Annotated in this window: 51 protein-coding genes, 1 tRNA gene and 8 pseudogenes (1 of these 60 only partly in view); 16 read left to right on the top strand and 44 right to left on the bottom strand. The window is 68.8% G+C overall.

Features of this window, described 5'->3' with window-relative positions; translation table 11 throughout:
- Positions 1 to 546, top strand: the 3' end of a protein-coding gene (locus tag L1066_RS08930; RefSeq protein ID WP_235736001.1) for a KamA family radical SAM protein. 837 nt of this gene lie to the left of the window's left edge; only the last 546 of its 1,383 coding nucleotides appear in the window; its start codon lies beyond the left edge, outside the window; it ends in the stop codon at positions 544 to 546.
- A gap of 21 nt (positions 547 to 567) precedes the next feature.
- Here L1066_RS08930 and L1066_RS08925 read toward each other — a convergent pair whose 3' ends face one another.
- Positions 568 to 1,023: an Lrp/AsnC family transcriptional regulator gene (locus L1066_RS08925; RefSeq protein ID WP_235736000.1), complete on the bottom strand. Its 456-nt coding sequence runs from the start codon at positions 1,021 to 1,023 to the stop codon at positions 568 to 570.
- 52 nt (positions 1,024 to 1,075) lie between these two features.
- On the opposite strand from L1066_RS08925, the gene L1066_RS08920 reads away from it, so the two are divergent.
- Positions 1,076 to 2,011: a 5'-3' exonuclease gene (locus tag L1066_RS08920; RefSeq protein ID WP_376707663.1), complete on the top strand. Its 936-nt coding sequence runs from the start codon at positions 1,076 to 1,078 to the stop codon at positions 2,009 to 2,011.
- Here the strand turns inward: L1066_RS08920 and L1066_RS08915 are convergent.
- The 11 genes and pseudogenes from L1066_RS08915 to dop form a co-directional block, all read right to left on the bottom strand.
- The gene (locus L1066_RS08915) at positions 1,990 to 4,764 is read right to left on the bottom strand and encodes a DEAD/DEAH box helicase (protein WP_235735999.1); all 2,775 of its coding nucleotides are present in this window, start codon (positions 4,762 to 4,764) and stop codon (positions 1,990 to 1,992) included. The genes L1066_RS08920 and L1066_RS08915 overlap by 22 nt on opposite strands.
- Positions 4,761 to 5,636 carry a diacylglycerol kinase gene (locus L1066_RS08910; RefSeq protein WP_235735998.1) on the bottom strand — a complete coding sequence of 292 codons (876 nt, stop codon included), beginning with the start codon at positions 5,634 to 5,636 and terminating at the stop codon, positions 4,761 to 4,763. The genes L1066_RS08915 and L1066_RS08910 overlap by 4 nt, the downstream gene beginning before the upstream one ends.
- Before the next feature lie 17 nt (positions 5,637 to 5,653).
- Positions 5,654 to 6,049, bottom strand: coding sequence for a hypothetical protein (locus tag L1066_RS08905; protein WP_235735997.1), 396 nt, complete (start codon positions 6,047 to 6,049; stop codon positions 5,654 to 5,656).
- Positions 6,046 to 6,818: pseudogene (tatC, locus tag L1066_RS08900) on the bottom strand (twin-arginine translocase subunit TatC). The gene L1066_RS08905 and the pseudogene tatC overlap by 4 nt, the downstream one beginning before the upstream one ends.
- A gap of 87 nt (positions 6,819 to 6,905) precedes the next feature.
- The gene (gene tatA, locus L1066_RS26555) at positions 6,906 to 7,163 is read right to left on the bottom strand and encodes a Sec-independent protein translocase subunit TatA (protein WP_283095340.1); all 258 of its coding nucleotides are present in this window, start codon (positions 7,161 to 7,163) and stop codon (positions 6,906 to 6,908) included.
- A gap of 56 nt (positions 7,164 to 7,219) precedes the next feature.
- Positions 7,220 to 8,299 carry an FKBP-type peptidyl-prolyl cis-trans isomerase gene (locus L1066_RS08890; protein ID WP_235735996.1) on the bottom strand — a complete coding sequence of 360 codons (1,080 nt, stop codon included), beginning with the start codon at positions 8,297 to 8,299 and terminating at the stop codon, positions 7,220 to 7,222.
- A gap of 81 nt (positions 8,300 to 8,380) precedes the next feature.
- Positions 8,381 to 9,742 carry a Pup--protein ligase gene (gene pafA, locus L1066_RS08885; RefSeq protein ID WP_235735995.1) on the bottom strand — a complete coding sequence of 454 codons (1,362 nt, stop codon included), beginning with the start codon at positions 9,740 to 9,742 and terminating at the stop codon, positions 8,381 to 8,383.
- A 146-nt stretch (positions 9,743 to 9,888) separates the two neighbouring features.
- Positions 9,889 to 10,758 (bottom strand): proteasome subunit alpha, encoded by an 870-nt coding sequence (gene prcA, locus L1066_RS08880; protein ID WP_235735994.1) that lies wholly within the window; start codon positions 10,756 to 10,758, stop codon positions 9,889 to 9,891.
- A gap of 8 nt (positions 10,759 to 10,766) precedes the next feature.
- Positions 10,767 to 11,567 (bottom strand): proteasome subunit beta, encoded by an 801-nt coding sequence (gene prcB / locus L1066_RS08875; RefSeq protein WP_235736075.1) that lies wholly within the window; start codon positions 11,565 to 11,567, stop codon positions 10,767 to 10,769.
- Between the two features lie 41 nt (positions 11,568 to 11,608).
- A complete protein-coding gene (locus L1066_RS08870) occupies positions 11,609 to 11,806 on the bottom strand; it encodes a ubiquitin-like protein Pup (protein ID WP_235735993.1) in 198 nt (65 codons plus the stop codon).
- Between the two features lie 9 nt (positions 11,807 to 11,815).
- On the bottom strand, positions 11,816 to 13,336 hold the full coding sequence (dop, locus tag L1066_RS08865) for a depupylase/deamidase Dop (RefSeq protein ID WP_235735992.1): 1,521 nt from the start codon (positions 13,334 to 13,336) through the stop codon (positions 11,816 to 11,818).
- A gap of 87 nt (positions 13,337 to 13,423) precedes the next feature.
- On the opposite strand from dop, the gene L1066_RS08860 reads away from it, so the two are divergent.
- Positions 13,424 to 14,044 carry a class I SAM-dependent methyltransferase gene (locus tag L1066_RS08860; protein ID WP_235735991.1) on the top strand — a complete coding sequence of 207 codons (621 nt, stop codon included), beginning with the start codon at positions 13,424 to 13,426 and terminating at the stop codon, positions 14,042 to 14,044.
- 1 nt (position 14,045) lies between these two features.
- On the opposite strand, the gene arc is transcribed toward L1066_RS08860, so the two are convergent.
- The 5 genes and pseudogenes from arc to L1066_RS08835 form a co-directional block, all read right to left on the bottom strand.
- Positions 14,046 to 15,785, bottom strand: a complete 1,740-nt coding sequence (gene arc / locus L1066_RS08855; protein WP_235735990.1) for a proteasome ATPase — start codon at positions 15,783 to 15,785, stop codon at positions 14,046 to 14,048.
- 226 nt (positions 15,786 to 16,011) lie between these two features.
- Positions 16,012 to 16,973, bottom strand: a pseudogene (locus L1066_RS08850) (tRNA (adenine-N1)-methyltransferase).
- A 50-nt stretch (positions 16,974 to 17,023) separates the two neighbouring features.
- Positions 17,024 to 17,524, bottom strand: coding sequence for a CBS domain-containing protein (locus L1066_RS08845; protein ID WP_235735989.1), 501 nt, complete (start codon positions 17,522 to 17,524; stop codon positions 17,024 to 17,026).
- Positions 17,524 to 17,676, bottom strand: coding sequence for a hypothetical protein (locus tag L1066_RS08840; RefSeq protein WP_235736074.1), 153 nt, complete (start codon positions 17,674 to 17,676; stop codon positions 17,524 to 17,526). The genes L1066_RS08845 and L1066_RS08840 overlap by 1 nt, the downstream gene beginning before the upstream one ends.
- Positions 17,664 to 18,167 carry a zinc metalloprotease gene (locus L1066_RS08835; RefSeq protein WP_235736078.1) on the bottom strand — a complete coding sequence of 168 codons (504 nt, stop codon included), beginning with the start codon at positions 18,165 to 18,167 and terminating at the stop codon, positions 17,664 to 17,666. The genes L1066_RS08840 and L1066_RS08835 overlap by 13 nt, the downstream gene beginning before the upstream one ends.
- 92 nt (positions 18,168 to 18,259) lie before the next feature.
- On the opposite strand from L1066_RS08835, the gene L1066_RS08830 reads away from it, so the two are divergent.
- Positions 18,260 to 19,150 (top strand): RecB family exonuclease, encoded by an 891-nt coding sequence (locus L1066_RS08830; RefSeq protein ID WP_235735988.1) that lies wholly within the window; start codon positions 18,260 to 18,262, stop codon positions 19,148 to 19,150.
- On the opposite strand, the gene L1066_RS08825 is transcribed toward L1066_RS08830, so the two are convergent.
- A complete protein-coding gene (locus L1066_RS08825) occupies positions 19,085 to 19,792 on the bottom strand; it encodes an HAD family hydrolase (RefSeq protein WP_312007407.1) in 708 nt (235 codons plus the stop codon). The genes L1066_RS08830 and L1066_RS08825 overlap by 66 nt on opposite strands.
- A 68-nt stretch (positions 19,793 to 19,860) precedes the next feature.
- On the opposite strand from L1066_RS08825, the gene L1066_RS08820 reads away from it, so the two are divergent.
- Positions 19,861 to 20,784 (top strand): hypothetical protein, encoded by a 924-nt coding sequence (locus L1066_RS08820; RefSeq protein ID WP_235735986.1) that lies wholly within the window; start codon positions 19,861 to 19,863, stop codon positions 20,782 to 20,784.
- Between the two features lie 30 nt (positions 20,785 to 20,814).
- Here the strand turns inward: L1066_RS08820 and metH are convergent, their stop codons facing one another.
- Complete coding sequence (gene metH, locus L1066_RS08815) at positions 20,815 to 24,540, bottom strand: methionine synthase (protein ID WP_235735985.1); 3,726 nt, start codon at positions 24,538 to 24,540, stop codon at positions 20,815 to 20,817.
- Positions 24,541 to 24,723: 183 nt separating this feature from the next.
- Between metH and L1066_RS08810 the strand changes: the two are divergent.
- A pseudogene (locus tag L1066_RS08810) lies at positions 24,724 to 25,601 on the top strand (PAC2 family protein).
- Positions 25,602 to 25,701: 100 nt separating this feature from the next.
- On the opposite strand, the pseudogene mshC reads toward L1066_RS08810, so the two are convergent.
- The 4 genes and pseudogenes from mshC to L1066_RS08790 all read right to left on the bottom strand — a co-directional run bounded on the left by mshC (position 25,702) and on the right by L1066_RS08790 (position 28,985).
- Positions 25,702 to 26,927: pseudogene (gene mshC, locus L1066_RS08805) on the bottom strand (cysteine--1-D-myo-inosityl 2-amino-2-deoxy-alpha-D-glucopyranoside ligase).
- A 22-nt stretch (positions 26,928 to 26,949) separates the two neighbouring features.
- The gene (locus L1066_RS08800; RefSeq protein WP_235735984.1) at positions 26,950 to 27,720 is read right to left on the bottom strand and encodes an Rv2133c family protein; all 771 of its coding nucleotides are present in this window, start codon (positions 27,718 to 27,720) and stop codon (positions 26,950 to 26,952) included.
- Complete coding sequence (locus L1066_RS08795; protein ID WP_235735983.1) at positions 27,717 to 28,271, bottom strand: Rv2134c family protein; 555 nt, start codon at positions 28,269 to 28,271, stop codon at positions 27,717 to 27,719. Before L1066_RS08795 ends, L1066_RS08800 begins: the two co-directional genes overlap by 4 nt.
- A gap of 9 nt (positions 28,272 to 28,280) precedes the next feature.
- Positions 28,281 to 28,985: a histidine phosphatase family protein gene (locus L1066_RS08790; RefSeq protein ID WP_235735982.1), complete on the bottom strand. Its 705-nt coding sequence runs from the start codon at positions 28,983 to 28,985 to the stop codon at positions 28,281 to 28,283.
- A 30-nt stretch (positions 28,986 to 29,015) separates the two neighbouring features.
- On the opposite strand from L1066_RS08790, the gene corA reads away from it, so the two are divergent.
- Positions 29,016 to 29,996 carry a magnesium/cobalt transporter CorA gene (gene corA / locus L1066_RS08785; RefSeq protein ID WP_235735981.1) on the top strand — a complete coding sequence of 327 codons (981 nt, stop codon included), beginning with the start codon at positions 29,016 to 29,018 and terminating at the stop codon, positions 29,994 to 29,996.
- A 37-nt stretch (positions 29,997 to 30,033) separates the two neighbouring features.
- Here the strand turns inward: corA and L1066_RS08780 are convergent, their stop codons facing one another.
- Positions 30,034 to 30,720 (bottom strand): undecaprenyl-diphosphate phosphatase, encoded by a 687-nt coding sequence (locus L1066_RS08780; RefSeq protein ID WP_312007372.1) that lies wholly within the window; start codon positions 30,718 to 30,720, stop codon positions 30,034 to 30,036.
- Positions 30,642 to 30,941: an undecaprenyl-diphosphate phosphatase gene (locus tag L1066_RS27595; RefSeq protein WP_312007370.1), complete on the bottom strand. Its 300-nt coding sequence runs from the start codon at positions 30,939 to 30,941 to the stop codon at positions 30,642 to 30,644. Before L1066_RS27595 ends, L1066_RS08780 begins: the two co-directional genes overlap by 79 nt.
- Between L1066_RS27595 and L1066_RS08775 the strand changes: the two genes are divergently transcribed.
- Both L1066_RS08775 and L1066_RS08770 read left to right on the top strand, forming a co-directional pair.
- Positions 30,940 to 31,890: an aldo/keto reductase gene (locus tag L1066_RS08775; RefSeq protein WP_235735980.1), complete on the top strand. Its 951-nt coding sequence runs from the start codon at positions 30,940 to 30,942 to the stop codon at positions 31,888 to 31,890. The two genes, L1066_RS27595 and L1066_RS08775, sit on opposite strands and share 2 nt — an antisense overlap.
- A 2-nt stretch (positions 31,891 to 31,892) precedes the next feature.
- A complete protein-coding gene (locus L1066_RS08770; protein ID WP_235735979.1) occupies positions 31,893 to 32,126 on the top strand; it encodes a DUF5703 family protein in 234 nt (77 codons plus the stop codon).
- A 20-nt stretch (positions 32,127 to 32,146) separates the two neighbouring features.
- Here the strand turns inward: L1066_RS08770 and L1066_RS29140 are convergent, their stop codons facing one another.
- Positions 32,147 to 32,332 (bottom strand): hypothetical protein, encoded by a 186-nt coding sequence (locus L1066_RS29140; RefSeq protein ID WP_446499899.1) that lies wholly within the window; start codon positions 32,330 to 32,332, stop codon positions 32,147 to 32,149.
- 35 nt (positions 32,333 to 32,367) lie between these two features.
- On the bottom strand, positions 32,368 to 33,459 hold the full coding sequence (locus L1066_RS08765; protein ID WP_312007365.1) for a M20/M25/M40 family metallo-hydrolase: 1,092 nt from the start codon (positions 33,457 to 33,459) through the stop codon (positions 32,368 to 32,370).
- Between the two features lie 69 nt (positions 33,460 to 33,528).
- On the opposite strand from L1066_RS08765, the gene L1066_RS08760 reads away from it, so the two are divergent.
- Positions 33,529 to 33,615 (top strand) — tRNA-Leu (locus L1066_RS08760).
- 96 nt (positions 33,616 to 33,711) lie between these two features.
- Here L1066_RS08760 and L1066_RS08755 read toward each other — a convergent pair.
- The 5 genes from L1066_RS08755 to L1066_RS08735 all read right to left on the bottom strand — a co-directional run bounded on the left by L1066_RS08755 (position 33,712) and on the right by L1066_RS08735 (position 37,896).
- Positions 33,712 to 35,145: an MFS transporter gene (locus tag L1066_RS08755; protein WP_235735978.1), complete on the bottom strand. Its 1,434-nt coding sequence runs from the start codon at positions 35,143 to 35,145 to the stop codon at positions 33,712 to 33,714.
- Between the two features lie 53 nt (positions 35,146 to 35,198).
- Positions 35,199 to 35,660 (bottom strand): HNH endonuclease, encoded by a 462-nt coding sequence (locus tag L1066_RS08750; RefSeq protein WP_235735977.1) that lies wholly within the window; start codon positions 35,658 to 35,660, stop codon positions 35,199 to 35,201.
- Between the two features lie 138 nt (positions 35,661 to 35,798).
- Positions 35,799 to 37,019: an RtcB family protein gene (locus L1066_RS08745; RefSeq protein ID WP_235735976.1), complete on the bottom strand. Its 1,221-nt coding sequence runs from the start codon at positions 37,017 to 37,019 to the stop codon at positions 35,799 to 35,801.
- Between the two features lie 248 nt (positions 37,020 to 37,267).
- Entirely contained in the window at positions 37,268 to 37,570 is a 303-nt protein-coding gene (locus L1066_RS08740; RefSeq protein WP_235735975.1) for a hypothetical protein, read from the bottom strand.
- Positions 37,567 to 37,896 (bottom strand): hypothetical protein, encoded by a 330-nt coding sequence (locus L1066_RS08735; RefSeq protein WP_235735974.1) that lies wholly within the window; start codon positions 37,894 to 37,896, stop codon positions 37,567 to 37,569. Before L1066_RS08735 ends, L1066_RS08740 begins: the two co-directional genes overlap by 4 nt.
- Positions 37,897 to 38,159: 263 nt before the next feature.
- Between L1066_RS08735 and L1066_RS08730 the strand changes: the two genes are divergently transcribed.
- Positions 38,160 to 38,840 carry a hypothetical protein gene (locus tag L1066_RS08730; protein ID WP_235735973.1) on the top strand — a complete coding sequence of 227 codons (681 nt, stop codon included), beginning with the start codon at positions 38,160 to 38,162 and terminating at the stop codon, positions 38,838 to 38,840.
- A 71-nt stretch (positions 38,841 to 38,911) separates the two neighbouring features.
- On the opposite strand, the pseudogene L1066_RS08725 reads toward L1066_RS08730, so the two are convergent.
- The 4 genes and pseudogenes from L1066_RS08725 to L1066_RS08715 all read right to left on the bottom strand — a co-directional run bounded on the left by L1066_RS08725 (position 38,912) and on the right by L1066_RS08715 (position 43,774).
- A pseudogene (locus L1066_RS08725) lies at positions 38,912 to 39,570 on the bottom strand (SDR family oxidoreductase).
- Positions 39,571 to 39,580: 10 nt separating this feature from the next.
- Positions 39,581 to 40,681 carry an ATP-dependent DNA ligase gene (locus L1066_RS08720; protein ID WP_312007361.1) on the bottom strand — a complete coding sequence of 367 codons (1,101 nt, stop codon included), beginning with the start codon at positions 40,679 to 40,681 and terminating at the stop codon, positions 39,581 to 39,583.
- A gap of 83 nt (positions 40,682 to 40,764) precedes the next feature.
- Positions 40,765 to 40,845: pseudogene (locus tag L1066_RS27585) on the bottom strand (hypothetical protein); the annotation flags it as partial.
- A 244-nt stretch (positions 40,846 to 41,089) separates the two neighbouring features.
- Positions 41,090 to 43,774 carry an alpha/beta hydrolase gene (locus L1066_RS08715; RefSeq protein WP_235735972.1) on the bottom strand — a complete coding sequence of 895 codons (2,685 nt, stop codon included), beginning with the start codon at positions 43,772 to 43,774 and terminating at the stop codon, positions 41,090 to 41,092.
- An 84-nt stretch (positions 43,775 to 43,858) separates the two neighbouring features.
- On the opposite strand from L1066_RS08715, the gene L1066_RS08710 reads away from it, so the two are divergent.
- Positions 43,859 to 44,464 carry a LysR family substrate-binding domain-containing protein gene (locus L1066_RS08710; protein ID WP_235735971.1) on the top strand — a complete coding sequence of 202 codons (606 nt, stop codon included), beginning with the start codon at positions 43,859 to 43,861 and terminating at the stop codon, positions 44,462 to 44,464.
- A 26-nt stretch (positions 44,465 to 44,490) separates the two neighbouring features.
- Here L1066_RS08710 and L1066_RS08705 read toward each other — a convergent pair whose 3' ends face one another.
- On the bottom strand, positions 44,491 to 44,982 hold the full coding sequence (locus L1066_RS08705) for a nucleosidase (protein WP_235736073.1): 492 nt from the start codon (positions 44,980 to 44,982) through the stop codon (positions 44,491 to 44,493).
- Positions 44,983 to 45,041: 59 nt separating this feature from the next.
- A pseudogene (locus tag L1066_RS08700) lies at positions 45,042 to 46,423 on the bottom strand (GuaB1 family IMP dehydrogenase-related protein).
- Between the two features lie 94 nt (positions 46,424 to 46,517).
- On the opposite strand from L1066_RS08700, the gene L1066_RS08695 reads away from it, so the two are divergent.
- Positions 46,518 to 47,648 carry a galactokinase gene (locus L1066_RS08695; protein ID WP_235735970.1) on the top strand — a complete coding sequence of 377 codons (1,131 nt, stop codon included), beginning with the start codon at positions 46,518 to 46,520 and terminating at the stop codon, positions 47,646 to 47,648.
- On the opposite strand, the gene L1066_RS08690 is transcribed toward L1066_RS08695, so the two are convergent.
- Positions 47,550 to 48,260, bottom strand: a complete 711-nt coding sequence (locus L1066_RS08690; protein ID WP_235735969.1) for a hypothetical protein — start codon at positions 48,258 to 48,260, stop codon at positions 47,550 to 47,552. The genes L1066_RS08695 and L1066_RS08690 overlap by 99 nt on opposite strands.
- 143 nt (positions 48,261 to 48,403) lie before the next feature.
- Here L1066_RS08690 and L1066_RS08685 point away from each other — a divergent pair, with 143 nt between their 5' ends.
- Entirely contained in the window at positions 48,404 to 48,694 is a 291-nt protein-coding gene (locus L1066_RS08685) for a YiaA/YiaB family inner membrane protein (RefSeq protein WP_235735968.1), read from the top strand.
- Positions 48,695 to 48,767: 73 nt separating this feature from the next.
- Here L1066_RS08685 and L1066_RS08680 read toward each other — a convergent pair whose 3' ends face one another.
- Both L1066_RS08680 and L1066_RS08675 read right to left on the bottom strand, forming a co-directional pair.
- A complete protein-coding gene (locus L1066_RS08680; RefSeq protein WP_235735967.1) occupies positions 48,768 to 49,979 on the bottom strand; it encodes an acyl-CoA dehydrogenase family protein in 1,212 nt (403 codons plus the stop codon).
- Between the two features lie 17 nt (positions 49,980 to 49,996).
- Complete coding sequence (locus L1066_RS08675; protein WP_235735966.1) at positions 49,997 to 51,373, bottom strand: acyl-CoA dehydrogenase family protein; 1,377 nt, start codon at positions 51,371 to 51,373, stop codon at positions 49,997 to 49,999.
- Positions 51,374 to 51,482: 109 nt separating this feature from the next.
- Here L1066_RS08675 and L1066_RS08670 point away from each other — a divergent pair, with 109 nt between their 5' ends.
- A complete protein-coding gene (locus L1066_RS08670) occupies positions 51,483 to 52,349 on the top strand; it encodes a hypothetical protein (protein ID WP_235735965.1) in 867 nt (288 codons plus the stop codon).
- A gap of 10 nt (positions 52,350 to 52,359) precedes the next feature.
- Entirely contained in the window at positions 52,360 to 52,947 is a 588-nt protein-coding gene (gene def, locus L1066_RS08665) for a peptide deformylase (RefSeq protein ID WP_235735964.1), read from the top strand.
- A gap of 29 nt (positions 52,948 to 52,976) precedes the next feature.
- Here the strand turns inward: def and L1066_RS08660 are convergent, their stop codons facing one another.
- The 3 genes and pseudogenes from L1066_RS08660 to cobT form a co-directional block, all read right to left on the bottom strand.
- The gene (locus L1066_RS08660; protein WP_235735963.1) at positions 52,977 to 53,789 is read right to left on the bottom strand and encodes a TrmH family RNA methyltransferase; all 813 of its coding nucleotides are present in this window, start codon (positions 53,787 to 53,789) and stop codon (positions 52,977 to 52,979) included.
- Positions 53,789 to 55,003 (bottom strand): uroporphyrinogen-III C-methyltransferase, encoded by a 1,215-nt coding sequence (gene cobA, locus L1066_RS08655; RefSeq protein ID WP_235735962.1) that lies wholly within the window; start codon positions 55,001 to 55,003, stop codon positions 53,789 to 53,791. Before cobA ends, L1066_RS08660 begins: the two co-directional genes overlap by 1 nt.
- Positions 55,000 to 56,048: pseudogene (gene cobT / locus L1066_RS08650) on the bottom strand (nicotinate-nucleotide--dimethylbenzimidazole phosphoribosyltransferase). The gene cobA and the pseudogene cobT overlap by 4 nt, the downstream one beginning before the upstream one ends.
- Positions 56,049 to 56,113: the final 65 nt, after the last annotated feature.

The raw sequence follows: 56,113 nt of genomic DNA, 5'->3' as shown, positions 1-56,113 counted from the left end.
CGGACCGGCGGCGTCGCCCTGGCGATCCACACCCACACCAACCACCTCCACTCGGTCACACCGCTGGTGGCGGAGGCGTCGAGGGCACTGCTGGAGGCCGGCGTGCGCGACGTCCGCAACCAGGGTGTGCTCCTGGCCGGGGTCAACGCCGACTCCCACGACCTGCTGGACCTCTGCTTCGGCCTGCTCGACGGCGCCGGCATCACGCCCTACTACTTCTACATGTGCGACATGATCCCCAACGCCGAGCACTGGCGGATCTCCGTGGCGCACGCCCAGCAGCTGCAGCACGAGATCATGGGCTACTTGCCGGGATTCGCCACGCCGCGCATCGTCTGTGACGTGCCGTTCGTGGGGAAGCGCTGGGTGCACCAGGTCACCGACTACGACCGTCGACGCGGGATCTCGCAGTGGGCGAAGTACTACCGGACGACGGTCGACGCCACCGACGTGGCCGCGCTCAACCGGACCCACCCCTACTACGACCCGATCCACACCCTGGACGCGGAGGGTCGGGAGTGGTGGCACCGGCAGCCACGGCCCTGAGCCGAGTGGCGACGTACCGGCTCAGTCGTCGGCGACGCCGGTGGTCACCGGTCGGTTCTCGAAGGCGGTCGAGAGCACGATCGTGGTGCGCGTGGCCACGTTCGCCGCGCCCCGGATCCGCGCCAACAGGGCTTCCAGGTCGCTGGGCATCGCCACTCGGACCTTGAGGATGTAGGACTCCTCCCCCGCCACCGACCAGCAGCTCTCGATCTCGGCGATGTCCGCGAGCCGCTCCGGGTAGTCGTCGGGTTGCGAGGGATCGATCGGGGTGATGGAGATGAAGGCCGTGAGCGGAAGACCCACCTGCTCGTGATCGATCGTGGCGCCGTACCCCTTGATCAGGCCGCGGCTCTCGAGGCGCTTCACCCGCTGGTGCACCGCGGAAGTGGAGAGGCCCGTCGCCTTGCCGAGGTCGGTGTAGGACATGCGACCGTCCGTGGCCAACAGGGTCAGGATCTTGCGGTCTGTGATCTCCACGCGGGTGATCCTAGTCGGACACCTGAGCAGGGCCTGCTGTCAGACTGGGCCCGTGACGACTCCACGGCTGATGCTTCTTGACACTGCGAGCCTCTATTTCCGGGCGTTCTTCGGCGTCCCCGACTCGATGCGCGCGCCGGACGGCACCCCCGTCAACGCGGTCCGGGGGCTGATGGACTTCATCAGTCGCCTCACCGACGAGTACCGACCCACCCACCTGGCGTGCGCCTGGGACAACGACTGGCGACCGCAGTGGCGTGTCGACCTGATCCCCTCCTACAAGGCCCACCGGGTCGTTGCAGAACGGCCGGGCGCGGCGCCGGACGTGGAGGAGGTCCCCGACCCGCTGCAGGTCCAGGTCCCCGTGATCCGCGAGGTGCTCGCGGCGCTGGGCATCGCCGTCGTGGGAGCTGACGAGATGGAGGCCGACGACGTGATCGGCACCCTCGCCACCGGAGCGGGGATGCCGGTCGACGTGGTCACCGGCGACCGCGACCTCTTCCAGCTGATCGACGACGCAGCCCGGGTGCGGGTGCTCTATACCGCGCGCGGCGTCGGTAGGCACGAACGCCTGACTGCCCACGAGGTCGTCGAGAAGTACGGCGTGCTCCCGGAGCAGTACGCCGACTTCGCCACCTTGCGAGGGGACACCTCCGACGGCCTGCCGGGTGTGAAGGGCGTCGGCGAGAAGACCGCAGCGGCGCTCCTGCTCGCGCACGGGGACCTCACCGGCATCCGCGCTGCCGCAGCGGACTCGACCAGCTCGATCGCGCCGGGAGTCCGGGCAAAGCTGGCCGCAGCGGCTCCCTACCTCGACGTCGCGCCGCGCGTGGTCGCCGTACGCCGCGACCTCGACCTGGGCGATCTCGACCTCACGTGGCCCAGCGGCCCGGCGGACCCGAGTGCCTTCGCCGCACTCACCGAGCAGTGGGGCCTCGGCAGTTCGGCCGAGCGGATCCTCGCGGCTCAGTCAGCCACCGCCGAGTAGGCGACGACGCCGCGTCGAATGGCGTCGACGACTCCCCGGGCTGTGCTCCGCACGGGCGAGTCGCCCGCCGCGTTGGCCACCTGCAGGCTGAGGTCGATGAGCTGTTTGATCCAGCGCACGAAGTCCCCCGCAGCCAGGTCGATCACGTTCAACACCTCGTCGAGGTCATCCCCCGATGCCCACCGGTGGGCGGCCCAGGCGAAGCCCGAGTCCGGCTCCCGCAGGAAGTCGACGTGGTGGGCACGCTCGACGGCCTCGAGCTCGCCCCAGAGCCGCACGGCGTCACCCAGCCCCTCACGCACCGTCTCGGACGGCATCCGGGGAGCCCGCGCGTCGTCGGGGCGGCGCGCTTCGAAGACGAGGCTGGAGAGCACGGCCGCAAGCTCCGGTACGTCGAGGTGGTCCCACTGGCCGCGACGCAGTGCCTCTGCTGCCACCAGGTCCAGATCGGAATGGATGCGGCGCAGCGGATTGCCGGTCGGCGTCACCTGGTCGCCGTCGAGGTAGCCCAACGTGTCGAGCACCTCACAGACCCGGTCGAACTGCCGCGCGATGGAGTTGCTGCGGTTCTCGACGCGGCGACGCAGGGTGCGGGCATCGCGGTCGAGGCGGAACCACCGCTCTGCCCAGCGGGCGTGGTCCTCCCGGTCGGGGCATTCGTGGCAGGGGTGGGCCTTCAGCTCCGCACGGAGCCTCGCGACCTCGTCGGAGACGGCCGCGCCGCCCTTCGGGCGTCCCGCGCCGGGGCCGCCCCGCTCGGGCAACCCGTAGGACTTCGCCTTGAGCGCCTCGGCCAGATCGCGGCGCTGCTGCGGGTTGCGGGGACTGAAGTGCTTGGGCACCCTCATCCGGCCCAGTGCCTCGACGGGAGTCGGGAAGTCGTGCACGTTGAGCCGCCGGGCGTGGCGATCGGCGGTCAGCACGTGGGGCCGGATCTCGTCGCCGAGGCCCGGGTCGAGGATGACGGCCAGACCGGCGTACTTCCCGGCTGGAACTCGGATGATGTCGCCGATCCTGAGCTTGTGCAGGGAGGCCGTGGCCTCCGCCCACTGGTCCTGACGCCTCGCGCGGGAGCCTTCCTTCTCGGCGTCGCTGATGCGGCGGCGCAAGGAGGCGTACTCCATGAAGTCTCCCCGCTCACAGGCGGCGGCCTCTGCGTATCCGCTCAAGGCGTCCTCGCTCTTGCGGAGCTGCCGGGCGAGGCCGACCACTGCCTTGTCGGCCTGGAACTGGGCGAACGAGGACTCGAGCAGCTCCCGAGAACGCTCACGGCCGAACTGGTGGACCAGGTTGACCGCCATGTTGTAGCTGGGCCGGAAGGACGAGCGCAACGGATAGGTGCGCGTGGCCGCGAGTCCGGCGAGCTCCTTGGGGTTCATCCCCTGCTGCCAGAGCACCACTCCGTGGCCCTCGATGTCGAGGCCACGTCGCCCCGCCCGGCCGGTGAGTTGGGTGTATTCGCCCGGGGTGAGCATGACGTGGTTCTCGCCGTTCCACTTCACGAGCTTCTCGATCACCACGGTGCGGGCCGGCATGTTGATGCCCAGCGCCAGCGTCTCGGTGGCGAAGACCACCTTGCAGAGCCCGCGGACGAACAGCTCCTCCACACACTCCTTGAAGGTCGGCAGCATCCCGGCATGGTGGGCGGCGACGCCTCGGCTCAGACCCTCGAGGAACTCAGCGAAACCCAGGACCTTGAGGTCCTCGTCAGGCAGGTGGCTGCACTGGTCTCGCACGAACCGGATGATCTCGTCGCGCTCCGCCGACGTGGTCAGCCGGATCCCCGCGTCCAGGCACTGGGTGACGGCCGCATCGCAACCGACCCGGCTGAAGATGAAGCAGATCGCCGGCAGCAGACCCTCCGCGTCCAGCCGCGAGACGACCTCGTGACGCAGCGGCATCGGAATCCGCCGCCCCTGCGGCCTCGAACCACGGCCTCGGTTGCTGCGCTTGTCGCGACGGTCGTTCAACCGGGTGCTGGCGAAGTCGTCTCGCGCGACCTTGAGCAGTTGGGGGTTCACCTTGGCACCCTCGGTGACGAAACCCTCCTTGGAAGCACGCTCGGACGAGGCGAAGAGGTCATGGATCCGCCGCCCCACCATCACGTGCTGGAAGAGCGGCACCGGTCGCCGCTCCTCGACGATCGTGGCGGTCTCGCCACGGACCGTCGCCAACCACTCGCCGAACTCCTCGGCATTGGAGACCGTGGCGCTCAGGGAGATCACGCTGACGCTCTCGGGGAGATGGATGATCACCTCTTCCCAGACCGCACCGCGCATCCGGTCGGCGAGGTAGTGGACCTCGTCCATCACCACGAAGCCGAGACCGGTGAGCGCCGTCGACCCGGCATAGAGCATGTTGCGCAGCACTTCCGTGGTCATCACGACCACCGGAGCATCGCCGTTGATGGTGTTGTCGCCGGTGAGCAGGCCGACCTTGTCAGCGCCGTATCGCTCGACCAGGTCGTGGAACTTCTGGTTGCTCAGCGCCTTGATCGGAGTGGTGTAGAAGGCCTTGCGTCCGGTCGCCAGCGCCATGTGGACGGCGAACTCCCCCACGACCGTCTTGCCGGAGCCGGTCGGTGCGGCGACGAGCACGCCCTTCCCGGCCTCGACCTCCTTGCAGGCACGCATCTGGAAGTCGTCGAGAGCGAAGTCGAACTGATCGGCGAACTCCGCGAAGACCGGGTGCTCCTGGGCCGCCCGGAAACGGGCGTAACCCTCCGCCGGTCCGGGGCGATCCGCCGTACTCATGCGAACACCTCCAGCGCGCCGGGCACCGCGCGCACGGTGAGCGGCAGCGCTGCGATTCGTTCGCCGTCGGCATATCCGACGATTCCCGGGGCGGCGACGGTCACCTGACGCACCAGGTGACGTTCGTAGAGCGGGTGCGACACGTGAGTCCCCTTGAAGAGCTTGGGATAGGTGCGCACCAGTTCGGTGCGCGACATGGGCTTGATCAGGACGACGTCGAGCAGGCCGTCATCGAGCTGCGCGCCGGCGCAGATCTGGAGCCCGCCCCCGAAGGACGGGCCGTTTCCGACCGCCACCAGCATCGCCTCCGTGGCGACGCGGCGGCCGTCGAGTTCCAGCTGGTAGGGCAGGGCCCTGAAGGTGCGCAACTCGGCCACCGTCGCGATGTTGTAGCGCATCTGACCGCGGGGCCAGCGCATGGCGTTGGCCCGCTCGTTGACGATCGCGTCGAAGCCGGCCGCCAACACGGTGGCGAACCACCGCTCACCGCTACGGGCAAGATCGAGGGTGCGGGTGTGGCCCGCCGCCACCACCCGCGCGGCCGCCACGGGATCCCGGCGTGGGAGGCCAGCACTCCGGGCGATGTCGTTGCCGGTCCCGGCAGGAATGATCCCCAGCGGCACTCCGGTCCCGGCGACCACCTGCAGTGCCGTGTGGACGAGCCCGTCGCCACCGACGGCGATCACCGCTCGGCAGCCGGGACGTACGGCGGCCCGCAGCCTGGCCTCGGCGTCTGCTGCGTCCGAGCCCATCAGCAGCCTCACCCGGTGGCCGGCTGCCTCCAGCACAGGGAGTGCGGCAGTCGCTGCTCGGGCGCCCCGGCCCTTCCCCGACGTGGGGTTGACCAGCACCATGGTTTCGGGATCGGCCACGCTTCGACAGTAGTCGATCAAGCCTCGGGCTCGAGGGTGCCCAGCCGGATCGCGGCGACGTAGTGGTCGGGGTGGGCGCCCACCGCCCGGGCCAGGCGCTCGAGGATCAGCATCACCCGGGCCGACGAGAACGCCGACCCCGGCGAGACGAGGGTGAGCTCTCCGTCGACCTCCATGAGGTCGACCTCGCCGTTGTGCCAGGTGAGGTGGACCCGCTCCCGGACCTCTGCTTCGGCAAGGGCGTGCGGCCAGGCCTGGTCGATCGCCAACAGGTTGCAGGCCAGCGGCTCGACCTCCGGGGCCGACAGCTCCCCGTGGATCAGGTGCCCACCGCGCTCGGTGCGCAGTGCCCGCCAGGTGACCTCCGACGTACCCAGCCACTCCGGTAGGTCGAACGGGTCAACGGGCGTCACAGCGGTGACGCCTGGTCGTCGGCCCACTTGTCGGTGCCTTGGGGGCGCTTGGCGCGCCAGCGGTCCACGGACCGGGTGATGGCCTCGGAGAGCAGGAAGAGCAGCGTCATGGTGAGTCCGAGGGCAGTCATCGCGAAGGGGTCGGTGGACGGCGTGGCCACTGCCGCGAAGACGAAGGTGCCGACGATGATCCACGAACGGTGCTTGGCGATCTGTCGCCCCGAGACCACGCCCGCCAGGTTGAGCATCACCACAAAGAGCGGGATCTCCATCGCGATGCCGAAGACCAGCAGCATCCGGGTGAAGAAGGAGAAGTACTCCTCGAACTCCACGAGGTTGGTCATCCCGCCGGGGGTGAACCCGATGAGCACCTCGAGGCCGCGCGGCAGCACGTAGTAGCCGAGCAGGACACCCCCAGGAACAGGGGACCGGCCACGGCCACGAACACCCGGGTCCACTTGCGCTCCCGCGGGTGCAGACCCGGCATCAGGAACGCCCACAGCTGGTAGAGCCAGTAGGGGCTGCTCACGACCACCGCTGCCACACCACTGAGCTTGAGGTTCAGCATCAGCGGCCCCGTCGCGCCCCTGACGTAGGCCTCGGTCTGAACCTTCTGCTTGAGCTGCTCCCGGGCGTCGTTGTAGGGCGACATGACGAGGTCCAGCAGCTCGTCGTAGAAGAACAGGGCGACGCAGAACGCCACCAGCAGCACGAGGAAGCACCGGATCAGGCGAGCACGGAACTCGCGCAGATGATCCGAGAGGACCATCTGTCCGTCGTCACCGACCGGGTGCTTGGGAGCGCCTCGAAGCAGGTCGACAAGGCCGGCGACGCGCACCAAGGGAGGTCTTCGCGCTCAGGAGTTGTCGCGGCGGGTCTCCGGGTCGACGGCGGACTTGCCCGTCTCGCCCGGCGTGCCCTCGGGGAGTTCCCCAGCAGCGTTGTCGTTGTCGTCGTCGTTGAGACCCTTGGTCTCGGCCTTGAAGATGCGGAGCGCGCGGCCGCTGCCCCGAGCGAGCTCGGGCAACTTGGAGGCGCCGAAGAGCAGCACGACCACAGCGAGGATGATCAGCATTTCCGGCGTGCCGAGGCTTCCGATGAGCGGTGCAGTCATGACGTCCTCATGTCGTGGGTGGTGATGGGTGCCAGTCTACGCGCGTGGCGTGAGACTCAGGCGACGGCCAGCACGTCGATGACGAAGACGAGATCCTCGTTGGGGCCGATGGCCTGCCCGTCGCCCGAGTCAGGGCTGCCGTCCTTGCCGTAGGCGAGGGCGGACGGGATGACCAGCATCACGCGGCTTCCGGCCTTCACGCCCTTGAGTCCCTGGACCCAACCGTCGATGACAGCGCCCTTGGCGATCGTGGCGAGGCTGCCGTTGAGGCCCGGCACCGCCGCGTCGTAGTTGCCGTCGAACGACTTCTTCTTGCCCCACGACTGACCGAGGTAACGCATCGCGATCTGGTCGCCGTTGGTGATGGCCGGACCGTCGCCCTCCACCATGGTCAGCACCCGCAGGTCGTCGCCGGCCTTCTTGGGGGCCTTCGAGAAGTCGAGCCCGGTGACCTTGCCGTCCTTCTCCACCACTTCGGGCGCGTTCTTGGGCTGCTTCGCGCCGGAGGCGTCCAGCTGGGGCTCGATGCGGTTGACCACGTCGATGACGAAGACCGTGGTGTCTTCGTTGCCGATGTTGTAGTCGGCGCCGCCCAGACCGAACGCGTCCTCGCCGGGAGAGCTGACCAGCACTCGGGAACCCACGGGCTGGCCGACGATGCCGTCATAGATCGGCTTCAACGTGCCGTCCGAAGTCACCTGGATCATCTCGGAGGCCGGCTTCTCGTCACCGGCGGCGCTGAGTGTGCCCTCGGTGTCCCCGGAGTCGTCCTGCGTGCTCTCGTCCGGAGCCGGGGTCTGCGTCGACTCCTCGGCGGAGTCCTCTGCTTTGGCTGCCATCTGGCTCTCCCACGAGGATGTCGCGACCGCGCCGGTGTAGCCGTTGCCGACGTAGACACTGATCAGAGCGATGTCGCCCGGCTCGACGACGTCACCGTCACCCTCCTCGAGCACCTCGGTGGTGACCTCCTTGACGACGTACGGCGTCTCGTACGTCACGTCGGGAGCCTCACCGAAGGCACCGGAGACCGCGACCGAGCCCGACTCCCCCGCGTCGTTGTCGTCATCGGACCCACATGCCGCGAGGGCAGGGACGAGCAGGCAGAGCAGGGCCACACCGGAGGAGAGACGACGCAAGGCAAGTCACCTGTTCAATCGAGGGAAATCAGCAGCCAAAGCCTAGACGACCCGACCCAGCCGACGTGCAGCAGCGGTGACTCACATCCCGTCGATGAGCCGCTCGACCCGTTCATCCGTGGCCCGGAACGGGTCCTTGCAGAGCACCGTGCGCTGCGCCTGGTCGTTGAGCTTCAGGTGCACCCAGTCGACGGTGAAGTCACGGCGCTTCGCTTGCGCCTGCTTGATGAAGTCGCCACGGAGTCGGGCCCGGGTGTGCTGCGGCGGGATGCTCTTGGCACGGAACGTCGCCAGATCGGTGGTGACTCGGCTCACCGCGCCGGCACGCTGCAGCAGGTAGTAGAGCCCCCGGTCGCGGCGGATGTCGTGGTAGGCGAGGTCGAGCTGGGCGATGCGTGCATCGCCGAGCGACATGTCGTGCTTGGCGCGGTAGCGGTCGATGAGCTTCCACTTGATCACCCAGTCGATCTCGCGCTCCACCAGCGACCAGTCCCCGGACTCGATCGCCTTCAGTCCGCGCTCCCACAGGTCGAGGGCCCGCACCGTGACGTCATCGTGGAGTTCCCTGCGGTCGGCGAAGTCGCGGGCCCGCTGGAGGTACTCCCCCTGGATCTCGAGGGCGCTGGCCTCGCGTCCGTTGGACAACCGCACCGGCTTGCGTCCCGTCACGTCGTGGGAGATCTCCCGGATCGCTCGGATGGGGTTCTCCAGGCTGAGGTCCCGCATCACCACGCCCTCCTCGATCATCCTCAGCACGAGGTGGCAGCTCGCGACCTTGAGCAGCGTGGTGGTCTCCGACATGTTGGAGTCGCCCACGATCACGTGCAGTCGACGGTAGTGCTCCGCATCTGCGTGCGGCTCGTCGCGCGTGTTGATGATCGGCCGGCTGCGGGTGGTGGCGCTGGAGACGCCCTCCCAGATGTGTTCGGCACGCTGGCTGATGGAGTAGGACGCGCCGCGGGGCGTCTGGATGATCTTGCCGGCGCCGACGAGCAGCTGCCGGGTGACCAGGAACGGGATCAGGACGTCGGCGAGTCGGCTGAACTCGCCGGCGCGGCCGACCAGATAGTTCTCGTGGCAGCCGTAGGAGTTGCCGGCCGAGTCGGTGTTGTTCTTGAAGAGATAGATGTCGCCGGCCACCCCTTCGTTGTGCAGTCGCTCCTCGGCGTCGACGAGAAGGCCCTCGAGGGTCCGCTCCCCCGCCTTGTCATGCGTGACGAGCTCGATGACGTCGTCGCACTCAGGCGTGGCGTATTCGGGATGGCTGCCCACGTCGAGGTAGAGGCGGGCTCCGTTGCGCATGAAGACATTGCTGCTGCGCCCCCACGAGACCACCTTGCGGAAGAGGTAGCGGGCGACCTCGTCAGGGCTCAGCCGCCGCTGTCCCTTGAACGTGCACGTGACCCCGTATTCGTTCTCGATTCCGAAGATCCGGCGCTCCATGACCCAACCCTAGTGGGCCGCGCCACATCGCGGGGCCGTCCGCGCCGACAATGCAGGCACTCGTCTGCAACCAGGCCTGGCGCACCACCCGCTGATCGAGCCTGTCGAGACCCCACCGACGGACCTAGGCCGACAGCACCGACGGATCACCCCTCGGGCGGTGGGGCGACGGGCGGCTCTCCCGTCAGCGGATCCTCCAACGGAGGCGTGCCCCCACTGACGACGTCGGTCGGGTCGCTGGGATCGTCGACACCCGTCACCTGGGACGGCGCGTGGATGGCCAGGTCCTCGTCACTGGGCCCGTCAGGCGTCTCCGCACCCCGGTCCCCCAGCAGGTCGCGCAACTTGTCGCCCGTGATCCGGCGGAACTTGCGCGGCTGGTTGCGAGTCCGGTCGAGGATGGCGATCTCGAGGTCGTCCACCGGGATCACCCGGGGGTCCTTGTCGGTCTGCCCCAGGGCAGCGACGGCGACGGAGACCGCGGCGGCAAGGTCGCCGCCCGGCTCGTAGTGCTCCTTGAGGTGGCGGCCCACGGGCTCGGCATTGCCGCCCATGACGGCGTAGCCGTGCTCATCGGCGACCATGCCCTCGAAGGTGAGACGGAAGATCTTGTCGTCCTCCGCACGGTCACCGATCTCAGCGACGAAGATCTCGACCTCGTAGGGCTTCTCACCACCGCTGGAGAAGATCGTGCCGAGCGTCTGCGCATAGGCGCCAGCAAGGCCCTGGCCGGTGACGTCGCGCCGGTCGTAGGCGTAGCCACGCATGTCGGCCATCCGGACGCCGGCGATGCGGAGGTTCTCGAACTCGTTGTAACGACCCACCGCCGCGAAGGCGATCCGGTCATAGAGCTCGGAGATCTTGTGCAACGCCTGTGAAGGGTTCTCGGATGCCAACAGCACGCCCTCGTCGTACTGGAGGGCGACCAGCGCGCGACCGCGGGTGACTCCCTTGCGGGCGAAGTCGGCCCGGTCCTTCATGAGTTGCTCGGGCGAAACGTAGAACGGGGTGCTCATGGGTGTCCTCAGTTCAGCGGAGCGGCAGGGCCGTCGGGTCGTTGCATCCGGCCGGCGATGACCCGGTCGGCGACCTGGGCGACCTCGTCATCGCTCAGGCGGCGGCCGCCGTCGGCGGTGATGACGTGGACCACGGGGAAGATCCGGCGTGCCAGATCGGGGCCGCCAGTGGCGGAATCGTCGTCGGCGGCGTCGTAGAGTGCCTGCACCAGCGCCGTCACGCAACCGTCCTCGTCGAGGTCTTCGCGGTAGAGCTTCTTGAGCGATCCACGGGCGAAGAGCGAGCCGGAACCCACGGCGTGGAAGGCAGTCTCCTCGTAACGCCCACCGGTCACGTCGTAGGAGAAGATCCGGCCGGTGCCGGCTCGGTCGTCCCAACCCGCGAAGAGCGGCACCACGGAGAGGCCCTGCATGGCCATCCCGAGGTTGGAGCGGATCAAGGCAGCCAGGCGGTTGGCCTTGCCGTCGACGGAGAGCGTGGTGCCTTCGATCTTCTCGTAGTGCTCGAGCTCGGTCTGGAAGAGCCGGATCATCTCGACGGCAAGTCCCGCCGTTCCCGCGATTCCGGCACAGCTGAACTCGTCGGTCGGGAAGACCTTCTGGATGTCGCGCTGAGCGATGATGTTGCCCATCGTGGCCCGGCGGTCGCCGGCCATGATCACGCCGCCCTCGAAGGTCGCGGCGACGATGGTGGTGCCATGGGGAGCCAGGTCCGCAGCCGAACCTGCGGGCAGCGACCTGTTGGCAGGCAGCAGCTCGGGGGCGTGGTCGGAGAGGAAGTCGGCGAAGGACGAATTGCCGGCGGCCATGAAGGCGTCGGGCAGACGCCCGGCGCCGGCCTGCGCGCGGCTCACTCGCCACCCTTCTGGATGAACGACTTCACGAAGTCCTCTGCATTGGTCTCGAGGACATCGTCGATCTCGTCGAGCAGAGCGTCGATGTCTTCGTCGAGCTGTTCCTTGCGCTCGGCGAGATCGGTGGTCTCCTCGACCTCTTCCGACGTCGTCTCCTCGGAAGACCGCTTGGGTTGCTTGTGCTCCTGGGCCATGTCCCCACCCTATCCAGTCGGTCGTTGTGTCAAGGCACGGAAGAGCTCTTCGGCCGTGTCGCAGCGGTCGATCAACGCGCCCACGTGCTTGCGGGTCCCCCGGAGCGGGTCCATCGTGGGCACTCGCTGCAGCGCCTCCTTGCCCGGGAGGTCGAAGATCACCGAATCCCAGGAGGCCGCCGCGACTCCGTCGGAGAACTTGTCGAGCACCTTGCCGCGGAAGTAGGCACGGGTGTCGACCGGAGGCTCGTGCACCGAGAGCTCGACCTCCACGGGATCGATCAACCGTTCCATCCGGCCACGCTGCACCAGCCGGTGGTGCAGGCCGCGCTCGGGCCGGATGTCGGCGTACTGCAGATCGATCAGCTGCAACTTGGAGTCACTCCACTCCAGGCCGTCACGCTGGCGGTACTGCTCGAGGAGGCCGAGCTTCGCGACCCAGTCGAGCTCACGCGCACATTCCATCGGATCACGCTCGAGGCGGTTGAGCACCGACTCCCAGCGCGCGAGCACGTCGCGGGTCTGGGCGTCGGCGTCGTCACCGAGACGCTCCTGCACGAACTTGCTCGCCAGCTCCAGGTATTCGAGCTGCAACTGGACCGCAGTGACCTCCCGGCCGTTCGCCAACCGCACCGTACGACGGCACGTGGGGTCGTGCGAGATGGCCCGGAGCGAGGCAACCGGAGTGGCCAGGGACAGCTCCTGGGTGATGTAGCCGGCCTCGATCATCGCCAGCACCAACGAGGTGGTGCCCACCTTGAGGTAGGTGGAGACCTCCGACAGGTTGGCGTCGCCGATGATCACGTGGAGCCGGCGATACTTCGCCGGGTCGGCGTGCGGCTCGTCGCGGGTGTTGATGATCGGCCGCTTGAGGGTCGTCTCCAGCCCGACCTCGACCTCGAAGAAGTCGGCGCGCTGACTGATCTGGTAGGCGTGCTCGCTGCCGTCCTGCCCGACCCCGAGTCTTCCCGCACCGCACACGACCTGACGGGTGACGAAGAACGGCGTCAGGTGCTTGACGATGTCAGCGAACGGGGTCGAGCGCCGCATCAGGTAGTTCTCGTGGGAGCCGTAGGAGACACCCTTGTTGTCGGTGTTGTTCTTGTAGAGCTGGATCGGCGCGGCCCCCGGGATCTGGGCGGCCAGACGCGATGCCTCGAGCATCACCAACTCCCCCGCCTTGTCCCACTTGACGACGTCGAGCGGCGAGGTCACCTCGGGGGTCGAGTACTCCGGGTGGGCGTGGTCGACGTAGAGACGGGCACCGTTGGTGAGGATGACGTTGGCCAGCCCGAGGTCCTCGTCGGTGAGCAGACCGGGATCTGCCTTGTCACGGGAGAGGTCGAAGCCGCGCGCGTCACGCAGCGGCGCCTCCTCCTCGAAGTCCCACCGGGCCCGCCGGGCCCGCTGAGCACTGGCCGCGTAGGCGTTCACGATCTGGCTGGAGGCGGTCATCGGGTTGGCGTGCGGCTGTCCCTGCACGGAGATGCCGTACTCGACCTCGGTGCCCATCACCCTTCGGACGCTCATGTTTGCGACCCTACCCACCCGGTGGTGCTGGTGGGGAGATGTGTCCAGACCGTTGTGGTGGAGCAGCCCGCACGGTTGACTGGCCCCATGGGTTGGTGGGAGTCACGTGTGGTGCCGCGACTGGTCGACGTCTCCCTGCGTGGTCACGAGATCGGCGCCTGGCGCGCAGCGTGCTGCACCGGCCTTCGGGGAGGGGTGTTGGAGATCGGCTTCGGCAGCGGCCTCAACACTCGCTTCTACCCGACCGAGGTCGGGTCGGTCGACGCGGTGGAGCCCTCGGACCGCGGATGGGCGATGTCGGAGCGGCGTCGTGCGAAGTCCGCGACGGACGTACGGCGAGTGGGACTCGACGGGCAGCGTCTCCGGGCAGACGATGCGGCGTACGACTCGGTGTTGTGCACCTTCACGCTCTGCACCATCCCCGATCCCGCGCTGGCGCTCTCCGAAGTACGTCGGGTGCTACGGCCCGGCGGTCGGCTCCACCTCCTGGAGCACGGACGTGCCGAGGATCCACGGGTGCAACGGTGGCAACGACGACTGGAGCCCGTCCAGCGGCGGGTCGCCGGCGGCTGCCACCTGACCCGGGACCCGATCGAGTTGGCGACGGCTGCCGGCTTCGACGTGAACGTGATCCGCCAGGCCTACCTGCTGCCCCAGAGGGCGGCGGCGCCGATGGCCTGGGGCCATCTCGCCACCGCCACCTGCTGACTCAGAGGTACTGACCGGTGTTGTCGACCTGGTCGATGGAACGCCCCGGCTCGGTACCCTGCTTGCCGGTGACCAGGGTGCGGATGAAGACGATCCGCTCGCCCTTCTTGCCCGAGATCCGTGCCCAGTCGTCGGGGTTGGTGGTGTTGGGGAGGTCCTCGTTCTCCTTGAACTCGTCCACGCAGGCCTGGAGCATGTGCTGGACGCGCAGTCCGAGCTGGTCGTGGTCGAGGAGGTCCTTGATCGCCATCTTCTTGGCCCGGTCGACGATGTTCTGGATCATTGCCCCGGAGTTGAAGTCCTTGAAGTAGAGGACCTCCTTGTCACCGTTGGCGTAGGTGACCTCGAGGAAGCGGTTCTCCTCGGTCTCGGAGTACATCCGCTCCACGGTCGCGCGGATCATGCCGTCGACGCATGCCTTGCGGTTGTCGCCGAACTCCGCGAGATCGTCGGCGTGCAACGGCAGCTCGGGGACGAGGTACTTGCTGAAGATGTCGCGAGCCGACTCCGCGTCGGGCCGCTCGATCTTGATCTTCACGTCGAGGCGGCCGGGACGCAGGATGGCCGGGTCGATCATGTCCTCACGGTTGGAGGCACCGATGACCAGCACGTTCTCCAGGAGCTCGACGCCGTCGATCTCGCTGAGGAGCTGCGGCACGATCGTGTTCTCCACGTCGGAGGAGACCCCGGAGCCGCGGGTACGGAAGAGCGAGTCCATCTCGTCGAAGAAGACGATGACCGGAGTGCCCTCGGACGCCTTCTCCCGAGCTCGCTGGAAGACGAGCCTGATGTGACGCTCCGTCTCACCGACGTACTTGTTGAGCAGCTCGGGGCCCTTGATGTTGAGGAAGTAGGACTTGCCCTCGTGGCCCGTCTTGGCAGCGACCTTCTTGGCGAGCGAGTTGGCGACCGCCTTCGCGATCAGCGTCTTCCCGCACCCCGGAGGGCCATAGAGCAACACGCCCTTCGGGGGCTTGAGCTGGTGCTGCTGGAACAGCTCCGGGTGGAGGTAGGGCAACTCGACCGCATCGCGGATCTGGTCGATCTGGGTGATCAGGCCGCCGATGTTGTCGTAGTCGATGTCGGGCACCTCTTCGAGGACCAGCTCCTCGACCTCCGACTTCGGGACCTTCTCGTAGACATGACCGGTGCGGCTGTCGAGCAACAACGAGTCGCCGACGCGCAGGTGGATGCCCTGCAGGGGATCCGCGAGCGAGACGACTCGTTCCTCGTCGGCGCCGGCGATCACGAGGACGCGCTGCTTGTCCTCGAGGATCTCCTTGAGCATCACGACCTCGCCGACCTTCTCGAAGTCGAGCGCCGCGACGACGTTCATCGCCTCGTTGAGCAGGACCTCCTGGCCACGCACGAGCTCGTCGGCCTCGATCCCGGGGCTCACGGTCACCCGGAGCTTGCGACCGCCGGAGATCACGTCGACCGAGTCGTCGTCGTTGCGCTGCAGGAAGGTGCCGAACCCTGCCGGCGGCTGGGCCAGCTTGTCGATCTCCTCCTTGAGCTGCACGATCTGGTCGCGCGCCTCACGGAGCGTCTGGGCCAGGCGCTCGTTCTGCGCGGTCACTCCGGCCAGGCTGCGCTGGGTCTCCACCAACCGCTGTTCCAGGAGTGACCCGCGCCCGGGTGACTGCGCCAAACGCTGCCGCAACTGCGTCAGCTCCGCCTCCAGGGAACTCACCTGTTGCGCAAGCTCCTCCGGGTTCCGCTGACTGTCCGATGCCGTCATGTGCGTCACCTCCTCGTACTCCGTGACCCTACCCACGCGGGCAACGGATGGAAGGACTTCGCGCATTCAACTTTGCGCGCGTCGCCGTACTGTGACCTTTCTGGAGTCCCTCCAGCCGCGGGAATTCCCCGCCCGGGCGGGGAAATGGGAGCTTGGTGTGCGTAGCTAGGCACACCAAGCAGGCAAGAACGTCACACAGTGCAGGCACCGGGGCGTACGACGACACTCAGTCGTCGAGCGACTCCTCGGCGAGCGCTGGGGGAAGGTCGGCAGGACGCGGCCCGTTGTAGTCCTTGCCGTAGGCACCGGGCGCGGGCCGACGCTTCTTGCGCGGGGCGGTCTCCCCGGCGCCATCCGCCGCGACGTCACCAGGAAGGCGGTGTGGCCGATCATCTTGTGGCCCGGCCGCACGGCGAGGCCCTCGACGTGCCAGTCACGCACCAGTGACTCCCACGGCTGTGGCTCGGTGAAGCCACCATGGGCACGCACGGTCTCGACGTAGCGCGAGAGCTGGGTGGTGGTGGCGACGTAGGCCACGACGATGCCACCCGGCAGCAGGGCGTCCGCAACCGCGTCCACGCATTCCCACGGTGCCAGCATGTCGAGGATGACCCGATCCACCTTCGCCCCGGAGCGGGGCAGCTCCTCCTGCAGGTCGCCCAGGGCGAGCTGCCAAGCAGGGTGGTCTCCACCGAAGAACTGCGTGACGTTGCGGCGCGCGACGTCGGCGAACTCCTCGCGACGCTCCCACGACATCACCGTCCCGTGCGGTCCCACGGCTCGCAACAACGAGCAGGTCAGCGCCCCGGACCCGACGCCGGCCTCGACCACACGGGCGCCCGGGAAGATGTCGGCCATCGCAACGATCTGTGCGGCATCCTTCGGATAGACCACGGCAGCCCCGCGTGGCATCGAGACCACGAACTCCGAGAGCAACGGCCGGAACACGAGGTATTCGCCGCCGGCCGACGAGACGACCGAGAAGCCTTCCTCGCGGCCGATCAGGTCGTCGTGCTCGATGTGACCGCGGTTGCTGAAGAACCGCTTGCCGGCGACGAGCTCGAAGTTGTGCTTGCGCCCCTTCTGGTCGACCAGCCGGATCCACTCGCCCTCACGCAGCGGTCCGCGGTGCACCCCTGACCATGCCTCGGGGGCGACGTCGGGCACGGAGGTCTCGCGGTCGGTCATGGTCCTCTTTCGGCTGGGGATGCAGGTTGGGCAGGAACAGTGAAGCGGACTCAAGCACCGAAGGCGGCATCGACGTCGGCCGTGGCCAGTACGCCATAGATCCGCCCGTCGGACTCGAGGAGGAGGTACTCGTGGGCCGGATGCCGGGTGATCGCACGGATCAGGTCCTCACCGCTGATCTCGACAGGCAGCGACAAGCCTTCATCGAGGCCACGCGTCACCTGCGAGACGGGCAGCCAGGGGCGGCGCTCCTCGGGTACGGCGACCAATGCGGCCTCGTTGACGATGCCGACGGGTCGGTCGCGCTGATCCGTGGTCACGATGCCGCCCGCGTCGGCCTCCTGGGCACGTCGCACCGCCTCCGCGACCGGCAGGTCCTCCGGCACGGTCAACGTGCGCCGAGCCAGGTCTCGTGCGACCAGTGAGACGAGCTTGCGGCGAATCCTGGCGCCACGCATGGCGGCGGTGGCACCGGTCCACAGGAAGAGCGCGATGATCACGGCCAGCATCGTGTCGAAGAAGTTCGGGGTGACCCCGATCAAGGACTCCATCACCCACGGCCAGGCCAGGATCGCCAGTGCGGTGATGCGGCCGCCCCAACCTGCGGCGATGGTGCCGCGGTGAGGGTTGCCGGTGACCCCCAGACGGCGGACTTCAACACCCGACCACCGTCCAGCGGCAGGCCCGGGATCAGGTTGAGCACGCCCACGACGACATTGGCCCAGATGAGGCCGAGCAGCGCCAGCGACAGCAGCCCATCGGGCGTGATCCACCACAGTGGCAGCACCACCAGGCCGACGAGCAGGGAGGTGAGTGGACCGACGACCGAGATCCAGAACTCCTCGCGTGCCGTCCGCGACTCCCCTCGATGGCGGTCGCTCCACCGAGGAAGTGCAGCGTGATCGAGTCAACCGAGTGGCCGAAGCGCTGCGCCGCGATCGCGTGCGACGCCTCGTGGAGCAGGACCGACAGATAGAGGAGGACGGCGAAGGCAACACCCGCGACGTACTTCCATCCGCCGAGTCCCGGCTGGGTCTCCTCGACGAGCGGGGCGAGCACGATCGAGATCAGGGCCGCGATGAGGAACCAGGATGTCGTGACCAGCACGTCGACACCGGCTATCTGACCGATCCGGATCGTGCCGGGCGGCCGCGGACGGCGCGGCCCGGACTCGGTGGCGGGATCGGTTGACACACCCGAAATCTACCGGACCGACGGTACGGCCAGGTCCCGTGGTGCCGTCGCTCGGTCACCGGTGTCGGTGGCTGCGCCTAGGGTGTGGCCTGATGACGACTTCTCCGGCCGAAAGACACTCGACCCCCGTCGACGGGGTCACTGTGTTGGGCGCGCTCTCCCCCAGCCGTGCCGGCGACTTCATGACGTGCCCGTTGCTCTACCGCTACCGCACCGTTGACCGCTTGGCCGAGGAGCCGTCGGCAGATGCCTTGCGCGGCACCTTGGTGCACAAGGTGCTCGAAGACCTCTTCGACCTGCCCGCGGCTGACCGTACGCCGTTGAGCGCACGTGACATGCTCGGACCGCGCTACGAGTGGCTGCGTGAGCAGGACGAGCAGCTCGACGCACTCTTCGGCGACGACGAGCAGGCGCGCGAGGCGTGGTTGGCCTCCTGCCACACCTCGTTGGCGAGCTACTTCGAGTTGGAGGACCCGACCCGGTTGGAACCCGCCGAGCGTGAGGTCTACGTCGAGGCGTTGCTCGACTCCAAACTCCTGCTGCGTGGCTTCATCGACCGGCTCGACATCGCTCCCAACGGCATGGTCCGAGTCGTCGACTACAAGAGCGGCAAGGCGCCCGGCGAGATGTTCGAAGCGAAGGCGCTGTTCCAGATGAAGTTCTATGCCCTCGTCCTGTGGCGCACCCGAGGCATCATCCCCGCGGTCCTGCAGCTCATCTACCTGGGCAGCGGCGACATCCTGCGGTACTCCCCCGACGAGGCCGACCTCATCGCCACCGAGCGCAAGATCGAGGCGGTGTGGAAGGCCATCAACCAGGCGCAGCTCGCCGGTGACTGGCGGCCCCGCAGGAGTCGGCTGTGCGACTGGTGCAGCTATCAGGCGCACTGCCCGGAGTTCGGCGGCGAGTTGCTACCGCTACCTCCCGACCCCGCCCTGCAGCAGGAGATCGCCGAGATCCTCGACGCCCAGGCCCACCAGTGACTCCCTGAAGTTGCGTCCGGGCCCTGTTGGCACCTCGACGTGGCAGGGCACCACGAGCACCGCGCACCCTGCGGCGGTAGCGCTGCGCACGCCGGTCTCGGAGTCCTCGATCGCGACCGTGCTCTCCGGTCGCACCCCCAGGAGCTCTGCGCCGACCAGGTAGGGCTCCGGATGCGGTTTTCCGTTGGCGACCCGGTCCCCGGTCACCACCACGTCGAAGGTGCCGTCCGGAAGCGCAGCCAGGATCGGCGCCACGAAACGCTGGTAGCTCATGGTCACCAGGGCGCAGGGCACCTCGTGCTCATGCAGCGTGGCGAGCAGTTCCCGCGCGCCCGGGCGCCAGGGCACCTCATGGCTGACCCGGGCCACCACGCCGTCGAGGAGTTCATCGACGATCTGCTCGGGAGTGCGGTCGATGCCCATGTGCTCGCGGATGTAGCGCCCCGAGGCCAGCAGGTCGTTGCCGACGAGGTTGAGCGCATGCTCGTGGGACCAGGTGCCACCCCACCGGGCCGCCATCTCGTACTCCGCCGCGATCCAGCACGGTTCGGTGTCGACGAGTGTGCCGTCCATGTCCCACAGGACGGCCGCCGGCCATCGCCCTTCACCGGCGCGGGTCCCGCCGGAGGGATCAGACGAAATCGTGGTGTTCAGAATGCCCTCCCAGACGCTTCGTGCAGGGACCCACCCTAGATCGAAGGTGTGCCCCCATGGCCATCGTCGCGACCGCCCGTGGGTTCTGGGACCTCTCCCACGCCGACGGGGAGGGTCAGGAGAGCTACCTTGGTCGAGTGCTCGCCCGTCGCCCACGCGCGTGGATCCTGCTCGGCGTTGTCGCTGCAGCGAGCGCATGTGTGCCGGGCGGACGCGGGCACGACGCGCCGCCGCCCGATCCCCTCGGGGAGGCCACGGTCAGCCTCATGCAATACACCCACGACCAGGTCAACCGGATGCTGGTCGTGAAGATCGAGTCCGGCGACCACGTCGTACGGGTGCAGGGCGTCGAGGTCGTCTCGGGTGCGTTCACCGGCACCGGGCTCGAGGAGTACGACGCCACGGTGCCCGCCCACAGGACGCTCGACCTACGTGTCCCACTCGGCGACCCGGTGTGTGAGCACGATCTTTCTCCCCGTGACGTGTCGGTCGAGTTCCGAGTCGCTGGCCATCAGGTGGTCGTCGAGCAACCCGTAGGCGCCGACACGCTCGCCGCGATCCATCGACAGGAGTGCGCGGCCCACCGAGTCGCCGAGAAGATTCCGCTCGCGTGGGAGTCGCGATGGCGCAGCACCGGCGGCGGGCGGGACCTCGTCGTACTGGCGTCCCTACGCGTCGGGCCCGTCTCCGCCGACACCACTGCCCGGCTGACGGCGCTCGACGGGTCGGTGATCTTCGTTGCCGATCCAGCCCGGTTGCCCCTGCTTCTCGCCCCTGGTGACACCCAGGTTCTCGACGTTCGGTTCCGCCCCAACCGGTGTGATGCTCACGTGTGGGAGACCTCGAGGGGATTCCAGTTCGCCGTGCGGATCCGGATCGACGGCACGGCCGATGACGTGCTCGTACCGGTCGTACCGCCGCGTGCGAAGCAGCAGCTGCTCAGCCGGGCCTGGCAGGAGCAGTGCGGGATCACCCGATGAAAGGCGCCTGAGCAACCCCGCACCCCCGACTCAGTCCTCCGGTTCGTAGGCCAGGTTGGAGGAGAGCCAACGCTCCGCCTCCTGCTGGCTCCAGCCCTTCCGCTTGGCATAGTCCGCGACCTGGTCGCGCTGGAGACGCCCCACCACGAAGTACTGCGACTGCGGGTGGGAGAAGTACCAGCCCGACACGGCCGCGCCCGGCCACATCGCCATGGACTCGGTGAGCTCGATCCCAGCGTTCTTCTGCACGTCGAGCAACTCCCACAGCGTGCGCTTCTCCGTGTGCTCCGGGCATGCCGGGTAGCCCGGAGCCGGACGGATTCCGCGATAGCGCTCGGCGATGAGGTCGTCGTTGCCGAGGGTCTCCTCCGGTGCGAAGGCCCAGAACTCCGTGCGGACGCGCTGGTGCAGCCGCTCCGCGAAGGCCTCGGCCAGCCGATCGGCAAGCGCCTCCAGCATGATCGCCGAGTAGTCGTCGAGGTCTTCCTTGAACTTCATGATGTGCTCCGTGGCACCGAGCCCAGCGGTCACCGCGAACCCTCCGACGTAGTCGGACAGGCCGGTGTCCTTGGGGGCGACGAAGTCGCCCAACGACTTGTTGGGTACGCCGGCACGATGGTCACCCTGCTGGCGCAGGTTGTGCAACACCGTCAGCACCTCGCTGCGAGTCTCATCGGTGTAGACCTCGATGTCGTCCCCGACTGCATTGGCCGGGAAGAGGCCAAAGACCGCGTTGGCGGTCAGCCACTTCTCCTCGATCACCCGGTCGAGCATCGTCTGCGCGTCCTGGAAGAGCTTGCGCGCCTCTTCCCCCGTCGAGGGATTGTTGAGGATGTCGGGGAACTTCCCGCGCATCTCCCACGCGTTGAAGAACGGCTGCCAGTCGATGAACTCGCGAAGCTCCGCGAGGTCGTAGCCGCTGAGCACGTGGATGCCCGGTTGCGCCGGCACCGGCGGTTGGTAACCGTCCCACTCGATGGGGGTCCGATTGGCGCGGGCGGTCTCCAGATTGACCATGGGACGCTCGTTCTTGGCCGCGTGCCGCGTGCGGAGGGCGTCGTAGTCCTCCTTGATGTCGGCCATGAGGCCCGGGCGCTGCTCCGAGCTCAGCAGCGCGGCGGCCGTGGGCACCGAACGGGAGGCGTCCTTCACCCAGACCACCGGGCCGTCGTACTGCCGGTCGACCTTGACCGCCGTGTGGGCGCGCGACGTCGTCGCACCTCCGATCAGGAGCGGGATCTCGAACTCCTGACGCTGCATCTCCGAGGCGACATTGACCATCTCGTCGAGCGACGGCGTGATCAGTCCGGAGAGCCCGATGATGTCGGCGCCGACCTCACGTGCGGTGTCGAGGATCTTCTGGGCAGGCACCATCACGCCGAGGTCGATCACGTCGTAGTTGTTGCACTGCAGCACCACACCCACGATGTTCTTGCCGATGTCGTGCACGTCGCCCTTGACCGTGGCCATGACGATCGTGCCGTTGGAGCGGTCCTCGTCGCCGGGCTGCTTCTCGGCCTCGATGAACGGGATCAGGTAGGCGACCGCCTTCTTCATGACGCGGGCGCTCTTCACGACCTGGGGCAGGAACATCTTGCCGGCGCCGAAGAGGTCACCGACGACGTTCATCCCCGCCATCAGGGGCCCTTCGATCACCTCGATGGGTCGACCGCCACGCGCGGAGATCAGCCCCCGCAGCTCCTCGGTGTCGGCCTCCACATGGCCGTCGAGCCCCTTCACCAGGGCGTGCGTGATCCGCTCCTCGACCGGCAGCGTCCGCCACTCCTCGGTCTTCGCCTCGGCCTTCTCGCCGTTGCCGCGGTGCGCTTCGGCAGTCTCCAGCAGCCGCTCCGCGGCGTCGGGTCGACGGTTCAGCACGACGTCCTCGATCCGCTCACGCAGTTCGGCGTCGATCTCGTCGTAGACCACGAGGGCGCCGGCGTTGACGATGCCCATGGAGAGTCCCGCCTTGATGGCGTGGAAGAGGAACACCGCGTGGATCGCCTCACGGACCGGGTTGTTGCCCCGGAACGAGAAGGAGACGTTGGAGATGCCGCCGGAGATCTGGGCGCCCGGCAGGTTCTGCTTGATCCACCGGGCTGCCTCGATGAAGTCGACGCCGTAGTTGGCGTGCTCGTCGATGCCGGTCGCCAGCGCGAAGCAGTTGGGGTCGAAGATGATGTCCTCGGCAGGGAACCCGACCTCGTCGACGAGGATCCGGTAGGCGCGCGAGCAGATCTCGATGCGTCGTTCGAGGTTGTCGGCCTGACCGTCCTCGTCGAAGGCCATCACGACCACCGCGGCGCCGTACTTGCGGCAGAGCCGAGCTTGGTCGACGAACTCGTCCTTGCCCGCCTTCAGCGAGATCGAGTTGACGATGGGCTTGCCCTGGATGCACTTGAGGCCGGTCTCGATCACCTCCCACTTGGAGGAGTCGACCATCAACGGGACCCGGGAGATGTCGGGCTCGCTGGCGACCAGCTTCAGGAAGCGGTCCATCGCGGCGACGCCGTCGATCATGCCCTCGTCCATGTTGACGTCGATGACCTGTGCGCCGTTCTCCACCTGCTGGGCGGCGACGCTCAGTGCCGTCCCGTAGTCGCCGTCCTTGATGAGGTTGCGGAAACGGGCCGAACCGGTGATGTTGGTGCGCTCGCCGACGTTGACGAAGAGCGAGTCGTCGTCGATCGTGAGCGGCTCGAGCCCGGACAGTCGCATGGCCGGTCGGACAACGACCTTCTCGCGCGGTGATTCCTTCTCGACCACCCGGGCGATGGCAGCGATGTGGGCTGGCGTGGTGCCGCAGCAGCCGCCGACGATGTTGACGAGACCGCTCTGGGCGAACTCGGCCACCACGGCGGCGGTCTCCTCAGCGGCCTCGTCGTACTCGCCGAAGGCGTTGGGCAGCCCCGCGTTGGGATAGCAGGAGACGAACGTGTCGGCCAGGCGGGAGAGCTCGGCAAGGTAGGGCCGCATCTCCTTGGCACCCAACGCGCAGTTGAGACCGACGGCCAGTGGACGCGCGTGCCGGACGGAGTGCCAGAACGCTTCCGTGGTCTGGCCCGACAGCGTCCGGCCTGAGGCGTCGGTGATGGTGCCGGAGATGACGACGGGCCAGCGGCGTCCGTACTCCTCGAACAGCGTCTCCACGGCGAAGATCGCGGCCTTCGCGTTGAGCGTGTCGAAGATCGTCTCGATGAGGAGGATGTCCGACCCACCGTCGAGGAGGCCGCGACCCACCTCCATGTAGGCCGCCACGAGCTGGTCGTAGCTGACGTTGCGGGCGGCCGGGTCGTTGACGTCAGGAGAGATCGACGCCGTACGGGTGGTCGGCCCGAAGGTTCCGGCGACGTAGCGAGGCCGCTCAGGTGTCGCCACCTCGTCGCAGGCACGCCGAGCCAGCTCGGCAGATGTCCGGTTGAGCTCGTAGGCGAACTCCTGCATGCCGTAGTCGGCCAGCGAGACCGCGTTGGCGTTGAACGTGTTGGTCTCGATGATGTCGGCGCCGGCCTCGAGGTATTCGCGGTGAATGGCCTCGATGATCTGTGGCTGGGTCAGCGACAGCAGGTCGTTGTTGCCCTGCACGTCCTGGGGCCAGTCGGCGAAACGGTCCCCGCGGTAGCCCTCCTCCGAGGGACGATCGCGCTGGATCGCCGTGCCCATGGCGCCGTCGATCACCACGATGCGGCTGCCCATGAGGGCAGTGAGCTCCTCCGTGGCATCCGGTCGGAGGTTCACTTCGAGGCTGTCTGACATACCGCTACCTTCCTGCATGGAAGGCGTCCTTGTAGCTTCACCGAGCGTGGCGGACCCGTCGTCCGTTGCAACGCCTCTCGGTTGGCACACATCCTAGGCTCCCGCCGATGGTGGCGGAGCAGTCCATCCGCTACGTGACACGACGGGTGACGCATCTCATCCGACCGGGCGATCGACGACGCCGTGCTCCACCCAGCGTCTACTGTTGGAGAGGTGATTGAGATCGAGGATGTGCCGGACCTGACGTCGCCTGTGGTCATCGCCTCCTTCGAGGGCTGGAACGATGCGGCCGACGCCGCCAGTGGCCTGGTCGACCACCTCATCGAGGTCTGGAACGCTCGCTTCATCGGCACCGTGGATCCCGACGACTACTACGACTTCCAGGTCAACCGCCCTGTCGTGGCCACCAACGCCGAGGGCCGCGCCGAGATCACCTGGCCGGAGACCCGGATCGCGGTGGCCTCTCCCCGGGCATGGACCGCGACGTCATCCTGATACGCGGCCTCGAGCCCAACATGCGCTGGCGCCAGTTCTGCACCGAGCTGATCGCCGTGACCTCCGAGCTGGGCGCGGAGATGTTCGTGACCCTCGGTGCGATGCTGGCCGACTCGCCCCACACCCGACCGCTCCCGGTGACCGGCGTGGCCAGCGAGCCCGACCTGCAGGACCGCATTGCCGTCGAGGAGTCGTCCTACGAGGGCCCCACGGGCATCGTGGGGGTCCTCACCCATCAGTGCACCGTCCTCGACGTGCCCGTCGCCTCGTTGTGGGCCACCGTTCCCCACTACGTGGCCTCGCCGCCCTGCCCCAAGGCGACGCTCGCCCTGGTCGGCCCCTTGGAGGAGCTGCTCGACGTCTCCATCCCCCTGGGCCAGCTGCCCGAGGACGCTCGAGCCTGGGAGCGCGGTGTCGACGAGCTCGCCGACGAGGAGGAGGAGATCGGTGCCTACGTCCGCGCCCTCGAGGAGGCCCGCGACACCAGTGACCTCCCCGAGGCGTCCGGCGAGGCCATCGCCCGCGAGTTCCAGCGCTACCTCAAGCGCCGCAACGGCGACTCCTGACCCTTCACAAACGCACGAACAGCAGATCGTCCCTAACAGATTTGTAGTTTCCGGGCCGGATTTCTACAAATCTGTTAGGGACGATCCGCTTGGAGCTACGTCAGAGGGCGAGGCCCAAGGCCGCGTCGAGGAGGCGGCGTACGTCGGCAGGAGCGGAGGGGTCCGACGTGTCACCGGCAAGGGTCGTCTCGACCCAGGCGTCCACGGCAGCGACGGCGCGAGGGGCGTCGAGGTCGTCGGCGAGGGCCTCGAGGACCTCCGTGACGACTGCTCCGGCCGCGGCGCCGCCGGCTCCGGAGAGGGCGAGGCGCCAGCGGTCCGCCTGGTCGACGGCCGCCCACAGCTCCTGGTCGAGCCATTCCCAGTCGTCGCGGTAGTGGTGGCGCAGCAGTGCGAGTCGGATCCCCATGGGGTCGACCTCACTGAGTCGCAGGGCCGAGACGAAGACGAGGTTGCCGAGCGACTTCGACATCTTCTCGCCGTCGTAGGCGACCATTCCGGCGTGGGCATAGGCCTGGGCGAACTCGGAACCGGGCCAGGCGACCTGGACCTCACCAGCAGACATCTCGTGGTGCGGGAAGACCAGGTCGCTGCCGCCGCCCTGGACGTCGAAGCCGAGGCCGAGGTGCTCCTGGGCGATGGCGGCGCACTCCACGTGCCAGCCCGGACGCCCCGGGCCGAAGGGGCTCGGCCAACTCGGCTCGCCCTCGCGCTCACCGCGCCACAGGACGCAGTCCAGGGGTCCTCCTTGCCCGGACGGTCCGGGTCGCCGCCGCGTTCGCCGAAGACGGCGCGCATGGTCGCCTCATCGAGCCCGGAGACGTTGCCGAAGGCCTTGTCGGAGCGGACCCGGAAGTAGAGGTCGCTCTCGACCTGGTAGACCTGCCCGGCCTCCTGGAGCCGCTGGATCAGCTCGATGACGAGCGGAATCGACTCGACGGCACCGATGTAGGCATGCGGCGGCAGGACCCGCAGGGCCTCCATGTCCTCGCGGAAGAGCTGCGTCTCGCGCTCAGCGAGGGCGACCCAGTCGGTGCCGACCTTGTCGGCCCGCTCGAGCAGCGGGTCGTCCACGTCGGTGACGTTCTGCACGTAGACCACGTCGTGGCCGGCGCTGCGCCAGGCTCGGTTCAGGAGGTCGAACGCCACGTAGGTGGCGGCGTGCCCCATGTGGGTGGCGTCGTAGGGGGTGATGCCACAGACGTAGAGGCGGGCGGCCCCGTCGGGCTGGGTCTCCCGCTTCTCGCCCGTGGCGGTGTCGTGGATCCTGACCTGCGGACCGCGGACGGGCAGGGACGGGACCTCCGGGAGTGACCAAGCGCGCATGACCGAAGACTAGCCAAGGGGTTCAGAATGCCGGCCACGGGATCGCCGGCCAGTCCGCGCTCGGGCGTGGGAACGCGGCCTCGCGCAGCAACTTCTCACCGCGTGTGACGAAGGCCGCGACCTCCGCGACGCTCAGGTGCTCGTGCAGCGCGTCGTGCAGTCGTACGTCGGCCACGACAGCTGCGACGCCTGCCGACTCCTCGGCAGCCAGCGGCTCACCGGCCCACCCCCACAGCACCGTCCGCAGCTTGTTCTCCACATGGAACGACACCCCGTGGTCGACCCCGTAGCGGTGACCGTCGGTCATCGCGAGCACGTGGCCACCCTTCCGGTCGCCGTTGTTCACGAGTACGTCGAAGATCGCCATCCGCCGCAGGGCTGCGGAGTCCTCGTGCGCCAGCGAGACGGGTCGGTCCCTGTCATCCCAGGCATCGAGCACGTGCAGCATTCCGTCAGGCACGTTTCCCTCGGGCACCACGTCGACGGCGCTCTGTCCCTCGTCCGGCTCCTGCCAGATCTGCACCATCCCGGGACCGTGCGGGCCCTCACGCAGGATCGTGCGCGGCACGACCGACCACCCGAGCGCCTCGGAGACGAGGTGGGCGGCCACCTCACGATCGGCGAGGGTCCCGTCGGGGAAGTCCCACAGCGGACGCTCCCCGCGAATCGGCTTGTAGACCACCTGGGTCTCGCCGATGGTGGCGAGGAACGTCGCGTTGGAGGCCGGCATCACCCGCCCTCGGAGCTCGAGCGGTCCGTCGGCGATCAGGTCGGACTCGGTCGGCAGGCTCACAGGGACCTGCGCCGGAAACCGTTGGCACGCACGCACAGGTGTCCCTGGGGATCGACGGGGCCCCCGCAGAACGGGCACTGGGGACGGCCCGAGCTCACCACGCTCTCGGCCCGCTGCACGAAGACGCGCGCCATGGCCGCTGTCATCCTCACCAAGAAGATCTCACTCGGGTCTGCGTCGTCCAGTGGCTCGTCGGACTCATCGATCGGAAAGACCTCGATCACGACCCGCTCGTCTCCCGCGTCCCACGAGAGCGTCATCGTGCCACCGCGGAACTCCGCGGTGATCGGCAACTCCAGCGGATCGTTGTCGACCAGGTCGCGGGGCGCCATCGCCGGGATGACGGCATCGGTCTCCACGCTCCCCATCAGGTCGTCGAGGAGGTCGTCGATCCGCGAGGCCAGGACAGCAACCTGCTGCTTCTCGACGGAGACGCTGGCGACGCGGCGGCCCTCGCGGGCCTGCAGGAAGAACTCTCGTTGGCCGGGCTCGCCCACGGTGCCCGCGACGAAGCGGTCCGGTGGGTCGAAGGAGTGCACGATCGGGGCCATGACGCCACCCTAACCAGACGTGGGCCCGCTGCCACCGCCGACGACCGCGTCGCCCGCCGGAGCCTCGCGCTGGTGCTCGGCGGGCGGCACGGTCCAGGCCAGGGATCCGGCGTGGGTGTTGACCGCCAGCACGCTGGGGCGGTGCTCCCCGTAGCGGACCACGCTCGCCGACCCGGGATCGACATTGATGCGCTGGAAGAGGTCGAGATGCATGCCGAACGCATCAGCCAGGACGCTCTTGATGACGTCGCCGTGGCTGAAGGCGACCCAGACTGCACCGGGGCCGTGGGTCTCCTGTACCTCGCGGTCGTGGCGACGCACGGCCGCCACCCCGCGACTGCTCATCTCGAGCATCGACTCCCCGTCGGGAAACCGTACGGACGAGGGCTGCCGCTGCACGGTCTTCCACAACGGCTCCTTGAGCAGCACCTCGAACGACTGGCCGGTCCACTCGCCGTAGTCACACTCGACGATCCCCGGCTCCAGCACGAGTTCGGCCCCCAGCGAGGCGAGCAACGGCTCCGCTGTCTCCCGGGTCCGCTCCAGCGGACTGCTGACGACCCGAGCCAGCGGAACTCCAGCCAGCCTCTCGGCCACCTGTATCGCCTGCTCGCGGCCGTGATCGTCGAGATGGATTCCCGGACCACGTCCGGCAAGGATGCGACCGGAGTTGGCCGTGCTCCGGCCGTGTCGCACGAGGATCAACGTCGCCATGACGGGGAGCCTACGTCGTAGGCTCCCCTCGTGATCGTGGACAGCGCGCTCTACCACGAGGGACAGCGAGTCTCTCCCGCCTCGGGCCCTGAGGACCTGGCAAGCCTGCGCCAGCGGGGCGCTGCGCCCGGTAGCTTCCTGTGGGTCGGGCTGCACGACCCGACGGCCGATGAGCTCAGCCAGGTGGCCGGGGCCTTCGACCTCCACCGCCTCGCGGTCGAGGACGCCCTCAAGGCCCACCAGCGACCCAAGCTCGAGCGCTACGGCGACTCACTCTTCCTCGTCCTCAAGACGCTCTGGTACCTCGACGAGTCGGACGCGGTCGAGACCGGCGAGGTCAACATCTTCCTCGGTCGTGACTTCGTGATCACGGTCAGGCACGGACTGGGTGGCTCGCTCGGTCAGATCCGCTCCCGCCTCGAGCAGCACCCGGAGCTGCTCGAGCACGGTCCCACCGCTGTCACCCACGCGATCTGTGACCATGCGGTCGACGACTACCAGCGCGTGGTGGCCTCCCTCCAGGACGACGTCGACGAGGTGGAGGCAGGGGTGTTCTCACCGACCCGTACCGACAGCTCCACCCGGATCTACCTGCTCAAGCGCGAGATCGCCGAGGTACGCCGAGCAGTCATGCCGCTGCGGGATCCGATGCAGCGCGCTGCAACGGGGAGCGTGCCGGGGATGGCTCCCGACGCTGCTCCGTTCTTCCGCGACGTGGCCGACCACCTGGTCCGCGTCGCCGAGTCCGTCGACGAGCTCGACGGGCTTCTGTCGTCGGCCTTCGCGGCGCAGCAGACCCGCAGCGCGGCGCAGCAGAACGACGACATGCGCAAGATCTCGGCGGGAGTCGCTCTGGTCGCCGTACCGACGCTGATCGCGGGTGTCTACGGCATGAACTTCACCAAGATGCCGGAGTTGCACTGGGGCCTCGGCTACCCGATGTCCCTCGGGCTCATGGTGGCGAGCGTCGTCGCACTCCTGGTCTACTTCAAGAAGTCCGGCTGGCTCTGACTCCACCGACGGGGAGCCTGCCGGTCACGCTTCGAGGTCAGGCATTGAGTACGCCGACACCGAGCAGTGCGAAGACGCCGAGGCCGAGCAGTACGCGATAGATGACGAACGGCGTGTAGGACTTCGTCGAGACGTAGTGGAGCAGCCACGCGATCGCGGCATACCCGACCACGAACGAGACGACCGTGGCCGTGATGGTGGGCCCCCAGCCGAAGTCGTTGTGGCCGTGCGGGATCTCCTTCAACTCGAAGATGCCAGCGCCGACGACGGCCGGGATCGCGAGCAGGAAGGCGAAGCGGGTCGCGGCCGCGCGGTCGAACCCCAGGAAGCGCCCCATGGAGATGGTTGCTCCGGAGCGCGATACCCCCGGGATGAGCGCCATGGCCTGCGCCACGCCCAGCAGCACTGCTTCCCGCACACCGACGTCCTTCATGGTGCGGCTGGTGCCCCCGACCCGGTCAGCGACGCCCAGCACCACGCCGAGTACGACGAGCGCGGTGGCGATCACCCAGAGATTGCGGAAGTCCTGCTCGATGACGTCCTTCAGGAGCAATCCCAGCACCACGATCGGGAGGGACCCGATGATGACGTACCACCCCATCCGGGCGTCGGCGTCACCGCGATACTCCGGGCGGAAGAGCGACCTCAGCCATGCCGTGGAGATGTTCCAGATGTCCTTGCGGAAGTAGATGAGCACGGCGAGCTCGGTGCCGATCTGCACCACGGCGGTGAAGGCAGCACCGGGGTCCCCCAGCCGAAGAGCTCAGGGAAGATCCGCAGATGGGCGCTGCTTGAGATGGGCAGGAACTCGGTCAGTCCCTGGATGACACCCAGGACCACTGCCTTCAGGACATCGATCACAGGGCGGAACCCTACCGAGCACCACGTGAGATCCGGCGAGCCGCGGCCGCGTGGTTCCAGGCCGTGACCTAACGTTCTTCCCATGCAGCAACGCGCGTTGGGCGCCACCGGCTTGAAGATCTCCCGCCTGGGCCTGGGCACCTTGACCTGGGGGCGGGACACCGACGAGCACGAAGCACGCGACCAGCTGATCGCCTTCGTCGAAGCCGGTGGGACCCTCATCGACACCGCCGCGGGCTACGGCGACGGTGCCTCGGAGTCGTTGATCGGCTCCCTGCTCGGTGACGTGGTGCAGCGTGACGACGTCGTCCTCGCCTCGAAGGCCGGGATCTCGCGGCGTCGCGGGGTCCGGGAGACCAACACGTCCCGCGGCTTCCTGCTGCGCTCCCTCGACGAGTCGTTGCGCCGGCTCGGCGTCGACCACATCGATCTGTGGCAGGTGCACGCCTGGGTCGACGGGATCCCGATCGAGGAGACCCTCACCGCCGTCGACATCGCCGTCTCCAGTGGCCGGGTCGCCTATGCCGGCGTGTCCAACTACAACGGTTGGCAGAGTGCGCAGGCCGCAACCTGGCAGCGCGCCGGAGCCGGTCGCACCGTGCTGGCCTCGAACCAGGTCGAGTACTCACTCCTGGCCCGCCATGCGGAGCACGAGGTGCTCCCCGCCGCGGAGGCCATGGGCCTGGGTGTCCTGGCCTGGTCCCCACTGGGGCGCGGTGTGCTCACCGGCAAGTACCGCAACGGCACTCCCGCCGATTCCCGGGCTGCCTCCCCGCACTTCTCGAACTTCGTGGGCAGCTATCTCAACGCCCGCAGCCAGCGTGTGGTCGAGGCGACCGTTGCCGCAGCGGAGGGACTCGGCTGGACCCCTCTCGAAGTGGCGCTGACCTGGGTCCGCGATCGCCCCACCGTCGCCGCGCCCATCGTGGGCGCGCGCACCGCCGCCCAGTTGAAGGCGTCCCTCGGCACGGAGGAGCTGACCCTGCCCCGCGAGATCATCGAGGCGTTGGACGACGTCTCGGCACCGGAGTAGGCATGTCCCGGATCCGGTCACCCCATCGTCTCGGCGTGGAGTGGGAGTTCCAGAACCTCACCCTCCCCCGCGACTTCTCACGCAACACCGTCACCCGCATCCTCGTCGACCGGGCCGAGCACGGTGGCTGGGAGCTCGACCGGGTGCGTATCGGACACGACGGCGTACGCCGGGTGGTGCTGCGCCGCAAGATCATTCGTCAGGTGCGACCCAACTACGACTTCGCGATCATCTGAGCCGTCGGGGCGCCAACGGGTCAGGCCAGGTCGAAGAAGGTGTCGAGCACCCGCGCCCCGAACTCGAGTGCGTCCACGGGGACTCGCTCGTCGACGCCGTGGAAGAGCGCGGTGAAGTCGAGATCGTCCGGCAGACGGAGCGGTGCGAACCCGTAGCTCTCCATCCCCAGCTCCCGGAAGTGCTTGGCGTCGGTGCCGGCACTCATCAGGTACGGCGCCACGCGCGCCTCGGGATCGTGGGTCAGCAGTGACTGGGTGATGGCATCGACCGGGTCGCCGCTGAAGGGCGAGCTCCATGGCTTGAGGTGGGTCTCGGCCTCGATCGACACGTGGTCGCCGCACAGTTCCGCGAGTGTTGCGAAGAACTCGTCCTCGTAGCCGGGGAGGAAGCGGCCGTCGACGTACGCCGTCGCCTCCCCGGGATGACGTTGACCTTGTAGCCGGCGTTGAACATCGTCGGGTTGACGGTGTTGCGCAGCACGGCTCCGAGCATGCGCGAGGCGGGACCGAACTCCTCCACCAGCGCTTCGGCGTTGTCAGGTGTCGCGGTCGTGCCAGCGAGCTCTGCCACCGACGCCAGGAGCACCTCCATGCTGGGTGTGAGCCGCACCGGCCAATCGTGGCTGCCGATCCTGGCGACGGCGCCAGCGAGTCGCGTGACGGCGTTGTCCTGGTTGATCATGGAGCCGTGACCGGCCCGGCCACTGGCCTTCAACCGGATCCACGCCATCCCCTTCTCCGCGGCCTCGATCAGGTAGAAGCGCTGGCCGCGCACCGACGTACTGAAGCCACCCACCTCACCGATCGCAGCAGTGCAGTCGGCGATCAGGTCGGGGTGTTCGCGGACCAGGAACTCGGCTCCCTTGCGACCGCCCGCCTCCTCGTCGGCGGTGAAGCAGAGTACGACGGGACGGTTGGGTGGCAGTCCTGCTCGGACCCGGGAGCGGATGACCGAGAGCACCATCGCGTCGAAGTCCTTCATGTCGACGGTGCCGCGCCCCCAGAGCTGGCCATCGTGGATCTCCCCGGCGAAGGGCGGCAACTGCCAGTCGTCCGCGGCCGCCGGCACCACGTCGAGGTGGCCGTGCACCAGCAACGGGTCGCCGGGCCCGTCGCCCCAGCGAGCGACCAGGGACGTGCGGCCGGGCTCCGACTCGAGCAGGGTGCTCTCGATGCCCACCTCGTCGAGCCATCCCGCGACGCGTTCAGCGGCCAGCCGCTCTCCCGGGCCGTCCTCGTCGCCGTAGTTGGAGGTGTCGATCCGGATCAGTTCCCGACACAGCTCCACGACCTCACCGTCGGGCCGATGTGCTGCTTCGCCTTGTGTCGCCATGGATCCATCCTGTCACCGGGCCCCCGATGTGCATGTTTGGCCGCACTGTTGTTATGGTTTCACCGCACTCGTCCGGGTGGCGGAATTGGTAGACGCGCTAGCTTGAGGTGCTAGTGCCCTTTAACGGGCGTGGGGGTTCAAGTCCCCCTCGGACACTGGAAAGGCCCTGGCTCCACAGGGCCTTTTCTTCATTTCAGGACTTCCGAGTACTTCAGGACCTCCGAGTACTTGTTCGACTGTTCCGAAGGTGCGTTACGTGCCGCCGTTCGCCTGGCCGTCCTGGGGGTCTCGACGAGCTCGACCAACGGGGTGCCGACCAAGGGGGTGCCGACCGACGGGCTGCTGACCAACGGGGTGCCCTGAGGACCCGTCTCGCGGTTGCTCCCGGCGGAGCATGGGGACGAGGGCGATCAACCCGATCAACGGCAGCGCGGCCAGGAGCAGCAGGCTGTGCGGGATCCCGAAGACCTCGCCGACTCCTCCCACGACGGCAGAACCCACACTGCCACCGACCATGAACAGCAGTGTGGCGATGCCGAGTGCGACCCCACGTACGTCAACGTGGACAGCGTCGCCGACCGACGTCATCAGCGCCGGCTGACCGACCCCGAACGCCACCGTGACGAGGAGGACCGAGCAGCCGAGGGCCACTGCCGAATGACGCTCTGCCCCGAAGGCTGCGAGCAGCAGCGCCGAGGAGGCGAGAACACCGGCGAAGGCCAAGGCGCGCGGCCCGCCGTACCGGTTCAGAAGGGGCCCGGCGATCCGAGGCACGACGAGGCCGACCGCCGCACTCGGCACGAGCAGCACGCCCACCTCCCACGCCTGCCAACCGTGGGCGATCATGACGGCCGGCACCGCGATCAGGAGCCCGAACCACGACGCAGGTACGGCGGCGGCAGCAATCGCGCTGCGGATGACCGCTGCGTTGCTGATCACCGACAACGGCAAGAAGCCCTGGGGACGTCGGCGGACCTGCACAGCCACTGCGGGCGTGCCCAGGACGACGAGGAGCACACCGGCGAGTGCCACGGTCCACCCGGTCGAGGGCGACTGGATCACCAACACCAGGCCTGCAGAGGTCGCTGCCACCAGGAAGGCACCGACGATGTCGAGCCGTGCGCCGGTGCCGTCGCGGTGGAGCGCGCTCCACACGAACGGGAGGATCAGCAGCCCCAGCACAGGGAGCGCCATCACGGCACGCCAGCCGAACTGTGCCTCGACCGCTCCCCCGACCAAGGGGCCCAGACACGACAATGCAGCGGCAGCGCCGGCCAGGCGTCCGAGTGCGAGCCCGCGAACTTCCCCGTCGTAACGAGCCGAGAGCACGGTGACACCCAGCGTGGGCACGGCAGCGGCTCCCGCGCCCTGGAGGACGCGGGAGACCAGCAACACCTCGAAGTTGGGAGCGAGCGCGGACAGCACCGCCCCTGCCGTCATCAGGCCCACGCCGACCATCAGCGGCAGGCGGACCCCGGTCAGGTCCGCGACCCGACCGTAGATCGGGGTCGCGACCGCCAGCATCAGCGCATAGAGGGTGATCGTCCAGGTGCCGACGCCCACGCTGGTCCCGAGGTCATCGGCGAGCAAGGGCACCGCGATGGCCGCAGAGGAGGAGCCCATGCCGGTGAGCCCGAAGAGGACGCCCAACAGGATGGAGATCCGACGGGAGTCCTGAAGATTCACGTCGACGACAACCTCGCCGGCACGCAATACATTCCGATCACGCCCGGCGGACGTCAGGCCACGGCCCGTGCCCGGACCAGCTCGACGACCAACGGCACGTACGGCGTCGCGTGGCGCAGCGGCATCCCCGCCTCCTCCGGCGTCCGGTCAGCCTTGCGGCCGTTGCACTCCCAGCAGGCCGAGACGACGTTGGTCCACGTCCACCCACCACCTCGGGAGCGAGGTACCACGTGATCGAGGGTGGTTGCCTTGCGGCCGCAGTAGGCGCAGCGGTGGCCGTCCCGGAGGAAGACGCCTCCCCGATGCCAGCCGGCAGGCCGGTAGAGCCACTTCTGGGCGACGTACCGAACCAACCTGATCACCGTCGGCCACGGGTGTGGACCCACGGAGCGCCCGTCGAGCGCCTCCTCGACGATCGCCACCCGACGCCAGAGCATCTTCATTGCCTGCTGGAACGAGACGCGCCCCATCGGCTCGTAGGAGGCGTTGAGCAGGCGCACGGTGGCAGCGGTCACGACGCGTCACCTCCTTCGGTCCGGGCGCGTCGACAGCCCGTGTCATGCACTGGATGCCTCTCCAGTGGAACAGATTCCGGTGAACAGCAGGGGAAGAACGGTGAATCGCGGGCCCTCGACGGGCCCGCGACTCTCCACTCAGCCCTTCACGCAGAGCAACGTGGTCAGCCGGGCGACGACCTCCACGAGGTCGACCTGGGCCTCGATCACCGACTCGAGGTCCTTGTAGGCACCCGGGATCTCATCGAGCACCCCGGCGTCCTTGCGGCACTCCACGCCCGCCGTTTGGGCCACGAGGTCAGCCACGTTGAAGGTCTTCTTGGCCTTCGTCCGCGACATCCGACGCCCGGCTCCGTGGGACGCGGAGCAGTAACTCTGCTCGTTGCCGAGTCCCCTGACGACGTACGACCCCGTGCCCATCGACCCGGGGATCAATCCGTACTGGTCGGCCTGCGCCGAGATCGCACCCTTGCGGGTCACGACCAGCGGCACCCCACCATAGGACTCCTGCGCCACGTAGTTGTGGTGCGCCGAGACCTGGTCGCCGAACGTCACCTCCCGGCCCCGATCCACGAAGAAGCTCGCGACGACCTCCTCGAAGAGGGCCATCATGACGGCGCGGTTGCGTGCGGCGTACTCCTGAGCCCAGTAGAGGTCCCCCAGGTAGCGCTCCATCTGCGGCGTTCCGGCGAGGAAGACCGCCAGGTCGCGATCTGGCAGTCCGAGGTTGTGCTCCAGCCCCTTGGCCTCGTGGATGTGCCGGTCCGCGATCTCCTTGCCGATGTTGCGCGAGCCCGAGTGCAACATCAACCAGATGCGCCCCGACTCGTCAGCGGTCAACTCGATGAAGTGGTTGCCGCCGCCGAGGCTGCCCATCTGCTGCTGCGCCCGGCGCTCCCTGTCCTGCACGGCGTCGTGGAGGCCGGAGAACCCGGCCCAGAAGGAATCCCAGTCCCCGTACCGTCCTGAGGTGAGACCGAGCCGGCCGACGTCAGGGGCGTCCCGGTGCGACGCGAAACCTACCGGAATCGCCTGCTCCACCGCCCGACGCAGCCCCCTCAGGTCCTCGGGGAGGTCAGCCTCCGTGAGGTCGGTGCGCACCGCCTGCATGCCGCAGCCGATGTCGACGCCCACCGCTGACGGGGACACCGCGTCGCGCATGGCGACCACGGAGCCAACGGTCGCGCCCTTGCCGAGGTGTACGTCGGGCATCACGCGCACGCCGTGCACCCACGGCAGCTGCGAGATGTTGCGCAGTTGAGCGAGTGCCTGGTCCTCCACGTCCTCCGGACGAGCCCACATGAGGGTCTCGGCACCGGCCCCGGGCAGTGCGACGGGGAACGTGGCGTGGGTGTTCATGATCTGGTTCCTTTCAGTGTCGTGACACGGCAGCTGCAAGAGCCGCGCCGCCGCGGCAGCGGAGGGTGCGGTCCTGATCGCCTCGGCCGGGACGGATCGTCGAGGTGCGTGAACGCGCTGCTGGAGCAGACACCCCGGGTTCGATGAGCTCCCGCTCCCTCGATGGTTGGGACGTCGCGTGTTCCCAGAACGTAGTGCAGGACGTCAGCCCCGCACCACGGGTTTTCCGCGGAGCGCGATGGGGCCGCTCAGACCCACGGTCCTTCGGCGCCCACCACGGCGAGCCCGAGGACGAGAAGGAGCAGGCCCAGCGCAGCAACGGGCCAGAACAGGAGCGCGCCGACCAGGCCTGCGCCGAACTGCCGCGCCGCTCCGGGGACCACCAACAGCAGAAGTCCAGCTGGAGGGACGAGATAGAGAAGGTAGGTGTTGCCGCCCCAGTGCATGGGCAACGTCCACATCAGGACCCCCACGACCACACCGAGAACGCTGACGGGGCCGACGTAGCGCGGTATCTCCCGGAAGTGCGCTGCCGCCGGTTCACTCGTCACAGCCGACCCCACAGCCCCAGCGTCACCAGGCAGACGAGGGCTCCGGCAACCATCCCGACCCCGAGCCCTCGCGCCACCCGATGCGCGGGCGCGCATGCGAGCAGACCGCCGAAGAACGCCCAACCCACGACGAGTACGACGCCCAGACGGTGCGGGGCGTGACCATCCCGGGCGGCGTCCAGGACGGTGTGGACCCAGACCAGCAGCACCGGACTCGCCGGCACCGTGGCCACGGCCACCAACCAAGCGACTGCACCTCGATCGGGTCGGTGCACCCAGACCGTGCGTGGTTCGACCGCCACCGTGTCCCCGTTCTCCCCGATCACCCGTTCCGGCCCTTGGCGCGAACAGTCTGTCAGCCACGGCGTTCGCCGGGTGTCGAAGCGCTTTACTCTAGAGCCTCATTTGTCAAAGCCGCCAACCTGGCGCGGACCGGTCCAGACCAGTTGCGTGACGTAGGTCATACGCCCGGAGCGCCCGGGACCTTGGTCCCACAAATGTCTGTACGTTCGGCCACATGCGACGGCCCTTGGGAGGTGCCGCCGCACGGCAGGTGTCAGGGAGGCACCTGCTCCTTTGGGAGGAATTCATGTCTTTCTCGCGTGCCCGCAAGGCGGTTGCCACTGCCTTCGTGTCGTCAGCCCTCGTGCTCGGCGTCACCACCGTCGTGCAGGCGGCTCCGGCCAACACCGCCGGTGCTGAGCAGACCGTCCAGGCCGTGGCCCGCAAGGCCCCCGCCAAGAAGAAGCTGAACAACGCCAAGAAGAAGACGACGAAGCTCGCTGTCAAGAAGCAGAAGGCCTACCGCAAGGTCAAGAGCTACCTCGACAAGAACTCGGCCAAGATCCCTGCCCAGGTGCGCACCACTGCCACCAAGCAGGTGAACGCCGGGTCGAAGCGCATCGACAAGCTCACCGTCAAGGTCAGCAAGGCCAAGAAGGTCAAGAAGGTCAAGAAGCTCCGTGCCAAGATCAAGGCGCAGCGTCCCAACGACATCAAGCAGCTCGTCGTCATCGCCCAGCGCGCCGTCGCGGCGGCCGAGGCCGGGGACGCCGGCTTGCTCGAGGAACTGCTCAAGGACCTCGCCGGTCTCAACATCGACAGCAGCATCCTCGGCCCGGTCATCAGCCTCGTCGACGACCTGCTCGACGCGGTCCTCAACCTCGGTGGCGGGAACGGCAACCCCGTCGGCGGGCTGCTCGACGGTCTTCTCGACCTGATCGACAACCTGCTGGGTGGCCTCCTCGGCGGCCTGTTCGGCGGCCGCTGATCAACTGAACGAGAGCCGCGGTTCCGGATGTCTCCGGAACCGCGGCTCTCATGCTTCCCAGGCCAGCGAGGTCATCCGTCGTGGGGAACGAAGGCGGTCCATCGGGCTTCGTCGCGATGGGCCGCTGCCCACAGGGCCTCTGCCACCGCGGCCGGGGAGAACGGGCCCTCCTGTGCCAGCGCGCCGTTGACCTGCACCAGCACCGCGCGCACGCCGGCGGCGCGCAGGGTCTTGTCGAAGGCATGGGTCAAGGTGCGGACCGCAGCCTTCTGCACCCCCAACGACGGTGCAGCAACGGCCGGTTCGTCTGCGGCCATGCTCCCGGTGACGAGGATCCGCGCGTTCGGCTGCAGATGGGGCCGCGCTGCCTGGACCGCGGGAAGCAGGGCGCCCGCGCCGAACGCCACGTCTTCGAGGAGCTCCTCGACACTCAGCTCCAGCACATCCTTGTCACGCCACCTGCTCGGGTTGAAGTGGAGCACATCGATCCTTCCGTGCCTCTCCCCGCCTGGTCCACAGCGCGCCGTACGTCGCCCGGGTCCATGAGGTCGATCGGGCCACCGGCGGCGGTGATCCCCTCGTCCGCCAGCTGGCCCACCAGCTCGTCCACCTCCGCCTGGTCACGCCCCAGCAGCACCGCACGGTGCCCGGCCTTGCCGAACCTCCGCGCGACGGCGAGCCCGACCCCGGGCCCGGCCCCGATCACCACGACAACCTTGTCAGCGTCCATGCAGCCGAGATTATCCGTCGCCGAGGCCGCGCACCGTCTCGATGCCATCGGCCTCCTCCGCCGTCTTGTCGTCGCGATAACCGACCACCCGTGCGAAGCGCAGCGCCACGCCACCGGGATAGCGCCGCGATCGCTGCACCCCGTCGACTGCGATCTCGACCACCTGCTCGGGACGCACGTGCACGACATGACCGTCACGGGAGACCTCGAGGTCGAGGAAGCGCTCGGTCTGCCAGGCCAGCATCGCGTCCGTCATGCCCTTGAACGTCTTGCCGACGGGCACCAGCTCCCCCTCGTCGCCGCGGGCGGCGAGGTGGATGTTGGAGAGCAACCCACGTCGCCTCCCGCTTCCCCACTCGACAGCAATGACGACCAGGTCCAGCGTGTGCCTGGGCTTCACCTTCACCCAGGAGGCACCACGGCGGCCCGCCGCGTAGGGAGCTCCCAGCTCCTTGCCGACGACGCCCTCGAGTCCCGCTGCGACGACCTGGTCGAAGAACGTCTCCACGGCCGCAGCCTCCTGTGTCTCGAGATGTGCCACCACGTCGGATGCTGGGACCAGCGAGGCCAGCGCCTCACGTCGATGACGCAGCGGCTCGTCGAGCAGGATCTCGCCCGCGAGTGCCAGCAGGTCGAAGGCGAAGAACCGCACCTGCGTGCGGTCCTGTAGGGACGCCGTCCGCGCCGACGTCTCCTGGAACGGTCGCGGCCGACCCGCCTCGTCGATCAGCAGCACCTCACCGTCCAGCACGAAGTCGTCTGCGGGCAACGCCAGCGCTCGGGCCACGACCTCCGGCAGTCGAGTGGTGATGTCGTCGAGGCTGCGGGTGAAGATGCGCACCTCGCCGCCCAGACGGTGCACCTGGGCGCGGATACCGTCGAGTTTGGCGTCCCAGACCACCGCTGAGTCAGCGAAACCGGCCACCGCTGCTGCCACGTCAGGTGCTGACGCCGCCAGCATCGGCCGGACTGCGCGGCCCACCACCAGCCGGAACGACTCGAGCGCCGCCACCCCGCCGGTGGCAGCTGCGACGGCGACCTCCGGCGTTCCCCCGCCCAGCATCGCCGCCCGCCTGACCAGGTGCGGCGGGACGGTGAAGGCTTCTGCCACGGCGTCCAGCACAGCCGTGTCGGAAGCCCCTGGCGCAGCTCACCGAGGATCAGGTCGCGCACGAACAGCTGCTCCTCCGGCGTGGCCCGGCCGAGGAGACCTGTCAGGAGCTCACGCCGCCGAAGGGTGCTGCCGGTGCCCGACAGTGCTTCGGCCTCCGCCATGACCCGGTCGACGTCCGCGATGCTCAGCGACGAGCTCTGGGCGGGTACCGGCAGGTCTCGAAGGCCGGCCCACCCGAAGCCGGTTCGTCGCTGCGCGAGTTCCCCGGCCAGGTACCGCGCCACCAGCGCCAGGTCGTCCCCGGCATCGCGCAGCACCTCGACGAGGATCGCACGCTTCTCGAGTCGCGATCGCGTGGCTCTCAGTCGAGCGGTGGCATCGACCAGGACGGCGAGGTGCACGGTCTCATCCCCGGTCTGCGAGTCGCACGGTCGTTGCTGCGCGGATCCCCGGGCCACGCACCTTCAAACGCACCTGTTCCCGCGCCTCCTTCACACCGTCGCGGGCGACGGGGATGCGGATCACCACCTTCTTCCGCCTCGGCCTCAGCTGCAGCTGCCCGCGGAACCCCAGTTGCGAGAGCTTCTTCTTCACGCCGCCGGGTCCAACGTGCTTGAGCCGCCACGCACGTGTGAGGTCGCCCAGCTGGGCCTCCGCGCGGCCGGCTCGCGCGAACCGATAGGTGTAGCCCCGGTGCTGGGTGACGGGCCTGGCCAACTTGATCACCACCTTGATCACCTGGCCTTCGCGCACGGTCCGACGCTTCCTCTTGAGACGCACCTTCGGCGCCGGATCGTCGTCGATCACCGTGGCTCGACCATGGTTGTCAGCGATGTTGACGCCGGTGAGGGCGTAGGCGCGCAGCTGCTGCACGACCCTCCGGTCTTCGTGGGTGCGGTTGCGCGGAAAGGTCACGGGGACGGATCCGGTCGTCGCGCCGGCCGGCACCATGACGTCGCGGTGCGCGATCCCGCGATCGTCCTCGATGACGACGCGGAAACGAGTGCCCGCCGGCACCTCACCCTGGATCGTCCAGGGAACCTGTGCGGTTCCCCGGCCACGGGCGTCGCCCTCATCGGCCCGCACCGCACCGAGCTCGAGGTGGCCGGGCCTCGGAGTGGAGCTCGTCGGCACCGTGTCGCCGACGGAGGAGACGTCCCGCACCCACACCCGTGCCCGGCCCTCACCTGCGACGAGATCGATCCGGCGCACGTCACCGAGATCGGCATCGCTGCCACCGTCCGGAGTGAACTCCACGGTGCGGGCCCAGCGCCTCGCGTTGTCTGGGCCTCCCGGAAGTCCGACCAGCGTGGCAGTGCCCTCCAGCATCGCCGAACGACCTTCGCCGTCGATCACCCTGGCCCTGAATCGTGCCGTCGCGCGTCGGGGGTCCTGGATCACCCGCATCTGGAGGTGGCGGCCGGTGAGGTCGATCGGATCGGACAGCGCGAGGCTCGCCACCTCACCGGGACCGTCCCACGCCACCTCGACGTCACTCACCTCGGGCAGCAGGGCACTGGGATCGGGCCAGTGCGGTGTGTTCTCCCACCGGCCCCGGCCGCAGGCGTCCTTCTCCCCGGGAGCCTGCACGGCGCGGCAGCTGCTCACCTTCGCGGCGCCCCGTCCTTCCGCGGTCAAGTCGGTGATCGAGAAGCGAGTGTCCCGGTCGCCACCGACGGCCGCAGACCAGGTGATCGCCGGGGCGAGCGTCTCGGTCGTCACCGCGGAGCCGTCGAAGAGCGGAAGGCTCGCTGCGTCGTGCTCCGCGAACAGCCGTACGGCGCCACTCACCAGGACCGAAGCCGCGTCACGTTGTTGCGAGGCGCTCAGGCGCTGGGGGTGCTTCGCGCCGCAGTAGGCCTTCGGCGCGCCGTACCAGTCGTCGAACGCAGGCGCCACGGCCTCCCCGGGGGTCCATTCGGTGTTGAAGTAGTTGTGGTTGGCCCCCATCAACAACACCGTGCTGCGCATCGCGCTGTCGTCGGGAGCGAGCTCGCGCGACGCGTCGACGTACCGCTGTCCTTGCAGGTCGGAGACGTCACCGTCGCAGTAGGGCAGCACCGTGACGGTGGGCACCCCGACGCTGCGCTGGTCGGCGAAGTCCGTGGGCGCGACCAGGAGCTGGCCGACGACCGTGACGGCGTCGCCGGCGCCACGGATGGCCAGCCGGTTCACGCCCTCGCCGCCACGGCTGTGCCCCACGAGCACCACCCGGTCCAGGTCGACCCGGTGACCGGCCGCCAGATCCTGCCAGTGCTCCAGGTGCAGCGCGATGAGGCGGGCCCGTGCGTCGGCTCCTCCGTCCTCGAGACGCCAGTCCTGCGCATTGATGCCGTTGGCTCGGATCGACACGGTGGCGTAACCCTGGCTCGCCAGGAGCTCCTGCAGGTAGTGGTAGCCGCGTTCACTCGGGATGTCCTTCGCCTTCGCGACACACGGCCACGTGTCCGTGTCGACCGAGTCCTTCTTCGCGTGGCACCACGAGTGACGGCCGTGGAGGAACACGATCAGGGGGCGCAGTGGGCCACCCGGGTCGATGGCCGGCTCCACGACGTGACCGACCATCTCCACGGGCGCCGGCATCCCGGCGAGCTTGGCTGGCGCCAAGGTGTAGTTCGTGGTCGTCACGGCAGCGGAGCCGCGCTTCCCGGGGTCAGCCCCCAGACCGTCGAGCGGCAGCCGCGGCAGACTTTGGCTGCCCGATGTGACGGGATCGTCCTGCCCCACCTCGTCCAGACGGTCTCCAGCGAGCACGACGTCCAGGGCAGACACGTCCGGCCGGGGTCCCTCGACGGTGACCTCCACCGTGCGGCCACCGCCGACGATGCGGGTCGCCCCCAGCGCACGTCCGTCGGCGTCGACGATCTCCGGGCGCGACGAGCGGATCGGCAGCGGCGTCTCGGAGGTCCACCGCACCCGGTGCTCGCCACCGACGCTGGCGACCTTCCAGGTCCCGAGTCCGTCGGCAGCCGCCTGCTCGGAGGACTCCGGCTGCGGCGCACCAACTGGGGCGGCGATGGCGGCGGGCGTGATCCCGCCGGCAACGAGCAGCATGCTGACCACCAGCACCAGGCTCCGGACTGGGCGCACTCACGTCTCCTCGACATCGTCTGCGACGAGCGGCTCCGCTCGCCGGTGCCGGCATCGGCCGACGGCTCGCATAGCCTTGCACAGGTGAACCCATCCCAGCCCGGCCTGCGCATCGGTTTCGTCCCAGGGGCAACCCCGGACAAGTGGGCCGCCCGCTGGCGCGAACAGTTCCCGCGCGTCCCGCTCGAGCTGGTGCCCGTCGAGGTCGCGGACCAGGAGCGGCTGCTCCGGGAAGGCGCCCTCGACATGTGCCTGGCCCGGGTCCCGGTCGACCGCGACCTCCATCATGCGATCCCGCTCTACGACGAGGTCCCCGTCGCAGTCGTGCCCAAGGAGCACCCGGCCACGGCCTACGACGAGGTCTCCCTCGCGGACCTGGCCGACGAGCAGCTGATCCAGGATCCTGCCGAGGTCCCCGGGTGGGCCGAGGTCGCCACCGCGGAGCGGCTCGCCTGGCCGCCGATGACGATCGGTGACGCGGTGGAGGTCGTCGCCTCCGGCACGGGGATCGTGATCGTGCCGATGTCGATCGCCCGTCTCCACCACCGCAAGGACGTCGCCCAGGTGCCCGTCACCGATGGTCCGGTCTCCTCCGTGGTCCTCCTCTGGCTCCGCGAGCGCGACGACGAATGGACCCAGCGGTTCGTCGGCATCGTGCGTGGGCGTACGGCGCGCAGCTCCCGCCACTGACCCGTGGGGCGCGCCACCCGAACGGTTCAGAGGGTGTTGAGCAGGTCGTCCAGCCCCGAGGCCAGGGCCTTGGCGCTGACATCCACGAGCGCTGCCCAGTCCAGCGCGCCTTCGTCGGCGTTGTCCGACACGTGCTTCAGCAGGCGCACGGGCACCCCGAACTCGGCGCACGCATAGGCCACTGCGTAGCCCTCCATGTCGACGAGGTCGGCTCGTTGCGCCAGCTCATCACGCACCAGCGGATCGGCGACGAAGACGTCTCCCGTTGCCAGGACGGGCCCTGCTCCGGCTCGCAGCTCCAGCCGTTCCCGGGGATCGTGCCCCAGCGCGCGGATGGCTGCGGCACTGAGGTCGTGGTTGAGCACGGCGACCGGTTCCTGGAGCCCGACGACTCCCGGACGCAACGCGCCCGCCGTACCGAGGTTGATCACCACGACGTCGCGCAGGTCCCCCAGCGCTGCAAGCGCCCGGGTGACGGCGACTGCCGCCGCGGTCTTGCCGATGCCGGTCAGGACCACAGGTACGTCGGCCCGCAGGTGAGCTGCCTCGCTCGCGGCGGCGACGACCACCAAGGGCCTCACCACGAGCTGGAGAGGGGGCGGCCCTCGTGGTAGCCGGCAGCCGACTGGATGCCGACCACGGCACGTTCGTGGAACTCCGCCAGGTTGGCTGCACCGGCGTAGGTGCAGCTCGACCGGACACCGGCGCTGATCTGGTCGATGAGGTCCTCGACACCGGGGCGCTGCGGGTCGAGATACATCCGCGAGGAGGAGATGCCCTCCTCGTAGAGGCCCTTGCGCGCCCGGTCGAAGGCCGACTCCCCGACGTCCGGTTGGCCACCGCACGAGCGGAGGCCATCCCGAAGGACGACTTGTAGAGCCGGCCGTCGCTGTCCTGGAGCAGGTCACCGGGCGACTCGTGGGTGCCGGCGAACCATGAACCGACCATCACCGCCGAAGCGCCCGCGGCGAGAGCCAGTGCGACGTCGCGCGGGTGCCGTACCCCGCCATCTGCCCACACCGTCTTGCCGAGTGACCGGGCAGCAGCAGCGCATTCGAGCACGGCGGAGAACTGGGGACGACCGACCCCGGTCATCATCCGGGTGGTGCACATGGCGCCGGGGCCGACTCCCACCTTGACCACGTCGGCGCCGGCCTCGATGAGGTCCCGGGTGCCCTGCGCGGAAACGATGTTGCCGGCGACCAGCGGCACCGACGGATCGATGGCACGCACGGCGCGGAGCGCCTGGACCATCCGATCCTGGTGGCCGTGGGCGGTGTCGATCACCAGGGTGCCGACACCGGCGTCGATGAGCGCCGCTGCCTTGCCCGCCACGTCACCGTTGACCCCGATCGCGGCCGCCACCGACAGTCGCCCGTCGGCGTCCACCGCAGGCCTGTAGACGGTGGCACGCAGTGCCCCCACCCGAGTGAGCAACCCGACGAGGCGGCCCGCGGCATCGACGGCGGGCGCCATCGGGATGCGGGACTTGTCGAGCTGCTCGAAGCCCTCCCTGGGATCGATGTCTGCGGGCACGGTGACGGGGTCCTTCACCATCACGTCCCGCACCTGCGCGAACCTGTCCACGTCAGCCAGCTGCTTCTCGCGCACGAGTCCCAGGGGACGCCCGTCGGCGTCGACCACCACGGCCGCACGATGCGCCCGCTTGGGGATCAGCGACAACGCCTCGGCGACCGTCTGGGTCGGATGCAGCGTGATGGCGGTGTCCACCATGAGATCGCGTCCCTTCACCCAGGAGACGACCTCGCGCACGACCTCGACCGGGATGTCCTGCGGGAGTACCGCCAGGCCACCGCGGCGGGCCACCGTCTCGGCCATCCGTCGCCCCGAGATGGCCGTCATGTTGGCCACCACGATCGGCAGCGTGGCCCCGGTGCCGTCGTCGGTGCTCAGGTCGACGTCGTAACGGCTGGAGACCACCGAGTGCTGTGGCACCATGAAGACGTCGTCATAGGTCAGCTCGTGCGGCGCGGCCGCGTCGTTGAGGAATCGCACGGTGCCGACCCTACGCGCGTGGCCTAGGGTCGGCACCGTGCTCCGCCAAGGACCCCATGTCGCGCTCCACCGTTCGTTCGTCGAACGCTTCGGCCGAGCGCCGGAACGCGTTGGCCATGCACCCGGGCGCGTCAACGTGATCGGTGAACACACCGATCACAACGGCGGACTCTGCCTGCCCTTCGCCCTTCCCCAACGAACCCGCGCCGCAGTGGCTCGGCGCGACGACGCGACCGTGCGCGTGCACAGCGCCCAGACCGGCGAGACCGTCGCGTGGCCGCTCCGGGACGCGGCACATTGTGCCGGGTGGGCGGCGTACGTCGTCGGCACCATCGCTGCACTCGATCCGCGTCACGGCTTCGACGTGCTCGTCGACTCCGAGGTGCCCGTCGGCGCCGGGCTCTCCAGCTCTGCGGCCCTCACCTGCGCCGTTGCCCTGGCCGTCGCCCCCACTCGCCCGCCCGGCGAGCTGCTTGCTGCGACCATGCGCGCCGAGAACGAGTTCGTGGGTGCGCCCACCGGCGGCCTGGACCAGACGATCGCCCTGCACGCCCGCGCCGGCGCCGCACTCCTCCTCGACTTCGGCGCCTCCCCGGCGGACCGCTTGGTGCGTCAGGTCCCGTCGGCGGTCCCTGGCCATGAGTGGTGGGTTCTCGACTCGCACGTCTCCCACGAGCTGGCGGACGGCGGCTATGCGCGACGACGCGCGGAGTGCGCCGCAGCTGCAGCGGCCCTCGCCGTCGACAACTTGAGCAGAGCCACCCTCGACGACGTCGCACGCCTGACGGACCCAGTCCTGGCTGCCCGCGCGCGCCACGTGGTCACCGAGAACGCTCGGGTACGCCAGGTCGTGACGGCACTGGAGGACGCCGACGCGTCGGCTGTCGGCGCGGCCCTCACCGCATCTCACCTCTCCCTCCGTGACGACTTCGAGGTGAGTTGCGGCGAGCTCGACGAGCTCGTGGCCATCCTGCTCGAGCAGGGAGCTCGTGGTGCCCGGATGATCGGCGGCGGATTCGGGGGCTCGGCCTTGACACTGCTGCCCGAGGCAACCGTGGAAGTCGCGCTGTCAGCCGTGCTCGGGGGCTTCCGGCGCCGCGGCTGGAGGCTGCCCACTCCCCTCGCTGCCGGCATCGGAGCCGGTGGGGCCGGTGTCGATCCGGTTTGATCCGTCACGGTTCGACCGGTGGTCCTGGGGAGCTCGGATCCCGTCGTGCGCCATCTGGTGGTCGGCCAAGGCTCGGATCGTGACCGGGTCACGGTTCAGCACGCCACCGACCGGATCAGCGGCCAATGCGCCCAGCACCGCCGGAGGCTGGGTCATGAGGGCCCGCAGCGCAAGCAGCTCCGGCTGGCGGGCCCACTCCGGTGAGCTTCGGCGTACCTGCGCCAAACGACGCGGGAGCCAGGCCACCAGCAGGAGGATGTTGGGGGTCAGCGCGGTGCCGACCCCCAGCTTCCACGCCAGCTCCTCGACCGTCTCCGTGCCGAGCTGGCTCGCCGACGCCATCCGGTCAGCCGCATCGGCCGCTGATCGGAAGGGGGACGCAACGGTGTCTCCGAGCAACGGGATCGCCGACAGGGTGTCCGATGCGAACTCGAGGTTCTCCCCCAGCGACACCGACGCACTCTGCGCCCTCTCGGTCGCTGTCGTCGCGGTGCTGATCGACTGGTGCACGCTCCACCCCTGCCAGACCCAGAAGACGAACCAGAGCACGACCGCAACGTCGCCGACCACCTGTCGCGTGCGACGGGGGCGGAGATCGGAGTAGAGAGCCATGGATGCATCTGAGCAGATCCGGGCCCGAGCGGTCGACCCACGCGCCGACGGGCGTGACCGCATCGGCGTGAGTAGGGCTACTCAGCCCAACTCAGGTAGCCCGGCGGATGTGCTCAACCTTCGCTGAAAGCGAAGGTTGAGGCATGAACAACAACAACGTTCCCACCAAGACCACCAACGCCTTCTTCCTCCAGGCCGCCATCTCCTTCGGCATCGCCCTGCTGACCATGATCCTCGCGGTCTGCTACCTGCCCGTCGAACCGTGGATCCGAGCCTTCCTGGCCCTCGGTACCTTGTTCCTCACCACCTCGGCCTTCACCCTCGCCAAGTGCGTGCGTGACGCCCAGGAGAACCAGACAGTCGCCGCTCGGATCGACCAGGCCCGGGTCGACCGGATCCTCGCCGAGCACGACCCGTTCCGCCAGGTCGCCTGATCCGTCAGGAAGACAGAGGAACCCGGCTCCCCACGGAGCCGGGTTCTTCTGCTGTGTCAGGCAGGGGTGCCGATCACTTCAACTCGGCGCTGGAGAGGCCCAGAACCCGGCGCGCGATGATCAGCTGCTGGATCTGCTGGGTGCCCTCGAAGATGTCGAGGATCTTGGAGTCGCGGGACCACTTCTCCAGCAGCTCGGTCTCGCTGTAGCCGATCGAGCCGGCGAGCTCGACGCAGCTCAAGGTCACGTCGGAGCCGACCCGACCGGCCTTGGCCTTGGCCATCGAGGCCTCGAGTGAGTTGGGCTGGCGGTTGTCAGCCATCCAGGCAGCCTGCATGGTGAGCAGGCGTCCCGCCTCCCAGTCGGACTCCAGCTGGATGAAGCGCGCAGCGGCCGCGTGCTGGTTGTTGGCCGGCCGGTCGTAGTCGATCACGATGCCGGCCTCCTCGAGCAGCTCCCGGGTGAGGTCGAGCGCGGCCCGCGCACAACCGACGGCCATCGAGGCGACCAGGGGGCGGGTGTTGTCGAAGGTCGCCATCGCGCCGGCGAAACCGGCCTTCACGTCGACCTCCGGACTGCCGAGGAGGTTCTCGGCGGGCACCCGGCAGTCGGTGAACGTGATCACCGCGGTGTCGGACGCACGGATGCCGAGCTTGTGCTCGAGACGCTCCACCTTCATGCCCGGGGTGCCCTTCGTGACGACGAAGGACTTGATGGCCGCGCGTCCCAGTGACTTGTCGAGCGAGGCCCAGACGACCACGCTGTCGGAACGGTCGCCGGACGTGACGAAGATCTTCTCGCCGTTGAGGACGTACTCGTCCCCGTCCTTGGTGGCCGTGGTCGTCAACGCTGCCGAGTCGGAGCCCATGGAGGGTTCGGTGATCGCCATCGAGGCCCAGGTTCCGGCGAAGCGCTCGAGCTGTTCGTCGTTGGCCACCGAGGCGATGGCGGAGTTGCCGAGACCCTGGCGGGGCATCGACAGCGTGAGGCCGGTGTCGCCCCAGCACATCTCGGCGACCGACTGCACGGAGGCGAGGTTGGCGCCGTTCTTGACGCCGGCCTTCGCATCCGTCCCGTCGCGACGCACGCCGGTCGCGCCCGCACCCTCGGACGCGCCGGACTCGGAGAGCCCGTCGATCATCGCCGCGAGCATGTCGAGCTCCTTGGGATAGGCGTGCTCGGCCCGGTCGTACTTGCGGCTGATCGGCCGCAGCATGTTCATGGCCACCTGGTGCGCCTGGTCGATCAGCGCCCGGTGCTTCTTGGGAGTCTCAAGATTGATCATGATCGTGGGTGCGGTCGTCAGACCAGCACGCCTCCTTCCACGAGGCCGATGGCACGCAGGTCGCGGTACCACCGTTCGACGGGGTGCTCCTTGACGAAGCCGTGGCCACCGAGCAGCTGGACGCCGTCGAGGCCGATCTTCATGCCGTGGTCGGCGCACGCCTTGCGAGCCAACGCAACCTCTCGCGAGAAGTCCTTGCCCTGTGCCGCACGAGACGCGGCGCGGTAGGTCAGCAGTCGCATGCCCTGCAACTCGGTGGCCATGTCGGCCACCATGAACGCGACGGCCTGACGGTGGCTGATCGGCTCGCCGAACGCCTCCCGCTCGTTCACGTAGGTCTTCACGTAGTCGAGCACGGCCTGCCCGGTGCCCACGGCCAGCGCACACCACGCCAGTCGCGACAGCCGCACGCACTCGGCGTACGTCGAACCGTCGGTCGCGCCCAGCACGGCCTCGGCCGGGACGCGTACGTCGGTCAGGCGCAGCTTCGCGAGGCTCGCGGCGCGGACACCCATGGCCGGATCGCCCTCGACCTCGACGCCCTCGCTGCCGGACTCGACGAGGAACAACACGTTGTTGCCGTCGAGCTCCGCTCCCACCACGAAGAGCTCGGCCTCGGCGCCGCGCGGCACCAACGACTTCACGCCGTTGAGCACATAGCCCTTGCCGTCCTTGACCGCCTTGGTCGCCGGGCTGAGCGCATCGAAGAGCAGGGTGGGCTCCGTCAACGCCAGGGCGGCTGCCGGGACGGCGTCGCCGGTGAACTCGGGCAGATAGGTGGCCTGCTGCTCGTCGGTGCCCCACAGCGAGATGGCGGTGGCGACCGCACCCGGGGCGAGCGCTGCGACGGCGAGTCCCATGTCACCCTCGGCGAGCGCCTCGGCCACCAAGGTGCCGGCCATCGCCGAACGCTCCTCGGAGATGCCGCCCAGCTTCTCCGGGACGCCCAGGATCGGAAGGCCGATCTCGAGGCTCGAGGCGAGCAGCTCATCCGGGGCGACGCATGACTCGTTGGCCTCGGCTGCGGCCGGCCGCAGCATCTCGGCTGCGAACTCCTTCACCACGTCGACGAGCATCTGCTCGTCCTCGGTGGGCGTGAGGTCGAAGACCCCCGTCGGGTTGATGCTCGGCACGCGGACGCCGTCGGCACCCTTCTTGCCCTTGCGGGTGAAGGCACGGCTGGTCGCACCTGCCGCCTTGAAGCCACTGCGGGTGACGGAGAAGACGGTCTGCTCGGTCTGCTTGCGCAAGCCGAGGCGATCGATCAGGTCACTCTGGGCCAGCTTGTTGAGGGCGAGGACGGCGAAACCGATCGGGTCGCGGGTCTCCCGACTGGCCACGCCGTGCTTCCCACCCGGGGAGACGGCGGCCCTGGATGCTTTGAGAAGGGACATGGACAAAATGTAACTCCGAGTTACACATCGCGCCACACTTTCCGGAGATGTCGCAGGTCACAACTTCTCACCGCCGGTCCGCGATCACCCCGAGCCGGTAGCCTGACCGATGACGGACGAACGAGGTGTGATGGCGAAGAAGAAACCGCTGGATGCAGTGCATCGGCTGTGGGGACAGGTGTCCGAGGGCGGCCTCGGAGAGCTCGTGCAGCGCTTCAAGCCGGCGTCGCGGGCCGACTTCCTCGCTGAGCTCCATCGGCTGGGAAGTGCGGCAACGCTCGGCACCGCGCGGGGACTCCGCCTCGCCTGGACCCACGTCGGCGTCGGCTGGCACGACACCGTGAACGCGGTGGCCAATCCGAGCACCCTTCCCGAGGTCGTCGAGCGGCACAGTCGCCAACGGGTCAACCCGATCGCCCCCTGGGTCACCTCCGCGACAGCCGGCACGGGATCCGCGCTGGTGGTCGCTGGAGACAACGCAGCGTGGGTGGAGACCCTCGGCGTGGCGGGCGTCATCGGGGTCGTCGGCGCAGTCGCTGCCGTGGCTTGGCGGCCACGGGTTCGCCGCAGCGATCGTCGCTACCGGGTGACCGGCACCGATGCACTCACCGCGCGGGCCGACGTACTCGCGGCGGACATGGCGCGAGCAACCATGGATCCGGAGGCGCTGGCGGCAACCGACCGTCTGTTGCTCGAGATACACGGTGGGGCCCGGAACCTCGAACGGCTCGAGGCAGAAGGCCTGCGGGTCGGCCTGCTCCAGGACGACCGGAGCGTTGCACACGAACCGCGCAACCCTGCTGAGCAGGAGCTCTCCGGAGAGCTGCTCCAGGTCCGAGCCGAGTTGCTCCATGACGTGATCGACCTCCAGATGCTGGCCCAGCGGCACGGTGCTCGGTCCCGCGTCGAGGACCGGGAGACCTACCGCGAGGTGAGCGACCACCTGGGCGCTGCTGACCCCGGCGACCTCTCGTAGGGTTTCGCCCATGGAGCCAGCACCTCACGCCCCCTACGGCCCACTTCCCGAAGGTGGCACCGTCCGCCCGATGACACGCTGGGGCACGCCGGTCATGCATGCACCCCAGCAACTGGTCACCGAGTTCGACGACTCGTTGCGGACCCTCGTCGCCGACATGGTCGCCACGATGTATGCCGCCGACGGAGTCGGTCTCGCCGCCTGCCAGATCGGTGTCGACCTCGCTGTCTTCGTCTTCGACTGTCCCGATGCGAGCGGCCAGAACGTGGTCGGTGTGGTCTGCAATCCGAAGCTGACGCTTCCCGAAGGCACCGACCGCCGTCTCGACACGGCCGAGGAAGGGTGCCTGTCGTTCCCCGGCGCCTTCATCGACTGCTCCCGTCCCGACTGGGCGAGCGTGACCGGCCAAGGGCTGGACGGCGAGGAGGTCGCCTTCGCCGGTGACGGACTCCTGGCCCGCTGCCTCCAGCACGAGACCGACCACACCTTCGGCACCGTCTTCGGCGACCGGCTCGCCACGAAGGCTCGCAAGAAGCTCCAGAAGATCCACGACAAGGCCGCCGACGAGTTCCCGGCCGACTGGCCGACCGACAGCTGAGCGCTCCTCAACGCTCGCTGGTGCCGGCCTCAGCCCTTGAGCGCGCGACTGGTGAGATAGCAGGCGACGGCGGTCGCGGCGGCCACGTTGAGTGAGTCGATGCCCTCACGCATCGGGATGATCGCGCGCCGGTCGGCCGCGTCCTGCCACCGCTGGGAGAGGCCCGGGCCCTCCGACCCGAGGACGAGGGCAACGCGATCGGGTCCGGCCACCGCTTCCTCGATGGGAGTGGAATCGGGCGCCAGGGTGAGGGCCACGGTCGTGAAGCCGCGGGCCGAAAGGTCCGGGAGGGCGTCGTACCACTCCTCGAGGCGGGTCCACGGGGTGCTGAACACGGCGCCCATCCCGACCTTGACCGCGCGACGGTAGAACGGGTCGGCGCAACGCGGGGACAACAGCACGGCGTCGAAGCCCATCGCCGCGCCACTGCGGAAGATCGCGCCCACGTTGGTGTGGTCGACCACGTCCTCGAGCACGAGTACGGCGCGCGCGCCGTCGAGCACCTCGTCCACCGTGGGGAGCGGCCGGCGTTGCATCGAGGCCAGGGCACCGCGGTGCACGTGGAAGCCGGTGACCTCCTCGGCGAGCTTCTCGGACACGACGAAGCAGGGGGCGTCGCTCGGCCCCAGCACGTCATCGAGCCCCTCCAGCCAGCGCTCGGCCAACAGGAAGGAGCGCGGGGCGAACCCTGCCTCCAGCGCTCGCCTGACGACCTTGTCGCCCTCGGCGATGAAGAGCCCGTGCTCGGCCTCCAGGCTCTTGCGCAGCTGCACGTCGCGCAGATCCCTGTAGTCCGCCAGCCGCACGTCGGCCGGGTCGGTGACCGGCACGAACCGCGCCATCAGCGCTCTCCGAACCGCTCGGGGTGGGCGACGGCGACCACGTCGCCGATCACGATGATCGCCGGAGGACGAACGCCTTCCGCGGTCATGTCGTCCTGCAACGTTGCGAGGGTCGAGAGCACCTTCGTCTCCCCGGGCATCGTGCCGTCCTGGATCACCGCGACGGGCGTGTCCGCACTCCTGCCCCCGGCCATCAGTGCAGCGGCGATGGCTGGGGCGTTGTCGACTCCCATGAGCAGCACGATGGTGCCGCGCAGTCGGGCCAACGCATCCCACTCGACGAGGGACTCGGGGTGCCCGGGCGGCAGGTGGCCGGAGACGACGGTGAACTCGTGCGTGACGCCGCGGTGGGTCACCGGGATCCCAGCGCGTGCGGGCACCGCGATGGAGGACGAGAGACCGGGGATCACGGTCACCGGCACGCCGGCCGCCCGACACGCGATGACCTCTTCGAAACCGCGCCCGTAGACGAAGTTGTCGCCGCCCTTGAAACGGACCACGCGCTTGCCCGCGAGGGCACGCTCGACGATCACCTCGTTGATGAACTCCTGTGCGGCCGAGCGCCCCCGGGGCAGCTTGGCGACATCGATCAGCTCGACCTCGGGCGAGAGCTCGTCGAGCAGCTCGCGGGGAGCGAGCCGGTCGGCCACCACGACGTCGGCGGAAGCCAGGGCATGACGCGCGGCGATCGTCACGAGCTCGGGGTCGCCCGGTCCGCCGCCGACCAGCACGACACCTGGAGCGCGGTCGAGCTCGACATCGAGCTCGCCCTCACGCAGGAGGTGGAGGATCTGGTCGCGTTGGCCCGCCGAGCGGCGGGGCTCTCGGTTGCCCACGACCGCGACGGTCGTGGTGCCGTGACGTCCCACCGCAGGCGTCCAGGCACTGGCCTTGGTTGCGTCGTCGCTGCGCACACAGAAGATCCGGCGCTCCTCCGCAGCGATGGAGACGGCCTCGTTGGTGGCAGTGTCGTCGGTGGCTGCGATCACGTACCAGGCCTCGTCCAGGTCGGCCGGCTCGAAGCCACGCAGCACGAGCGTGATCTCGTCGACCATCCCCTCGATCGCCGGGGTGACCTCCGGGGAGACGACATGCACGCGAGCGCCGGCCGCGATGAGTGCCGGCACCCGTCGCTGCGCGACGTTGCCACCGCCGACGACGACGACCTTGCGCCCCGTGAGCAGCAGGCCGGCGGGATAGATCTGGTCGGTCATGCCTCGATCCCCGCACTCTCGAACGTGGCCATCTCGGCCAGGATGGCGGCGGCGGCGCGGACGAGCGGCACCGCGAGGACCGCTCCACTCCCTCACCGAGTCGCAGGTCGAGGTCGACCAGCGGCCGGAGGCCGAGGTGCGCAAGAGCCGAGCTGTGCGCCGGTTCGGCGCTGCGGTGACCGGCCAGGCAGTGGTCCACTGCCTCAGGCTTGACGGCGTGGACGACCAGTGCCGCAGAGCCGGCGATCACGCCGTCGAGCAGCACCGGGATCCGGCGGGCGGCGGCGCCGAGGATGAAACCGACGAGACCCGCGTGTTCCAGACCGCCGACGGCGGCCAGGACGTCGACCGGGTCCGCATCGGGTGCGAGACGCGCCACGGCGTCCGCGACGATCCGGGCCTTGTGCTGCAGCATCTCGTCATCGATACCGGTGCCGCGGCCGGTGATCTCGTCGGCGTCCCGGCCGGTGAAGTGGGCCACCAGGCAGGCCGACGCAGTGGTGTTGCCGATGCCCATGTCGCCCGTGATCAGCAACTGGTGCCCGGCATCGACGAGCTCGCCGGCGATGCGGATGCCGGTGCCGATCGCGGTGAGTGCCTCCTCCCGCGACATGGCCGCCCCCAGGGCAAGGTCCGCCGTACCGGGGCGCACCTTGCGCGCCCGCACCACGGCATCCTCCTTGACGTCGTCGACCATGCCGATGTCGATGACGACCACCTCGGCACCCACTTGGCGGCCGAGTACGTTGACGGCGGCACCACCGGCTCGGAAGTTCTCGACCATCGAGGTGGTCACCGACTGGGGCCACGGGGTCACTCCGCTGGCCACCACACCGTGGTCGGCGGCGAAGACTCCGACTGCGACCCGCTCGGGGATCTCGGGCGGGCACTGACCGGTGATCCCGGCCAACCTGACCGAGGTCTCCTCCAGGACGCCCAGCGACCCGGCCGGCTTGGTCAGCAGCGCCTGGCGGGCGGTCGCCGCGTCGGCTGCGGACTGGTCGAGACCGCGGATCGAGGCGAGTGTCTGGTCGAGGAGGTCCACAGGAGTCGTCACTGGGCCATTCTCCCCGAAGCGCCGCCAGCACTTCCGCAACCCTCCAGCCCTCG

It is taken from the genome of Nocardioides alcanivorans (assembly GCF_021555175.1).
In the GTDB taxonomy this organism is placed as follows: Bacteria; Actinomycetota; Actinomycetes; order Propionibacteriales; family Nocardioidaceae; genus Nocardioides; species Nocardioides alcanivorans.
This window is presented reverse-complemented; position numbering and strand designations above follow the sequence as displayed.

Bases quoted from the DNA above. Each gene is read 5' to 3' on its own strand.
- arc (WP_235735990.1), bottom strand. From the start codon at position 15,785: ATGACGGCATCGGACAGTCAGCGGAACCCGGAGGAGCTTGCGCAACAG.
- L1066_RS08730 (WP_235735973.1), top strand. From the start codon at position 38,160: ATGTCTTTCTCGCGTGCCCGCAAGGCGGTTGCCACTGCCTTCGTGTCG.
- L1066_RS08670 (WP_235735965.1), top strand. From the start codon at position 51,483: ATGACGGACGAACGAGGTGTGATGGCGAAGAAGAAACCGCTGGATGCA.
- L1066_RS08870 (WP_235735993.1), bottom strand. From the start codon at position 11,806: ATGGCCCAGGAGCACAAGCAACCCAAGCGGTCTTCCGAGGAGACGACG.
- L1066_RS08845 (WP_235735989.1), bottom strand. From the start codon at position 17,524: ATGGAGTCCTTGATCGGGGTCACCCCGAACTTCTTCGACACGATGCTG.
- L1066_RS08790 (WP_235735982.1), bottom strand. From the start codon at position 28,985: ATGGCGACGTTGATCCTCGTGCGACACGGCCGGAGCACGGCCAACTCC.
- metH (WP_235735985.1), bottom strand. From the start codon at position 24,540: ATGTCAGACAGCCTCGAAGTGAACCTCCGACCGGATGCCACGGAGGAG.
- L1066_RS08690 (WP_235735969.1), bottom strand. From the start codon at position 48,260: ATGGCTCTCTACTCCGATCTCCGCCCCCGTCGCACGCGACAGGTGGTC.
- L1066_RS08860 (WP_235735991.1), top strand. From the start codon at position 13,424: ATGGGTTGGTGGGAGTCACGTGTGGTGCCGCGACTGGTCGACGTCTCC.
- L1066_RS08685 (WP_235735968.1), top strand. From the start codon at position 48,404: ATGAACAACAACAACGTTCCCACCAAGACCACCAACGCCTTCTTCCTC.
- prcB (WP_235736075.1), bottom strand. From the start codon at position 11,567: ATGGCCGCCGGCAATTCGTCCTTCGCCGACTTCCTCTCCGACCACGCC.
- prcA (WP_235735994.1), bottom strand. From the start codon at position 10,758: ATGAGCACCCCGTTCTACGTTTCGCCCGAGCAACTCATGAAGGACCGG.
- L1066_RS08830 (WP_235735988.1), top strand. From the start codon at position 18,260: ATGACGACTTCTCCGGCCGAAAGACACTCGACCCCCGTCGACGGGGTC.
- L1066_RS08820 (WP_235735986.1), top strand. From the start codon at position 19,861: ATGGCCATCGTCGCGACCGCCCGTGGGTTCTGGGACCTCTCCCACGCC.
- dop (WP_235735992.1), bottom strand. From the start codon at position 13,336: ATGAGCGTCCGAAGGGTGATGGGCACCGAGGTCGAGTACGGCATCTCC.
- cobA (WP_235735962.1), bottom strand. From the start codon at position 55,003: ATGACCGACCAGATCTATCCCGCCGGCCTGCTGCTCACGGGGCGCAAG.
- def (WP_235735964.1), top strand. From the start codon at position 52,360: ATGGAGCCAGCACCTCACGCCCCCTACGGCCCACTTCCCGAAGGTGGC.
- L1066_RS08675 (WP_235735966.1), bottom strand. From the start codon at position 51,373: ATGTCCCTTCTCAAAGCATCCAGGGCCGCCGTCTCCCCGGGTGGGAAG.
- L1066_RS27595 (WP_312007370.1), bottom strand. From the start codon at position 30,941: ATGGGAAGAACGTTAGGTCACGGCCTGGAACCACGCGGCCGCGGCTCG.
- L1066_RS29140 (WP_446499899.1), bottom strand. From the start codon at position 32,332: ATGAGTGCCGGCACCGACGCCAAGCACTTCCGGGAGCTGGGGATGGAG.
- L1066_RS08680 (WP_235735967.1), bottom strand. From the start codon at position 49,979: ATGATCAATCTTGAGACTCCCAAGAAGCACCGGGCGCTGATCGACCAG.
- tatA (WP_283095340.1), bottom strand. From the start codon at position 7,163: ATGACTGCACCGCTCATCGGAAGCCTCGGCACGCCGGAAATGCTGATC.
- L1066_RS08765 (WP_312007365.1), bottom strand. From the start codon at position 33,459: ATGGCGACACAAGGCGAAGCAGCACATCGGCCCGACGGTGAGGTCGTG.
- L1066_RS08770 (WP_235735979.1), top strand. From the start codon at position 31,893: ATGTCCCGGATCCGGTCACCCCATCGTCTCGGCGTGGAGTGGGAGTTC.
- pafA (WP_235735995.1), bottom strand. From the start codon at position 9,742: ATGGAGCGCCGGATCTTCGGAATCGAGAACGAATACGGGGTCACGTGC.
- L1066_RS08775 (WP_235735980.1), top strand. From the start codon at position 30,940: ATGCAGCAACGCGCGTTGGGCGCCACCGGCTTGAAGATCTCCCGCCTG.
- L1066_RS08915 (WP_235735999.1), bottom strand. From the start codon at position 4,764: ATGAGTACGGCGGATCGCCCCGGACCGGCGGAGGGTTACGCCCGTTTC.
- L1066_RS08745 (WP_235735976.1), bottom strand. From the start codon at position 37,019: ATGAACACCCACGCCACGTTCCCCGTCGCACTGCCCGGGGCCGGTGCC.
- L1066_RS08795 (WP_235735983.1), bottom strand. From the start codon at position 28,271: ATGGCCCCGATCGTGCACTCCTTCGACCCACCGGACCGCTTCGTCGCG.
- L1066_RS08660 (WP_235735963.1), bottom strand. From the start codon at position 53,789: ATGGCGCGGTTCGTGCCGGTCACCGACCCGGCCGACGTGCGGCTGGCG.